This is a genomic window from Martinezella dioscoreae, assembly GCF_009176305.1.
Lineage (GTDB): Bacteria > Pseudomonadota > Alphaproteobacteria > Rhizobiales > Rhizobiaceae > Rhizobium > Rhizobium dioscoreae.
In genome coordinates, this window is sequence record NZ_BLAJ01000002.1 from 57,672 (window position 1) to 115,062 (window position 57,391).

Here is a 57,391-nt window from a genome sequence, read left to right on the forward strand (position 1 = left end):
GGGTCTTTTGGGAGAGAATTCAGCGCCCGCCAATCGGACGGCCGCCAGCCACGAGAATGACGGCAATAATGATCAGGCCGGTGAGAACGAGCCTCGGGCCTGCGCCGAAGCCATAGGTGTTCAGCATCGAGACGACCAGAAACATGAATAGCGAGGCGCCCCAGATGCCCGGCACGTTGGAATCGCCGCCGGCAACCGCTGTCCCGCCGATGATGACGACGGCGATTGACATCAACAGATATTCCGCGCCCATGTTAAGGGCCGCGCCGCCGGAGAAGCTCGCGAGCAGATAGCCGCAGATCGAGGCGAGAATGGCGCAGAGCACATAGGTCGCAAGCCGCGTTCCGTCGACGGGGATGCCTGCCATGCGCGCCGCAAACATGCTTTGACCGATCGCCGAGATCCAGCGGCCATAGATCGTCTTTTCCAGAAGAATCCAGGCAAGCGCCGAGAGCAACAAGGCGACAATGGCGACATTTGGTATGCCGAATACCCCCGATGTCGTGAACTCGGCCAGATATTCCGGCGGCTTGATGCGAAGGCCGCGATTGCTCCAGATGGCGGTCGACTGAATGATGAAGCTCATGGAGAGCGTCGCGATGATCGGCGGAATGCGCAAGAGCTTGATCAGGGCGTAATTGCCGAGACCGATGCCGAGGCCGATGACAAGCGACACCAGTAAACCCGGCACGATCATACTGTCTTCGACATTCATGAGTTTCAGCGCGATCGTGCCAGCAAGCGTCATGGTCGCCGGCACGGAGAGATCGATGTTTCCTGGCCCGAGCGTGATGACGAACATCTGGCCGATGCCGACGATGACAGAGAATGCCGCAAAGGTGAGTGCCGCCTGCGACAGGCCGATGGAACTCGCGCCGCCGGTGAAGAGAACGGTGATGATCCACACCGCGATTGCGGCGATGAAGGACCAAATCCAGGGTTTACGGCCGAGCGTGGCAAGCGCGATCATGATTGTTTCTCCCGCTTTTCGACGCGATTGAGCAAGAGCCTGAGGGCAAGCACGATGATCAGGATCGCACCCTGCGCACCGATCTGCCAGTCGGGCGATATCCGCAGAAACGACAGGAAGGAGCCCGCCAGGGTCAATGTCAGGGCGCCGATGACGGCGCCCATAGGCGAGACGCGGCCGCCGGTAAACTCCCCGCCGCCGAGGATGACGCCTGCGATCGACAGCAAGGTATAGCGCAGCGCGATATTCGCATCAGCCGAGGTGGTAAGCCCAACCAGGGCAATGCCGGCCAATACGGCGAAGAAGCCCGCCAGCGCATAGGCGGCGGCACGCAGACCAACAACGGACCAGCCGGCCCGCTGCAGCGACCGCTGATTACCGCCCACACCGCGGATCAATACTCCAAAGGAAGAGCGCATGACGATCAGATGGGCAAGCAGCGCGATGACGATGCTGGCTATGATCGCGATGGGGATGAACGGCGGCTTCGAAGTCATCAGCCAGCGCGCCCAATCGGGCGCGGTGCCGCCCGGTGCCGGCAGCACCAGAACTGCTAGGCCACCCCAGACGAAGCTCATGCCGAGCGTCACGACGATCGATGGCAGATCCCTGATATAGATGACGACGCCGATCGCGGCATAGACGGCAATTGCGGCCGCCAGAATGAGGATACCGATGAGCGGGGCAGATTGCAGATAGGTCGCCGCCACGCAGGCCGTGAAGCTGACGAAGGTGCCCATCGACAAATCGAGATCGTTGACCGCCATGATCATCATCTGCGCGATCGTGGCCAGCGCAATCGGCACGGCGAGATTGAAGAGCAGATTGAGGCCGATATAGCTCATGGCGCGTGGCTGCAGATAAAAGACCGCGGCGAGCAGGACGGCAAGCGACAGCGCCGGAATGAGCAGGCGCAGGGTAGCAGATGACGGGCGGCTCATGCGCCCTCCCCGGCAAAGGAAGCCGCCAACACATTTTCCTCCGTGATGTCCTCTCCAATCAGCTCCGACACGATGGCGCCGTCGCGAAAGACGTAGGCGCGGTCGCAGAGGCGAATCTCGTCCATCTCGGTCGAATACCAGATGAACGTCCGACCGGACGAAGCCTCGTCGCTCAAGATCCTGTAGACCTCCTGCTTGGTACCAATATCGACACCGCGCATGGGATCGTCCATCAGCACGATCGGCGCAGTCGTGGCCAGAGCGCGGGCAAACAGAACCTTCTGCTGATTGCCGCCCGACAAGGACAAAATGCCGTTTGCCATCGTCGGCGTCCGGATTTCGATGCGACCCTTCCAGTCTGCACCGAGACGATCCTCGCGGCCGCGATCAACGACCGACAGACGCGAAAAATCGCTGAGCGAGGCAATGCTGAGGTTTTTCAGTATGCTCCAAAGCGGAAACGTGCCGTTCAAGCTGCGGTCGCCGGCAACGAAAGCGATATTGTCTTGCCTGCCCGGCAGCCAGCTGTGAGAAAGCGAGCGATGGAGATCGAGCAACATATCGGTCTGGCCATGGCCGGCGAGCCCGGCAAGCCCTATCACTTCGCCCCGGCGGGCGTTGAAGCCAAGGCCCCTTCCCCCTCGCGCCGGCAGCGCAAGCAGAGGAGACGATGCGATGTTCCCTCCGCTCCTGCCCCTGCGGTCCTGTTCCTTGACGACACTGCCCATCGCCTGGACCAGGCTGTGGACGGTGAAATCCTGAGCAATGCGATCGGCAACGACGCGACCGTCCTTCATGACCAGAATTCGGCTTGCGGTCGAAAGGATCTCACCGAGAATATGCGAGATCAGCATGACCGCTCCGCCGGCCTGCACAAAACTGCGCACATAGGCCATCAGCTGAGCGGCAAGCCCGGCGTCGAGCGATGAGGTCGGTTCATCCAGGATGACCAGCTTCGGCTTCTCGCCGACGGCACAAAAAGTGATCGCGATCTCCACCATCTGCCGCTCGGCGATCGAGAGTTCGCCGACGGTCCGCATGACGTCGATCCTGTGGCCAGCGAAAATCTCGTCGAGCTTGGCGCGAACGATTGCCGCCGCCTGTCGCCGCCAATTCCAGCCGGCAAGGCCGCGATGGACCACCCGCATGTTCTCGACGACGGTGAGATTGGGCGCAAGTGACAATTCCTGAAAAACGCAACGTATTCCGTAAGCGCGCGCTGCGTTGATGCCGTGCACGCTGTCGTCTCCCTCATAGGTGACACTGCCCTCGTGTGGGCTGAGACCGCCGTTGATGACGTTGACGATCGTCGACTTGCCAGCGCCATTATGACCGACGAGCCCGATGCACTCGCCGGCATGAACCGTCAGGTCGGCGCCATCGAGCGCCTTCACAGCACCGAAATGCACCTTGATGCCATGGGCAGAGACGACGGCCTGCGGGCCGGCATCCTGTCTCTTCAAAACATTGTCTTTCGCTGCAATCATGGATCGTCCGGATCGGGCGTTGCATCAGCAGGCGCCACCTTTTATCGGCGGCGCCCGTCTCTACGGTTCGCAGATATCGGTTACTTCGCCGCCGCGATGACTTTCTTGGCGTCGTCGAGCGTATACTCGACGTTCGCAACACCGCCCGCCTGCGTGTTGGCAAGGTTGGTTTCGAGATTGTCCTGATCGATGCGCAGGAATGGTACGACCAGATCCTTCTTCACCTCTTGACCGTCGAGAATCTGCTGGGCAACCCAGAAGGCCAGCGTGGAGACGCCTGGCGCGATCGAGACCGACATGGTCTCGTAGCCACTGGCATCCTTCTCCTTCTTCCACCAGGCAAGCTCGTCCTGGCGGTTGCCCATGACGATGGTCGGCATCGGACGCTTGGCGGCGGCAAAGGCCTGAGCGGCACCGTAGCCGTCGCCGCCCTGGGTCACGACCGCGGCAATATCGGGAAGGCTGGGCAGAATGCCGGCAACCGCTCGCTGGGCGACATCCTGAGCCCAATCGCCATGAACTGAACCGACGATCTTGAACTGCGGGTATTTGGCGGCAGCTTCATGGATGCCGGCCGAGATCTCATCATCGACGGAAACGCCTGCAAGCCCGCGGATTTCGAGCACATTGCCGCCTTTGGGCATCTTCTTGGCGAGATATTCGATCTGGCTGGCACCCATGCCCTTGAAGTCGACGGCGATGCGCCAGGCGCAGGGTTCGGTGACGATGCCATCGAAGGAAACGACGACGATCTTGGCATCACAGGCTTCCTTGATCGCGCCATTCAGCGCCGTCGGCGAGGCAGCATCAATGACGATCGCATCATAACCCTGCAGGATCATGTTCTGGATCTGGGCGGCCTGTTCGGTGGCCTGGTTTTCAGCCGTCGTGAACGGGTCGGCCGCGGCAACGACACCGGCCTTGACCGCTTCGCCCGTAGCCTTCTGCCAGCTGGTCAACATGGCCTGACGCCAGGAATTGCCGGCATAATTGTTCGATAATGCAATTTTCTTGGATGACGTATCGGCAAAGGCAGCCCCCGGCGCGGCAACGCAAGCGATGACGGCGGACGCCATAAGCATCTTGGCAATATTCATTTTTTCCTCCCAAAGCGCCTGTACTTCATCTTCCAGGCCAAGATTTTCGAGCGTGCTCCTCAACGAACGATCGAAAATAATATTTGCACTGAAGGTTGCCCTGTCAGTAGAAACAGGATGTCCGAGATTGTGACGCTTGTACAGGCGCTTAAAGGGCGGGACCTTGCGGGATCCCGCAGAAAAGATGCGCAAATCCGCAAGACGGATCTCTCGGATCGGCGCTTAATAGTGCCGGAATTTGCATGCTGCGAGCGACCGGAGGAGCATAGGTCGGCGCATTGCCTGGGAGGGCGTGTCTTGCGCGATCTGGCGCCGCAATCGGTCTTCGACCATTATCTCAACATATCGAGGCTTCTCGCCGGCCAACTCGACTTTCACTCGGTCATCCAGGCGGTCGCCGCCGAGATCAGCCACGTCATCCCGCATGACCATCTGGATGTCTGCATCATCCTGATGGACGAGCAATTTCATACCGCCTACGAGAGCGGCTTGGAAACGGACTGGGGTCGCCGTTTTCCCGCACCCGTGAGCAATAGCCCCATCCGCACGCTTCTATGGGGCGAGACGGACTACCTCTTGACCGACGACGCCTGGAATGATCCCCAATTCCATTTCCAGGGCGCGTTTTCACATCCGATCTTTCATCAATCGCTGCATAGCCGTCTGCACGTGCCTCTGAAAGTCCAGGGGCATGTCATCGGTGCGCTTTCCTGCTCGAGCCACCAGACCGGCTTCTACACCATGCAGCACGTCGAAAGCGCCCGCGTCATTGCCGATCTGCTGGCACCCCATTTCTTTGCAATCCGCGCCGCCGACCAGGCTAAACGCTCGGCAATCGTGGAAGCCGAGGCTCGGGCCCGCGAAGAGGGCCTGCGCCTCGGCGCCCTGAAATTGACTGAGGCCCTGGAAGCCGAGCGGCAGCGCATCGGCATGGACCTCCACGACCAGATTCTGGCCGACCTGACCCGCCTCTCAAGGCGGCTGGAGCGACTCGCGCGACAGCCCGATGTCACCGGCGAAGCGCTTGAGCCGCTCTTTCGCGGGCTGCAACACAGCATGCACGATCTTCGCCAGATCATCGAGGAGGCCAAGCCCTCCGTCCTTCAACTGTTCGGTTTCGCGCAGGCGATCGAGAACCATCTCGAACGGTCGATCCAGGAGAGCGGCGCGACTTTGATCTGGACACTGAACGACGAGACCGGCGGCGCGATCGACTGCCTTGAACAGTCGGTGTCCATTGCCCTATTCCGCATTGCGCAGGAGGCCATCAACAACGCCATTCGCCATGCCCAGGCCGGCAACATTGCGGTTCATCTGAAAGCACCCGAGGGTGCGGTCACCATTGATGTCGTGGATGACGGTGTCGGACTTGGAAATACCCGCAGATTATCGGGCGGCGGTATCGAAAATATGCGGACGCGTGCGCGCCTGATTTCGGCACGCTTCACGATCAAGGCCGCAGCAGCCTCCGGTGGAACGATCGTCAGTGTCAACCTGCCTGCCAAGGCGCAGACGGCCGGAGGAGCCGCCGCATGAAGGTTCTGATCATCGAAGACGATCCGCTCCATCGCTCCTATCTCAACGAAGCGATCCGCGCCGCACTTCCCGAATGCGATGGCGTGCTGGAGGCAGAAAATGGCAATACGGGCGAACGGCTGGCGCGGGATTTGAGGTCGTCTCATATCGTCATGGATCTGCAGATGAGCCAGCGCAACGGCATCGAAGCGGCCCGCACGATCTGGAAGGAGCGACCGGAGACGCGCATCCTTTTCTGGTCAAACTATTCAGACGAGGCCTATGTTCGCGGCGTTTCGCGCATCGTGCCTGCCGGCGCCGTCTACGGATATGTTCTGAAATCCGCCTCAGACGACCGCCTGAAGCTGGCGCTTCGCAGCATCTTCATCGAAAGCCAGTGCGTTATCGACCGTGAGGTGCGCGGCATGCAGCAAAAGAGCCTCGGCAACGTCAACGGTTTCACCGAGGCCGAATATGAGATCCTGATCGATATCGCCCTTGGATTGACCGATCGCGCGATCGCCCAGCGGCGCAATCTTTCGGTCCGCAGCGTTCAGAACCGATTGCAGCAGCTCTATGTGAAACTCGGTGTCTATCAGCCGCTCGGCGGTCAGGATGATGATAGTCGTTTCAATCTGAGAGCGCGCGCGGTTGCCGTGGCGTTCTTAAGGAAACTTCTCAATCACAGCGCGCTCGAACGTGCGGAAGCCGATCTTTCCGCCTGGCTGGCGCGCCAACCACGCAACTGAAAGCAAGCCCTGCACTGAAGTCGATCGTGCTTGACGTCTTCCCTCGAATAATTGTCTATTGCTAGCAATAGACATTAATCCAACCATATGGAACTTCCTATGTCCGCCGTTTCGCCTGTCATCCTGCTCAACCCCATCGACGATGTCGCGGTCGCTCGCGCGATGATCCGCGCCGGCAGCCCGACCGGCATCGACGGCTTGATCGCGGCAGACCAGATCCCGCGCGGTCACAAGGTGGCAGTCCGCGATATCCAGGTCGGCCAGGAGATCCGCAAATTCGGTCAGCCGATCGGCGTCGCGACACAGTTCATTCCGGCCGGCGGCCACGTCCATCTACAGAACCTGGCCGTGATCGAATCCGACCATCCCTACCAGTTCAGCGTCGATATCGAAGAGACGGGCATGTTGCCGCAAGAGGACTGTCGGACCTTCATGGGCTTCGACCGCGGCGCCGGCGGCGTCGGCACGCGCAATTTCATCGGCATCATCACGACGGTCAATTGCTCGGCAACCGTCTCGAAATATATTGCCGAACATTTCAATCGCACCGGCGGGCTTGAGGGCTTCGACAATGTCGATGGTGTCGTGGCGCTGACCCACGGCGGCGGCTGCGCCATCAACACTCAGTCGGAGGGCTACCGCTATCTGGCCCGCACTCTTCAGGGCTATGCGCGGCACCCGAATTTCGGCGGCATCCTGATGATCGGCCTTGGCTGCGAAACCAATCAGATCGCACCCATCCTGGAGCATTACAAGCTTGAGGAAGGAAACCGCCTGCGCACCATGACGATCCAGGATCTCGGCGGTACCCGCAAGACAATCGCGGCCGCTTCCGAAATGATCAAAGACATGTTGCCCGAGGTGAACTCAGCCAAGCGCACCGTCCAGCCGCTTTCGGGGATCAAATTGGCCCTGGAATGTGGCGGCTCCGATGGCTATTCCGGAATATCGGCCAACCCGGCGCTCGGCTATGCCTCCGATCTTCTCGTGCGCAATGGCGGCACGTCGGTTCTGGCGGAAACGCCGGAGATTTACGGCGCGGAACATCTGCTGACACGCAGGGCGGTTACGCCCGCCGTCGCAGAAAAGCTACTCTCCCGGATCGACTGGTGGCGCGACTATACCCGCCGCAACGGTGCGGAACTCAACAACAACCCTTCCTATGGAAACAAGCTCGGCGGGTTGACGACCATCCTCGAGAAGTCGCTCGGAGCCGTCGCCAAGGGCGGCTCAATGCCGCTGAAGGCCGTCTACGAATATTCGGAGATCGTCGATGAACCCGGTTTCGTCTTCATGGACACGCCCGGCTATGATCCCGTCGCCGTCACCGGCCAGGTTGCCGGCGGCTGCAATGTGATCTGCTTCACGACCGGTCGAGGCTCCGTCTCCGGCTTCAAGCCGGCGCCCTGCGTCAAGATCGCCACCAATACCGAGATGTACAACCATATGCGCGAGGATATGGACATCAATTGCGGAGACATCGTCAGCGGTGACGACACGATCGAGGCGGCCGGCGAGCGGATCTTCGAAGAAATCATCGCTGTCGCCTCCGGAAAGAAGACACTCAGCGAGATCTTCGACTATGGCGACAATGAATTCGTTCCCTGGCAGGTCGGCGCCATCACCTGATGCCGCTCCGCATTAGAGGATGAAACTGTATTCATCCGGCTGGTAGTGCTCGCGGATATAGGCGGCACGCGCCTGTACATTGGGCTGAGAATTGCTGATGTGATCACGCATCGCTTTCTTCAGCCCTTCCTCATCGCGCTTTTGCACCATCTTGAAGACACCGATATGCTCGGAGAGGAAAGGCTCGTATTCCGGCCTCTTGATGCGGCTGCCGACGATGTGCTTGCTGAGGGTCAGGATGCAGTGAGTCCGCTTCAGGATGCTCAGGAACTCCTTGTTCGGGCAAGCCTGCAGGCTGCGCAGATGAAGGTCCAGCTCCAGCTCATACATGGTCGAGGCCGATACATCGGGATAATCTGCAAGCGCCAGCGCCAGCCTCGAAAGCATCGCGTCGGCATGTTGGTTCGAAAGGCCGCCCAAGGCACTTGCAAGTGCCGCCGGCTCGATTTGCTCGCGCACCTCGTAGAGGTCGCGAATGCGCTGGCTGTCGAGCGGTACGATCGACCAGCGGAAATTATCGTCCTTTTCGGTGATGCCGAGCGTTTCAAGCTTCAGCAGTACGTCGCGTGCTACCCCACGCCCAACGCCGAAATGCCGTGCGAGCTCGTTTTCATTGATGCGATAGCGGCCGAAAAAGGAGCGATAGACGACGATGCTCTCGACATCTTCATAGAGCGCCTGCCAGGCGAATATCGGCCTGTCGTCATCCCCGTCGAACATTTTGCCGAGATAGTCCGCAAGTTTGATCCGCCTCGGAAGAGTCCCTGTCTTGCCGACAATAAAACCGCGGCCATCAAACCGTGTGATCAATCCATCCTCGAAGAGGAGCTGGAGTGCCTGACGTACCGGCGCCCGGCTGCTGTCTATCAAGCCCGCAAGAGCGGCCTCGGTCAACACTGCGCCCTCGGGCACCGTCCCATCGAGAATCTCGGCCTTCAGCCGCCCGAAGAGCTCCTCATAGAGACTGGTTTTGCGCGAACCGCCGTTCCCTAGCCGTGATATGCCCATGTCGTCCCATATTTCGCGTCCGAGTCTGTAACTTCTATGGAGAGCATCTCGCTAACTATAGAAGAGCAACGATTCCAAAGCGGCTCCGATATCTGACGGAAAAATTCGATTGCCTTCCTCACCCTGCTTAGAACCAGTGACGTAAATATCCATAACATGCTTTCGACACTTCCACGAAAATCCGATGTCGCTGATCGGGCCTGAAAAGTGGCGCCCGGCATATCCTGGATTCCGGCTTTAATCGTTCAGTTGCTCCCGAACCTCTTCGGCCGCGACCATCGGCTTTCGCTCATCGAGAGCTATCACCGGGATGTTTTTACTGAATAAGAGACGCCAAGCCGATACCGATCATGCATATCAGCAGCCCTGCAGAGATGAAAAACAGGACCAGAGGTGTATAATTCGACATCAGGTCCTCCTTTCGAAGTTACGCTGCGTGTCGCCGTGGAGGGAAAGCAAATTACCCTTCGTGGGTATTGAAGCGGTTCATGACATTCCGCTCCTCGCCAGAACCGAACGAAGGCTCGTCGTCTAAATCTACGCGGGCGTGCGCTTTTGGTTCCGATAATCGCCAGGATGTTTAGGCAAATCCATCTCACTCGCCTCCGTAGCCCTAGATGCAATGCCCAGTCCTTGCCGAAGGACGAAAATTCCCATGGCCGACATATCAGCCAAGGGAATGCCTCCTGCCGATAGCTGAAGCCTATCCAGAGGTTGCCGATCATCGGGAACCCACCGATCGACCCTGCCATCTCTCGATCACCCAATGCTTCGGTGGCTCAGGACGTATAATTTCAGGAGGGTGTCGCACGGCATGATCTTTTATCGTGCAGCCGACTATTAAAACATCATTGCTCGATCTAATAATCTATTAAAAATATAGATTATAACAATTGACGTTGCCGACGACATCAAGGAAATTCGCGATGACCCACAATCGTCCCCGACGCCTGAAGACATTGACCGGAGCAAGCAGCGTCATTTCCGCCGGAAACGACACAAGCCCCGTCACCGGCATCAAGCGTGCCATCGAGCTCGCCCGCAAGGCGGAAGCGGAAAAGATCACCGGGCTGTTCACGGCCGACCTGCTCCATATCGACCCGGCGGGACTTGCCGGAACCGCCGGCATCCAGGAGCCGATTATCGCGCTTGCCGCCTTGAGCCAGGTGACGTCACACATTGGCCTGATCGCCACCGTCTCTACCACCTTTCACTATCCCTACAATCTGGCCCGCCAGATCGGCACGCTCGACCATGCAAGCGGCGGGCGCGCCGGCTGGAATGCCGTGACCTCCTCTGTCGGCGAGGAGAATTTCGGCGAGACATTGCCAAGCCCGGAGGAGCGCTATGAGCGGGCTGCTGAATTCATCGAAATCGTCAATGCGCTTTATGATGCCAATGAACGGAATGCCGCCGAACGCAAGGCGTCCGGGGCGATCGGTATCGATCCGGCAAAATTCCATCCGATCAACTATCGCGGCAAGCACTTCCAGGTCGACGGTCCCTTGAACGTGCCGCCTTTGCCACAGGGTCGCCCCGTCCAGTTCCAGGCGGGCCAGTCGGAAGCCGGTGTCACCGTCGGCGCACGATATGCCGAGGTGGTCTATACCTCGCAACCCAAGCTCGAGGATGCCATCGCTTTCGCCACGGAACTGCGGCGTCGCGCGACAAGCTTCGGGCGCGCAGCCGGCCTCCCCTTCATCATGAATTCCTTCCATTCGGTGATTGGCGATTCCGATGCGGATGTTGCAAGACGCCTGAAGGAGAAGCATGAGCGGATCGACTACGAACAAGGTCGCCTGAAACTGGCGGACATGCTCGGCGGCGATCTCGATCTTTCCGAACTGCCGCTCGACAAGCCTTTGCCGGAGGCACTTCTGCCTGAGGTCACCAGCATCAACCGACGGCGCGGCCGCGTGGAAATCTTCCGCCGCTATGCGCGTGAAGGGCTGACCTTGCGGCAGCTCATCATTCAGGCGCAGGAAACCGGGCACTGGTCGGTCGCCGGCACGCCGGAGCAGCTTGTCGATGCGATCGAGGAACGCTTTCGGGCCGGAATTCTCGATGTTCTCTCGCTCCACGGCTTCGGCAATCCGGACCAGGAGGACCTGCTGGTGAACAGGCTGCTGCCCGAGTTGCGGCGACGGTCGATCATCGACACCGATTATGTCGGAGACGATTTCCGTTCGAATCTGGAGCTCCCGCCCTATGTAGTTGCGGACGGCGCGTTGAACTCGGCCAGGCGCGCCTGATCCGTTCCCGGCTAATGGTCACAACAACTTGCGGTAAGGCTTTGAGCCTGTTGCCGCCGAATGGCACGAAGATCGTCGTGCAACCGGAGCTGCCCTTCTCAAATGGGAAAACAAGGGCGAGCCGACCGTGTTTTTGATGGCTGGAAGGCTCACCTCGATCAGGGCTTCAGCTGAAACCAGAAGTAACCGTAGGGCTGAAACATGATCGGATAACGATGCTTGCCCACAGCCGGAAATACCGTCTTCCCAAACAGCTCCCTGGGACGACTGCCCGAATATTGATGTAAATCGAGCATGGCGGCCTGAGCGATATTTGACAGGTTCGCAACGCAAAGAATGCATTCGCCTTTATATTCTCTGACATATGCGATGACGGCCGGGTTTTCCGTGCTCACAAAGCAAATCGCGCCCCTTGCGAAGGCTTGATGCGCCGATCGGATTGCCAGGATGCGACGAACCCAGTTCAGAAGCGAATGCGGGTCCTTCTCCTGTGCGGCGACATTGATCACCTGGAAGCCGAAACGGGGATTATCGAGGAGCGGCAGTGCGAGGGTCTTTGGATCGCCGCCCGAAAATCCGGCATTTTTGCCGCTGGACCATTGCATCGGTGTGCGAACACCATCTCTATCTCCCAAATCGACATTGTCGCCCATGCCGATCTCATCGCCATAGTAAAGCACAGGGCTACCGGGTAAAGAGAACAACAACATGTGGAGAAGCTCGACGCGACGCCGATCCTGATCCATGAGCGGCGACAAGCGACGCCGGATGCCGAGATTCAATCGGGCGCGTTCGTCGGAAGCATAGGTGTCCCAAAGAAAATTGCGCTCGGCCTCGGTGACCATTTCCAAGGTCAGCTCGTCATGGTTTCTGAGGAAAATGGCCCACTGGCATTCCTCAGGGATGCCATCGGTCTGCTGCACCATGGTGATGATCGGCTGGGAATTTCCCATTGCAACCGCGGTGAATATTCGCGGCATCAGCGGGAAGTGGAAGGCCATGTGGCATTCGTCCCCTGTTCCGAAATAGTCCCGTGCCTGATCCGGCCATTGATTTGCTTCTGCAAGGAGTATGACGCCGGGATAGCTTGCCTCGAGCGTCTTTCTGATGTGCTTGAGCAGCCTGTGCGTTTCAGGCAGATTCTCGTTATTGGTGTTTTCTCGCTCAACAAGATACGGAACGGCATCAAGGCGAAAGCCGTCCACGCCGAGATCGAGCCAGAAGCGCATGATATCCAAAACCGCTTCGATGACGGCAGGATTGTGATAGTTCAGATCCGGCTGATGGGAGTAGAAGCGATGCCAGAAATAGGCGTTGGCAACCGGGTCCCAGGTCCAATTGGATCTCTCGCTATCGACGAAAATGATGCGTGTTTCCGCAAACTTGTCGTCCGTTTCCGACCAGACGTAGAAATCCCGTTCCGGAGACCCGGCCGGCGCGTTTCGGGCACGCTGAAACCAGGGATGCTGATCGGAGGTATGGTTGAGAACCAGCTCCGTAATGACATGCATGTTGCGGGCATGGGCCGCCTCCACGAACCTTCTGAAATCGTCGAGCGTGCCGAATTCCGGGCTGATGCTTTCATAATCGAGCACGTCATAGCCGTCGTCACGGCGGGGAGATGGATAAAACGGCAAAAGCCAGATCGTGTTGACACCTAACGATGCCAGGTAATCCAGTTTGCGCGTCAATCCGGCGAAATCGCCAAATCCATCTCCATTGGCGTCGAAGAACGACTTCACATGGAGTTGGTAGATGACAGCATCCTTATGCCAGGATGCATAGCGAAGCTCGCGTTCGGTTTCGCTCAATCGGCAGCTCCCTCGGCAACCATAGTTTCGGTCAGGCGCGACAGGTTCTGGCCACAAAACTAATACTGCCTGTTGTCTCTTCAAGATTGCCCGGGGGAAATCTACGAGCCCGAAGCCAATGTTGGCCCCGTGACGGGGAACATGACGGCAGCTCGCTTGTTCGGATTCCAGCGCCGGCAAGCTCAGCCTTTCAGGGTTGCTGACGGCACCGCGAATTTCAACGAGGAGTGCAGCAATGCCCAAAGGTAAATCGAAGAAATGGTCACAGCACGTCAATGAGACCAGTGATGCCATGGACCTGAAGAAAGGCGTATTCAACGAGCGCAGCGCCAAGAAAATTGCCGATTCACTCAAAGAATCCGCCGAAAACAGCGACCGCCGCAAATCCAGTCCGTTTCGATCCGCCATGTCGATGTTGAACTTCTATATCAATCGGGCGGGCGATCAGCTTTCGAAATCCCGGCGCGCAACGCTGGAGAAGGCAAAAACCGAACTCCGCAAGGATTTTGGCCGCGATCCCTGAGGAGCTGGGTTCAGAGCTAAAGTCATCAGAACCATGATCGCTCCCCTCGATTGGATCACGCCCCTCAAGCATCGAAGGAGGCATCCCCTACTTTCGGCTCGCCATTTCGAGCAGGGTGTCTAAGCCGCGCTGATATTTTGCGGCGTCCTTGCCTATCTGCTCGCTTTGCCAAAGATTGTCCTCAAGGTCGGCCCGCTTGACGGGCAAAGCCAGCACATTCGCTGCCGCACGATGGATGAATTGCTCGTCCGGCTCGCCCGGCCGCCGCGTTAAGGCATCGACGGCAGATAGAATCCTTGTCGGGAAGCCCTCTTCCTGCAGACGATCGAGCGTCCATCCTCTTCCCTTTTCGACGACATCATGAAGATAGGCGACCGTGCGGGCCTCGTCACCGGAAACCAGCAGTGCGACGCGTTGGCAATGCTCAAAGAAAGGCCGTCCAGTCTTGTCCGTCTGCCCTTCGTGCGCCTCGAGCGCGATATGGATGGCTTGGTCAAGATGTTTCACGGTAAAAGCTTTCCGGGTCGTTGATATCGCTTGCTGGCGGATATGTCGCGAAATCGTATGTTTGCAGCCGTTTGGATGGCGCGCGATTGACGACATAATCGGCGCCGCCTCGTCTGAAAGACAGATCAGCCAGAGAACCCCCTTGACCGCGGATAGTTCCTCCCTCCGCAATAGAAAAACATCGAGTAAGCTCGATTGGCCTATCGGATTTGCGATTCTGCCATGCTGACGCCGGATTTTTCTGGTGTGTGTCGGCGCCGGGTTTAGAAGGGCACATCATGGAATTCCTCAATTGTTACATTGATCGACCGCTGCTGCGCGGCGGATCGGCAGTCATGCAGCTATGGCACAGACAGACAGGCCATTCTCCGCAGAAGCTCTTCCCTTTGTGGAACCTCATCGTCATACTTGCCCTTCTGTCGGCATGCGGCCTGTTTTTAAACGGCCCTATCTACGTTTTCGGGCTCGGCACGCTCTTGATGCTTTCGCTTCCGTCACTGCGGCTGTTGGCCCTGGGCCGGGTGGGACGGATTTACGATATGCGGTCCTATCGGGCGCTCGCGGCGACAGCCACGCGCAAGCGTGAAACAGAATGGGCGGTACGCCTGACCGTTTTGTTCACCGCCGTAATCTTCCCCCTCTGTGTCTCTGCCGGTGATGAGGCCGCAAGCTCATTCCTGCTTGGCGCCAGCCTTTGGTTTGTGCTGACGGCACCGGCAAAGATGTATCTGGACGCCGCCGAGCCGCCGCCACCTGGCAACGGCGGCGAGCAGGCCTGGTCGAGACAGGCAACCGCTGCAGTGTGACGCTTCCCAGCATCCACAGGAACAAACCACTCACAATTCCGTTCTCCTTGCAGCAACCAATGGAGAGCGAAATGCTTTATTATGCACTGATATTTCTCGTCGTAGCTTTGATTGCAGGTGCGCTCGGCTTCGGTGGCATAGCAGGCGCATCTGCGTCCATCGCACAGGTCCTGTTCTTTATCTTCCTCATCTTCTTCGTGGTGTCGCTGATCATGAATGTGATGAGACGCTGAGGAGAAAGGCGAAGGAGAATGTCATGAAGCGCTCAATCATTACCGCAGGGATCCTGCTCCTTGCCACCGGCGCCTTCGCCCAGTCGGCTGCCGAAAAGACCGGAGTCAATTCGCTCGTAGGCGCCGCACCGGCGGCGCAGGATTTCGTCAATGAAGCTGCGAGCAGCGACATGTTCGAAATCGAAGCCAGTAAGCTTGCTCTGCAGCGGGGCGATGATCAGACGAAGGCTTTTGCGCAGCAAATGGTCGATGATCATCAGAAGACGACGATGCAGTTGAAAGATCTGATAACGAGCGGCAAGGCGAAGGCGACGCTTCCCAGCGATATGACGTCCAATCAGAAAAAGATGCTGACCAGGCTCCAAAAGCTGCAAGGAAGAGAATTCATTCAGCGCTACGATTCCGACCAACGTTCAGCTCACGCCAAAGCCGTCGATCTTTTCAAACGATATGGCGAAAAGGGAGACAGTGCTGCTTTGAAAGCATGGGCCGCGAATACGACACCTACGCTCGAACATCATCTGCAGATGGCCAAGCAATTGGGAAAATAGGTCCCGAGGCGCCAGGCTCGCAACGTCGCGCATGACGTCAATCCAATATCGGGAAGCACGCCGGTCAGCGCAGCGACGAAATCCGAAACTGCGGAACAATGCCGTTTCGGCATCGTTGAATATCATCGTGAAAATGGAGCATCCCCATGAGCCCGCGTGCGCAATGGAAAGGATATCTCAAATTCGGGGAGGTCAGCTGCCCGGTCGCGCTCTATACGGCAGTTTCCACCTCGGAACGGATTTCCTTTCACACGCTGAACCGGGCGACCGGCAACCGGGTCAGGCGCGAATTCATCGATAGTGCGAGCGGAAAGCCGGTGCCGCGCGAGGATCAGGTCAAGGGTTACGAACTCAACAAGGACGATTACGTCATCCTTGAGCCCGAGGAAGTCGCCGCGGCGGTGCCGGAAAGCGATAAGGTCCTGCATGTACAAGCCTTTCTGGCATGCGATGAAATCGATGATGTCTATTTCGACCGGCCCTATTATCTGGCCCCTTCCGCTCCGGCGAGCGCAGAAGCGTTCGCGCTGATCCGCGAAGGGATGCGCAAGAAGCAGGTTGCCGCCATTGCCCGCACCGTTCTGTTTCGCCGCCTTCGGACAATGATGATCCGCGCCCATGGCGCGGGGCTGATCGCTACGACATTGAATTTCGATTATGAAGTTCGCTCGGCACAGGAAGCTTTCGAGGACGTGCCCGATATGAAGATCAAGGGCGAAATGCTCGATCTCGCCAGACATATCATCGCCACCAAGAAAGGCAGTTTCGATGCCAGTGAATTCGATGACCGCTATGAGGCCGCGCTCGCTGAATTGGTAAAAGCCAAGATCGAAGGCAAAAAGATCCCGCAACGCAAGCCGGCGAAAGTCGCCAAGGTTACCGATCTTATGGAGGCTCTGCGCCAGAGCGCCGGCATGGCTGGCCAAGGCAAGACAGGCGCCCAACATCCCGCCAAGAAATCGCGTGCGGCATCCGGCAAGGCAGCAAAATCGCGTGCCGCCGCCTCCTCGCGGACACAACGCAAGGCGAGCTGATCATGGCGTTGGAGATCTATAACCGCAAACGCGATTTCACCAGAACATCGGAACCAAAGGGCCGCGCGAGCAGGAACAAGGCCGCATCAGCCGGCAACAGCTTCGTCATCCAGAAGCACGATGCGCGCCGGCTCCACTATGATTTTCGCCTCGAATTGGACGGCGTGCTGAAGAGCTGGGCGGTGACCAGGGGGCCAAGTCTGGTGGCCGGCGAGAAGCGGCTCGCGGTACAGACCGAAGATCATCCCCTGGAATATGGCGGCTTCGAAGGCACGATTCCGAGGGGCGAATATGGCGGTGGCACCGTCATCGTCTGGGACAAAGGTACGTGGACGCCGCTTGGCGACCCCCACAAGGGACTGGCAAAAGGACATCTCGAATTCGAGCTTCACGGAAAAAAACTCGGCGGCCGGTGGCATCTGATCCGCATGGCCGGAAATCCGCGTGAGAAGCGGGAAAATTGGCTGTTGATTAAAGGCGAGGACGATGCGGCCCGCCCGGAGGGTGCGCCCGATATCCTCGAAGAGCAGCCGGAATCGGCAAAGACGGGACGGGTCATCGATGAGGTTGCAGGCGAAAAGCCGGGCTGGTCGTCCAAAACGGGCAAGATTGATCGCAGGATAGCCCGAGCCAAGGATGAGAGCTTCAACGACAAGGGCAAGAATAAAAAGAAGCCGAGCAAAGCTGCGCCCGAGCGGGAAGCCGATGCGAAGCCCATTGAGCCATCCGCTTTAAAGGACGCCAGAAAGGCTGCCCTGCCGGCATTTGTCGAACCCGCCCTGGCGACACTGGTATCCAAGCCTCCCACGGGCAAGCGCTGGCTTCACGAGATCAAATTCGACGGCTATCGGCTGGAGGTTCGCATCGAGGCAGGCCGCGTCAAGCTGCTGACGCGCAGCGGCCTCGACTGGACCCAGAAATTCGGCAAGGAGATCATCAGCGCCCTCAAGGATCTCCCCGTCGGCACAGCCATCATCGATGGCGAACTGGTCGTCGAGCCGGCTGCCGGCGCCTCAGACTTCTCCGCCCTGCAGGCCGACCTCAGCGAAGGGCGCAGCGACCGTTTCGTCTTCTACGCATTCGATCTGATCTACCTCGATGGCTATGATCTAACTGCCTGCCCCTTGGTCAGCCGCAAGGACTTGCTGCAGAAGATCATTTCGTCCGAAACCGGGATCCTCCGCTTCAGCAGCCATTTTGACGAGAATGGCGATCTGCTGTTGAACCATGCCTGCCGGTTGAGCCTGGAAGGGATCGTCTCCAAGATCGCCAGCGATTCCTATCGCTCCGGCCGCGGCAAGACCTGGGTCAAATCGAAATGTTCGTCACGACAGGAATTCGTCATCGGCGGCTGGGTGCCTTCGACGACATCGAGAAACGCGATCGGCTCGCTGGTTCTCGGCGTCTACGAGCATGGCAAGCTGCAGCATGTCGGCCGCGTCGGAACCGGGTACACACACACAGTCGCCAAGCAGCTCTTCAAAAGGCTTACCCGCCTGAAGGCAGAGGAAAGTCCTTTCGCATCCAGGCTGACGGCAGAAGAACATCGCGGTGTCCGCTTCATACGGCCCGAACTGGTCGCGGAAGTCGAATTCCGTGCGTGGACGGCCGACGGCCATCTGCGTCATGCGTCCTTCCGTGGCTTAAGAGAAGACAAGAATCCACTCGACATCGTTCGCGAAACACCGAAATCAGCCGCCAAGACCTCGACTGAAAGGCCGTCGCGAACCAGCATCTCCCTGACCCATGGCGATCGTCTCTATTGGCCGGACGAGGGCGTTACAAAAGCCGGACTTGCAGATTACTACACGGAGGTCTGGCGTTACATGGGACCTTTTGTCGTCGGCCGACCGCTTGCGCTCGTGCGCTGCCCGAACGGGATCGGCGGCCAGCATTTCTTCCAGAAGCACGCCTGGAAGGGCATGAACCGGAACATCGCATTGGCGAAGGATCCGCAAGGTGAGGAGCCATATGTGAACATCAACGACCTGAGCGGCCTGATCGGCCTCGTACAGGCCGCTGTCCTGGAGATCCATCCCTGGGGATCGATGGTCGGCAATTGGGAAAAGCCTGACATGATCATCATGGATCTCGATCCTGGTCCGAATGTCGCATGGACAGAGATCATCGCCGCCGCGGAAGAGACCGGCGAACGGCTGAAACGGGCGGGTCTCGTTCCCTTCGTCAAGACATCCGGCGGCAAAGGGCTGCACATCGTCTGCCCGCTGGTCGCCAAAGCCGAATGGCCTGCCGTGAAAGCCTTTACCAAGGACATCGCCGACGCGATGGCCGCTGATAGCCCCGGCCGCTATGTTTCCACCATCACCAAATCGAAACGCCGGGGCAAGATCCTGGTCGACTATTTGCGAAACCAACGCGGCTCGACTGCAGTTGCGCCCTATTCGACCCGCGCTCGTCCGGGAGCCGCCGTCTCCATGCCCTTGTCCTGGGAGGAATTGAGCCCCGCCATCGGCCCCGACTATTTCACCGTGCTCAACGTGCCGACACGGCTTGCCGCGCTTCGCTCGGATCCCTGGGCCGAGTTCAGAAAAGCCGCAGAACCATTGCATCTGCCCGACGCGAAGCGCAAGCGCGGCTCATGACAGGCTCCGTCTTCCCGGCGGAAACCCCTCGATGCGGATTATCTTTTCTTTGCACCCTTTTCCTGTGAAAGGCTCTTTCGAAGCGCATCCATGATGCTGATGACATTGCCCGCGGCGGGTGCCTCTTCGGCCTTTGCCCTTGCCGGGCGCTTGCGACCCTTCTTCTTGGCAGCGATGATATCGAGAAGCTTGTCCTGGACGGGATCGGAGACCATGCTTGGGTCCCATGATTTCGTTCGCTCGTCTATCAGCTCTCCCACGAGCTTCAGCAGTTTGGTGTCGACCGATTTTGCAGGGATGTCTTCGAAGTAATCCCCTTCATCCCGGACCTCATCGCCAAATCGCAACGTCCACAGGACGATCCCTTTGTCTCGCGCTTCCAGCATGACGGCACGCTCACGGCGATACATGACGAGCCGGGATATGCCGACCATGCGGCTCGCGGCCATCGCATCCCGAATGACGCAGTAAGCCTCCTCACCAACAGCATCGTTCGGCGTCAGATAATGCGGCGTATCGAACCAGATCCATTCGATGCTGTCGCGCGGTACGAACATCTCGATATCGATCGTTCTGGTACTTTCCAACGCGACGGCATCGAGCTCTTCGTCCTCGAGCATGACATAGTCATCCTCGCCGCGCTCATATCCCTTGACCTCATCGTCTTCATCGACCGCTTTGCCCGTGACGGAATCGACATATTGGCTGACGATGCGGTTGCCCGTCTTTCTGTTCAGCGTGTGGAAGCGAACCTTCTCGTTAATGGTGGTCGCCGGAGTCATGGCGACCGGACATGTCACGAGCGACAGTTTGAGATAGCCTTTCCAGAATGATCTTGGCGCCATGAGTTTTCCTCCACCAGGAAGGGGAACGGTCTTCAGCAGGCATGGTTCCCGACCATCCATGCTGTCAAATTCCGCACTCAATGCATGCTGCCGATCCTCCGGTATTCGTCAGGACAACAGAAGCGGCGGGAACAACGCCAATTCGCCCTAGTTTGAGAACGAGCAGCCAATGGAGGATGCAATCATGGCAGAGACAGAAATCCACGACATGTTCGTCATCGGCCTTCGAAACGCCTATGCGATGGAAAACCAGGCTTTGGGGATGACAAGACCGCAACCGTCACGCTTGGAAAATTATCCGGAAGTGGCGGCAAAACTTGAACAGCACATCGGCGAAACGGAGGATCAAATCAGGCGACTCGAACGTATCCTTGAGGATTTAGACGAGGATTATCTCAACCTCAAGGATATGATCCTTTCGTTCACCAGCCCCACGACTGTCATGAGCCATGCAAGCGTAACCGACGAAGTGCTGAAAGACGCCCTCACCGATTTCGCATTCGAAAACTATGAAATCGCGGCATATAAATCACTGCTGACGATCGCCGACGCCGGAAACTTCGACGAGGCAAAACATGCTCTGCGGGAGAGCTTGGCCGAAGAGCAGGCAATGGCCAAATGGATTGACGATCATCTGCCGCAGATAACGCGGAAGTTTCTGCTGATGTGGGAGGGAGACGGACGCCTCGCGAGACAAGGGTAATCTGCTTATGTCCGGCATGGGGAGCAATTGCGGATGATCAGTTTGGCCGATGGCCCGGCTTATGCTGTCCGCTACGGATCTTTTCTTTTGCGCATTCATGAATCCATACGCCTTGATCGCAGCGTTGCTCACTTGCGGAAAAGCGTGCTGTCGCTGCTCACTCCCTTTGCAAAGGCTTTCCGGCCGAACTCGTAAGCGTCATTTTCTGAAATCGCATCATCGTCGCCAGTCTTCATGGCGACCTGCTTCCCAACATCAGGTGCGCGTCGAGGCAGGCAATTACAAAAGCTGCTCGCGACGCCTCGACGGGAATTTTGTGCGAAACCGCCGCAACGCATTTTTCCGTCGCACGCGCGTAGGACCTGCTTCGTTCGCAAGGCCATCTTCGTGACAGGAAATGGATTGCATCCTCCGGCCCCTGAATCAGACAGCCGTCTCGACTGCTGGTCGCGAGGTAGACTGGTGCGGTCCAAAGCATCTTGAATTCCACATCAATCACATTGTGCATCCAACTCTCCCATGCCGTGGATGCCCCTCCCCTATGCTCGAACCATATACGCGGCCGTTTGTTCCCGAGGCCGAGCCTGTTCGACTGTTTTCTCTGATCTATCGCATCAAGTCAGGAAACCTTTTCCGGCGGCAGTTGTTCGTGATTGAGGGTAAGAATTTCCTCTCAAATCATGTGACGCTCACCGAAAGCCCTCCTTTGACGAGCGCACAAAGACAGCTACCGTGTACAAGAACCGTGGTTCAGTTTCGGTTCACGCGCCAACACCTATAAGCAAGGCTCAATTCGGATCGAGAAATGGACGGTTTAGCGCCCCTCTATAGCCAATTGTTTTCGGGAAAGCGGCTCCTGGTGGCAGAGAGCGGTTACTTTCTGACCGACGAGGTGCGCCAAAAGCTGTGTGAACTCGGAGCGATTATAGTTAGTCCGGTCCATGATCTCGAACATGCGTCCGATCTCATCGAGGCGAATGACCTAGACGCGGCGATACTCGACCTGAATCTCGAGGCGGAACAGGTATTTCCCCTGGTCGAACGGCTCGACAGGCAAAAGATTCCCTATCTCTTCGCTCTTGGCGGAGATCCAATCGATGCAGACATGAACTTTGCGGGTTTTGTGCTATCCGAGAGGCGCGCCGCCCTCGATCATATTGCCAAGGCACTGTTCGGCATCCCGGACAAAGATACATAACGCCACGCATTACCACTCCATGCGTTGAGAAGTGCAGGCATCATCAATGCCTGTCTTCGTCAAGGTGCGCTGCCAGTTGCTGCCGGGCTCGACTGAGCCGGCTTTTCACGGTACCGATCGCACATCCGAATTTCTCGGCAGCGGCATCATAGGAGCGTCCCTCTATGACAACATATTCGAGCACGACACGGTAAGGTTCCGGCAGCAGATTGCAGGCCTCTTCCATTTCCTTGGCCCGTATCGCCCATTCTTGCGATGGCGCGGCCACCCCGGCGCCGGAAACGCATTTCGTGATTCCGGGAGCCTCGCGCCGGGCAATGCGGAACTTCGTGCAAAACGTATTGCGCATGATCGTGAACAGCCACGATTTCAGCCGGGTGCCTCGATCGAATTGGTTGAGATTGGCCAGCGCTTTCGCGAGGGTTTCCTGCACGAGATCGTCGGCGTCACTGGCGTTTCTATGAAACGAGCGTGCAAATGCACGAAGGGCCGGAATAAGCTCCACAATTTCGTTTTGCAGATCGGGGGTGCTGGGGCTATCGGTCACAATTTTTCTCCTTGAAGAACGCGCACAACGACCGTTCCAGCATTGCCGCGCAATGCGTGGTTTCAGCTGCCGTCAATACGCTAGACCGGCACCGGTGCCCTGTGGACCTCGGATAATGCCTTCATTGACCTTGATTTGAGCAGACTTGCTGTTTGCGATGCGTTCGGGAGCTTCGTTGCGATCTTAAGGCTTCGATGTTCCTTGCATCTGCTAGGGGAACGGCTGCATCTTGAGCTTGTTCCATGAGAATCTAAATAAACGTCAAAGCGCCGCGACGCCGCCACGGAGAGCGAGGCCGACGGGTGTCGGTTATCGTTCGATCGTCCCATTGCGGCGAATCTTGCGCTGGAGAAGCAGAATTCCGTAAAGCAAGGCCTCCGCGGTCGGCGGGCAACCAGGCACATAAATATCGATCGGAATGATCCGATCGCATCCGCGCACCACCGAATAGGAATAGTGATAATAGCCGCCGCCATTGGCGCATGATCCCATGGAGATCACGTAGCGCGGCTCGGGCATCTGGTCATAAACCTTGCGCAGCGCCGGCGCCATCTTGTTGCATACGGTGCCGGCAACAATCATCAGATCCGACTGCCGGGGGCTACCCCTCGGCGCGGCACCAATGCGTTCCACGTCATAGCGCGGCATCGACATCTGCATCATCTCGATGGCGCAACAGGCAAGCCCGAACGTCATCCACATCAGCGATCCGGTGCGCGCCCAACTGACAAACTCGTCCGTGCTCGTGACGAGAAAACCCTTGTCGGCGAGTTCGTTGTTGATCGTTCCCATGAAGGGATCACCAGTCGGCGCCTGGCCGGGATGTTGAAAATCGCTGATAACAGGGCGGTCTTTGTAGGAAGACATTGGTCCGTTCTCCCGTGGAAAACTCCCGAACTTGCGCGGAACAGGCTTGTTCCAGGCATGGGTGCCTTTCGGTTCGCATGACCATCCTTGTCTTTCGATACTTCGATGCCTTCAAAGTGAAACCAAACAAGTTGCTCTACGTTTGTTTCCATGAGGAAATGTCATGCATTCAATCGAGCAGCGCGACGACCGGCCTTCGAAACTACATCCTGCTTCTCTGACCATTCTCTGCCTGGGCGTGATCGTTGCGCAGGTCGACACGTCGGTTGTCAATCTGGCTGTCCAACCAATCGGCGAGAGCCTCCAGGCTTCCGTAACCCAGTTGCAGTGGGTCGTCGATGCCTACAATCTCGTCTACGCTGCGCTTCTGATCAGTGGCGGTCTGCTTGCGGATCTTTACGGACGTCGTCTGATTTTCATCGTCGGCTGCGTCATCTTCTCAATCGCAAGCCTTGGATGCGCCTTGGCTCCGACGATCACGATCCTAATCGGCGCCAGAGCGACAACCGGCCTCGGATCGGCCCTTCTGATACCGGCCTCTCTTTCGCTCATTCGAGTGATCTACCCAGACGAGCAGATTCGGGGTCGGGCGCTCGGTATCTGGGCCGGCTGCAACGGCATGTCGCTTGCCGTCGGGCCAAGCCTTGGCGGCTATCTGATCCATAATTTCGGTTGGCGGGCTGTTTTCCTCGTCGTGGTTCCCATCGGCGTGGCGGCGGCTGCCGGAGCATTGCCTTGGATCTTGGAAAGTGCGGATAAAAAGGGACGATCGTTCGACATGCTGGGTCAGCTATTGGGCATATTGTCGCTCGCCGCCATCACTCTGGCGGCAATCGAGTCCTCGCATTTTCCGATAGTATGGACGATCCTGCTGGCACTTTGCGGCTTCGGTCTGCTGGCGCTTTTCATCCTGGTGGAACGGCGCCTCGATCAGCGGGCTCTCGTGCCGCTTTCGATGTTTTCCACCGGGCGATTCAGCGGGGCGATGGCGGGAACGGCCGCAATGACGTTCGGCATGTACGGGACGCTCTTTCTGTTTCCCCTCGCCTCCCTCAGCCTCGATCGACTGCCTCCGATCGCTGTCGGGCTGGCACTATTGCCCATGGCGCTGAGCTTTGTGGCAATCTCACCCTTCTCCGGTTACTTTTCTGAACATCTGGGAAAACGGCACACCATCAGCATCGGGTTGGCGACGATAGGACTGGGGAACCTTCTGCTCGGCATTGCTTTTGGCGGTAACCTGTTCACCGCCGAGGAATTCGGCCTGCTGTTGACCGGTATCGGGATGGGCATGGCGACCGGGCCTCTTACGGCAGTCGCGGTTTCGAGCGTCGTCCGTGAGCGCGCTGGAACTGCGAGCGCACTGATCAACGTCGCACGCATGGTTGGCGCAACCATCGGCGTGGCCGCACTCGGATCGGTCTACGCGTTCTTCCGGGAGCCCGCTTTCGGGTTCATTGTGGCTATGTTTTGCGGCGGCGGTCTTCAGCTCTTCGGCAGCATGGCGGCGTGGCGATATCTCAAGCGAACGTGAATCCCACTTTTTATGCGGGTGACGTTCGACAATCCGAGCGCCATCCAAGCCATCAATGAGAAGACGCAGGCGCCATCAGCGGATCCTTGCCGACTATCTCAATCAGGAAGTCGAGGACCGTCCTGATGCGCAACGGCAGGTTCCGACGCGATGGGTAGACGACGCTGATAGCGACTCGGCTCGGCGGAAAGTCTGGCATGACGTTCACCAGCCTGCCTTCCTCGATGTCGGACCCGACAAGAATGTGGGAAAGTACGGCAATCCCATTGCCAGCCAACACCGCACGGTGGACGGCAACCGCGTTGCTGGCGACGAGGCGCGGCGCGATCCTCACGGTAACGTCCTCGGCGCCATTTGAGAACGACCATGCCCGGCCGTTTCCGGCGCGATTGTAACAGATGCAATCATGAGCGCTGACATCGTCGGGCGTTTTGGGTGCTGCCCGCTCTTGTAGATAGGAAGGCGCGGCAACGAGAAAGGCCGTCGTCCACCCAATTCTGCGGCACATCAGACTGCAGTCTGCGACCGTTCCCAGCCGTACCTCAAGATCGATCCCCTCTTCGACCAGGTCGGACGGTTCCTCGCGAAAGAGCAAGTCGACGGAAAGTCCCCGATGGCGTTCGAGCAGCATCCCGAGCCGGTCGCTGACGTAAAGCCCGAGCGGTGTCGGCAAAGCCAGCCGCACCTTGCCGGCTATGCGCCCGCCATCACGACATGTGGTTTCACTAAGCGCCTCGACCGCTTCGATGACCTTGAGTGCCATCGGGATGATCTGCTCCCCCTCCGCCGTCAGCGCCAGCGCGGTGGTCGTGCGATGCAGCAGACGTGTGTTGAGATGCGCTTCCAGCGCCGAAACCTGGCGTGAAACAGCAGGCTGCGTCAGCCTGAGATCAATCGCTGCGGCGGAAAAGGAGCCAGTCTCCACCACCCGCATGAATGTTTGCAATGCGCATACGATATCCATCCCCACCCCATACTTTTCGGCATAGGCCTTATGTTCGAACCTTAGCCCGGAAGGACTTTACTGTCCAGCAATTAAGGATATCTTTTATCCACAAGGATACTTAATATCCTTAATAACGGAGGCGACTATGACCCAGCGTTTGAATTATGCCCAGCAATCACCGGAACTCTTCAGGAAACTTTCGGAACTCAGCATGGCCCTGAAGGACAGCGCCATCGAACAGAAAATCCAGGATCTCGTTCACATCCGCGCATCGCAGATTAACGGCTGCGCTTTCTGCCTGGACATGCATGTCAAGGAAGCCAAGATCCATGGCGAGAGCGAACTCCGGCTCCACCACGTAGCCGTCTGGCGGGAATCCAATCTCTTCATTCCCCGGGAGCGCGCCGCGCTCGCCTGGACGGAAGCGGTGACGAAACTGCATGAAGGCGGCATTCCCGACGAGCTCTACGAGCGCGTGCGCGGCCAGCTTTCCGAGAAGGAAATCTCCGATCTCACCTTCGTAATCATGGTCATCAATGCCTGGAACCGCGCCAGCATCGCCTTCAAGACCGTACCGGGCTCGGCCGACAAGGCCTACGGCCTCGACAGAGCCGGCCTCAACTGAGCCTCTCAGAAAAGGCTTCGGCAAACGATACGCGGCCGTCCCGGCGGCCGCGACCAAAACTCTCATGACAATCGTTTCAACCGTGGAGCCGGCCAAATCGGTTCCAAGATCTCGATCAACAGGAGACAAACATGGACCTGGACACTTCTCATCCCGTTAAATCAAGCCCTGACGAGCTGGTTCCGTCGCGCTATGCGGTGCAGATCGGTGATATCGAGGTACTGGTGATCAGCGACGGCGTGTTGCCGCTGCCGACCAAGATGCTGGGATACAATGCGGATGCTGCCGATCGCGCGGCCTGGCTGAATGATATGTTCCTGCCGCAGGACGCTTTCGACTGGGCGCTGAACGCGGTCGTCGTTCGCAGCGGCAAGCAGACCATCCTCATCGATGCAGGTCTTGGCTTGGACCCGGAGTTGAACCTGCCGCGCGCCGGACAATTGATCAAGCGGCTGGAAGCTGCCGGCATCGACCTTGGTTCCGTGACTGACGTCGTGCTGACCCACATGCATATGGATCATGTTGGCGGGCTGCTCGTCGATGGAGTGAAGGAGCGGCTGCGTCCGGACCTCAGTATCCATGTGGCAGCGGCAGAGGTCAAATTCTGGGAAGCGCCCGACTTCTCCCATGTGTCAATGCCGCCCGGCTTCCCGGATGCGCTTCGGGCGGCCGCGAAACAGTTCAAAAAAGAGTATGAAAACCAGCTGCAACTGTTCGATGATGAATCCCAGGTGGCACCGGGCGTGGTCGTCTCTCGAACCGGCGGCCACACACCCGGGCATAGCGTGGTTCGCGTGGCATCGGGCAAGGACCGGCTAATGTTCGCTGGCGATGCCGTGTTCGCCGTCGGGTTCGAACATCCGGACTGGCACAACGGCTTCGAACACGATCCGGAAGAAGCTGCGCGCGTGCGCGTCCGTCTTTTGCGGGAGCTGGCCGAGACCGGAGGGCTTCTGGTTGCCACCCATATGCCGTTCCCTTCGGTCGGCCATGTGGCAACCGACGGCGATGTCTTCCGTTGGGTACCGGTGTTCTGGGACTACTAACTCCCTGGTGAGCAAGCGCCGGGCCGGCGTGCAGCTGTTAGGGAGCACCTGGCTCGGCTGAGCGGATGCAAGGCATGATCTGAGCCGGCCCGTCCTTGCAACACAATCACACAGAATGAACGAACAATGCGGTGCGCGAAGCGACCGCAAATGGAGAAGCTCATGAAAATCGTCATCATCGGTGGAACCGGCCTGATCGGTTCGAAGACGGCCGACCGCCTTCGCAGGCAGGGCCATGAAGTCGTTGCCGCCGCACCGAACACCGGCGTCAATACGATTACCGGCGAAGGACTCGCCGAAGCATTGGCGGGCGCCTCCATCGTCATGGACCTCGCAAACTCGCCCTCCTTCGAGGACAAAGCCGTGCTCGAATTCTTCGAGACGTCAGGCCGCAATCTGGCGGCAGCGGAAAAGACGGCCGGCGTGAAGCATCATATCGCCCTTTCCATCATCGGCGTCGATCGCCTGCCCGAAAGCGGCTACATGCGTGCCAAGGTCGCCCAGGAAAAGATCATCCGCGACTCCGGCATTCCCTATACCATCGTCCATTCGACGCAGTTCATGGAATTCCTAAGCGGCATCGCCCAGTCCGGCACGGTCGGCGATACGGTGCGCCTGTCGCCGGCCTATGTGCAGCCGATCGCTTCCGACGACGTCGCCGACAACATGACCGTCGTGGCGAACTCCGCGGCAATCAACGGCATCGTCGAGATCTCCGGTCCGGAACGTGTCCGGCTGAATGAGCTCGTGGCCCGCTATCTGAAGGCCATGGGCGATGCCCGCAAGGTCGTGGCGGATCCGGAAGCCCGCTATTTCGGCGCAAGGCTGGAAGACGGCTCGCTCGTGTCCGATGGCAATCCGCGCCTCGGCCGCATCACCTTCGAGCAATGGTTCGCAACCTCCGCCCGCAAATGACCGTCCAACTCTTCAGAAAGGAATTCGAGATGATCAAGTCAATTCTCGGCCTCGCCCTCACCACCCTGCTGTCCACCACCGCCGTCGCACACGCTGAAGGCGAGAAGGATGCCAAGGTCACACTTGTCTACCAACACGAACTGCCGAACGTTCCTGGCAAGAGCATCAAGGGCGTCCTCGTGGAATATGGTCCGGGCGGCTTTTCCTCGGCCCACACCCATCCGAACTCGGCGTTCATTTATGCAACGGTCCTGGAAGGGGCGATCCGAAGCCAGGTCAATGACGGTCCGGTCAAAGTCTTCAAGGCCGGCGAAAACTTCTCCGAGATGCCGGGCGATCGCCATGGCGTCAGCGAGAATGCGAGCAAGACCAAGCCGGCGAAGCTGTTGGCTGTCTTCGTTGTCGACAGCAGCCAGAAAGAACTGACCTTTCCGATCAAGAAATAACCGGAGGCTGGATGGGTGCCGGAGGCGCCTGTCCCTTCCCGGTTTCAGGAAATCATCGTCGGTGAGCCCTATCATGTTTGGCGAACATCATTTTCTGCCGCTCGTCCTGATCAATCTGCTCGGGCTGGCCGGCATTCTCATCTGGCACATCCAGGGGCGCCGTCGTCCGACTGCGCGCCTCGTCGTGCAGATCCTCTTCTTTTGCTGCATGAGCCTCGTGCTCTGGCTTGCCGGAATTTCGCCTTATCACTTTGACTACGATGAGCTTCAGGATGGCGGCATCCTGCTTGCCAAATCCGCAAGGATCCTCTGGTGGCTGCATCTTGCCTGGACGATGATCGGCTTCCTTCATATCTATCTCACCCTCAACCGCCGGCCGCAGGAGGCGCATCTTCTTCAGGATCTGATCGTCGGCATTGTCTATCTCGGCGTCGCCCTGTCCGTCATCGGCTTCGTCTTCGGCGCACCCGTTGGGCCGCTGATTGCCACCTCAGGCATCGTCGTCGTCATTATCGGCCTTGCGCTGCAGAACACGCTTGCCGATGTCTTTTCCGGAATCGCGCTGGCTCTCGGTCACGCCTACGTCATCGGCGACTGGATCCAGCTCGCCGACGGCACCGAAGGGCGCGTCGTTGAAACCAACTGGCGCTCCACCAATCTGCTTTCTGGCGGATATAACGTCGTCGTCCTGCCGAACAGCGTTCTGGCGAAACAGGGCGTCACCAATCGCAGCCGCCCTGATGAGTCGCACCAGATCTCGCTGACGATACGAATATCCGCCATACACAAGCCGCGGCTCGTCGAAGAGGTCATGCTTGCCGTCCTGCAGGGCTGCGAAAGGATCGTCATGAACCCGCCGCCGGTCGTCGCGCTCAAGACGATCGACGCAATCGCCATCGAGGTCGAGCTGTTCTTCCGCGTCGCGAGCGCGGCAGGCCGCATGTCGGCACAGAACGAGATCATCGATCTCATCTACGAACATTGCAGGGCGAACGGAATATCATTGGCGATGCCGGCCCAAAGCCTCGTCTGCCCCCCGATAGGCGAACAGAAGGAACAGGCCACTCTCAGGGCGATATCATCCGGCGCGCTCTAGCACCCATTCGAAAGAGCTTTTCCAGAGTTCCGGCGGGATCTCCTTCGACAGGATGCCGACGAGGTCTGACAATTTGACGCTGCGCAGTTTCTCGCGCCACGCTTCGTCGGCCTCCCACATGATGCGCGCCACCGCACAAGGGCTGCTCTCGCAATAGTCCTTCGGGCGGCAGGGGTTGTTGGCGCGAATATTGGTGCATACGAAGGTTCGCTGCCGCCCCTCGACGGCCTCAACGATCTCCAGAAAAGTGAGATCCGCGGGCGCTCTCGCCAATCGATAACCGCCGGAGGGGCCGAGTGTCGTGTCGACAAGTCCAGCCTGAGACAGGCTCTGGAGGGCCTTGGAAAGATATTCCTTGGGAAGCCCATGGAATTCGGCGAGCGCTTTGGTGGAGAGATAGCGGCCCTCAGGCAAGCCCGCAAGAATGGCACAACAATGGAGAGCCCATTCGACTTGGCTTTTCAAAATCATAAAATCATTCCAAAGCCCGCGGCTGGCATGTATCTATCAAGGATAAAGAATATCCTTATTTGATCGCCATGTAAATAAATTCCGAGATGCAGATTTGCCTCTCGCATACTGAGCATGCATAAGCGAAACGATCTTCAGGGCTTCGAAAACATACCTTCCCCATGACGGATCGGATGGCGGTGGGGAAACGAAATCGACCCGCGCAAGGCGGCAACCTCGACCATTGCGGCCATGCCAGGCGACAGCGGCTGAAGCAGACTATCGACATTTTGATAGATCGAGGCACAACTGCTCCCTCTTGGAGCACCTTTCACTTTGACTTAGATTGCCGGCCAATGGCGAAGCCTGTTGGATCTGGCGAATAAGGCGAGGTCACCCCCCGGGACCTGATCAGGATTTATATGAAGCGGACAAGAATTGAGGATATAGCCAAAGAGGCGAAGGTAAGCAAAGCGACTGTAGATCGTGTCATTCACAAGAGAGGCTTCGTCCGCGAGGAAACGGTCCGCAAGGTTGCAGAGGCAGCGCATAAACTGGCCTATTATGCGAGTGGTCTGATCGATCGGCAACTGATCGCACCGCCTGCAAGAGTGAGATTTGGCTTTCTGCTCATAAAAGAAAGACAGGAGTTTTATCAGTCTTTCAGCAAAGAGCTGACCCGGGCGGTGGCAGACCATCAGGATTTTCGCGGTGAAGTGATCATCCGATATTCTCCGTCTCAGTCGCCGGCAGACTTTGCGGCAATCATGCGGGAACTTGCCACGCATACTGATGCGATAGCTTGCACTGCGGTCAACCATAGCATCGTCAATGAAGCCGCCCGGAGCCTGCGGCAGAACGGAATTCCCGTCTTCGCCCTGCTGAATGATTTCGGCCACGGCGCGCGTCAAACCTATATCGGTCTCGACAATCACAAGGTCGGACGCCTTGCGGCATGGATGATCGCCATGGCAAGTCGCCAGCCCGGAAAAGTCGCGATTTTTCTTGGCAGTAATCGCTGGCAGGGACACGAATTGAAGGAAGCCGGATTCCGTTCATACCTAAGCCAGTTGCGGACGGATCTCGATATCCTGGAACCGGTCATCAATCTTGAGACAAGAAAGCTCACCCATGAAACCTCCGTCGCCTTGCTTGAGCGTCATCCGGACTTGAGAGGCATCTATGTCGCAGGTGGTGGCATGGAAGGCGCAATAGCGGCGCTGCGGGAAATGCGCGCGCCCGGGGAGGTCGCCCTCATCGTCAACGAGCTCACTTCTGTCAGTCGCGCAGCCCTTTCCGACGGCTATGCGACAATGGTTATCGGCACGCCCTTGGCACAGCTTTGCCGGGACACCGTCGAATTGATGGCACAAAACGTGCTCCAGGGTCGCGTTCAAATGCCGGATGCGCATTTTCTGGAACCGCAACTTTTTCTACCTCCTTCCATCTGAGAATGAGGTGAAACACCTCAAGCGGAAGGCGCAAGAAACCTCACCGATGCGCTAATCCAAATTCCACCCGATTGCGCGCGACGGATGCTTTTGGCATTGCCTAGAGCCGCGTGACGCTCCGCTGGAGCAGCAATATCGGGATCTTGGGAGGAAACATGTTCTGGGCACTCAATCAGATTACGGCACCAAATCTTAGCTACACCGATTTCCTCGACCTGTCGGTTGCTCTCGGCTGCCAGGGCGTAGAGGTTCGCAACGACCTCAAGCGCCAGCTATTTGACGGCCTTTCGCCGGCCGAGGCAGGTCAAATGGTTCGGGAGCGAGGTTTGCGGCTCGTTGGCCTGTCCCAGGTCTATCCGTTCAATTTCTGGTCGGATGATATCGAGCGGAAGGTTCGGGATCTGATTGCAATCGCCAAGGAAGCCGGCGCTGAAACCATCAGCCTGATCCCTCGAAACGAGGGTATCGGTACCGAGGCGCAGGAGCGCAAAGCCAATCTCGAAACGTCCCTTGCCGCCATCTTACCTCTTCTTGAAGAGGCGGACCTGGTCGCACTGGTCGAGCCATTGGGGTTTCAGCGTTCCTCGCTGCGTTACAAGGCAGAGCTCGTGGACACGATCAACGCGCTCGGGGCAGCACATCGCTATAAACTCGTCCATGACACATTCCATCACGCCCTGGCGGATGGCGGACCGATTTTTGCCAGCCACACCGGGATCGTCCACATATCGGCTGTCGTCGATCCGACGTTGCAGCTGAACCAGATGGAAGACGAACACCGGGTTCTTGTCGACGGATTGGACCGACTGGACAATGTCGGTCAGATCAAGGCTCTTCAGGCTGCCGGATATGTCGGACCGATTTCCTACGAATGCTTCTCTCCCCTGGTGCACGACCTCGCCAACCCACGAGAAGCGATCCAAGCCTCGTTTGATTTCATCGAATCGGCCCTAAAGGCCGGATGATCGCCGAACAGGCGATGCGAAGGAGCCTGCCGAGCTTGGCTGCGGCCGGCTCGGTCCGATCTCGTGTCGATAAGATCGAGGTCCTTGTTTTGGCCCTTTCGCGTGAGCAGCGGCGCTGCCAACGCGACCCTGCCATCGCCGGCTTCCTTCATTCAAATATTCTCGGAGATATAGATCTCGAACGGAAAAAAGGTCTGGCGCGCGGTCATTTGCGCGCTTCCTTCGACTGAACTCACCATTTGCGTGATGAGCTCTCGGCACAGAAGAGGCAGTGGAGTGCAAATGGCCATGGCAACTGTTCCATCCATCAGTGCGCCCTTACTCTCGGGGACAAGCTCGTTGACGATGAGGGTAACATCGCCTGCGCGGTTTTCTTCCCGAAGTGCGGCGATCGCCCCCTCCATTCCGCCGCCGGCGACATAAAGACCGATAAGGTCTGGATGCTTCTGCAGAAGATCGAGCGTCGCCTCATGCGTGACGTCGACGGCGTCGAAATTGATGAGCGTTTCCAGCACTTCGAATTCCGGCGCATTCTCGCGGAAATAGGAGCGAAAACCCACCTCTCGCAACTCGTGGCCGTGAAAGCGGTGGCTGCCTACAAAACACGCCACTTTGCCCGGCTTGCGAGCCGTGCGCGCGATCGTCCAGGCAGCAGATCTACCGACCTTTCTGTTGTCGAGGCCGAGATATCCTTCCCGAACGCCCGCGGCAAAGTCGGAAAGTACGGAAAAGACCGGAATCCCCTTTTCCTTGAGTTCGTCGACGATCGCTTCGACAGCCGGATAATCAGGGGCGACGACGGCCACGGCCTGATTACGCGCTGCCAGCGCTCGCATTTTCTCCGCGATCGCGCTCGGTGTCGAGACAGCCGGATAGTCGATTTGAACCTGCAGCTTCGCTGCCGTCATCGTCGCCGCAGCCGCTTCGATCTCTTTGGCAAAAGCTTGATAAAATGATTGCGTAGGCTTCTGCAATAGGAATGCGAGTTGATAGCGCGGCACGTCTTCGAAGACGCGCTGACGCAGGAGACCGACAGCGTGATAGCCGATTTCCTGCGCCGCTTCATAGACGCGCCGTGCCGTCTGTTCGCGAACCGGAAGACGTCCGTTCAGCACGCGGTCGATGGTGGCGACACTGACGCCGGACGCCTTGGCGAGATCCGATATGGTGGGGCGACGCATGGCGGCTCCTGATGGAATTTATCATTCCTGCGTTATCTTAATGATAGGTTTTGATAGATTCCATCATTCCTGCATTGAGACAAGCAAAAAGTCGATCTATCGTTTCCAGCATTGAGAGCGAGGCGCTATCGCGCATCGCGGGAGGCAGGGATGACGACGATAATCAAGCGTGACTATGATCTGCTCGGCGCAAGCGGCAAGCTGGCGGTGGAAACGGGGCTGGCTGCCGCCGAATGGTATCACACGGATGTTGCGCGCAAGGATATGAAGGCGCTGATGCAGCGCTCGGATGCGCCTGCGATCCGCGACACCATCATCTGGCTTGGCAGCATGGCGGTTTTCGCTGCACTGGCCGTCTACTTCTGGGGATCATGGATCTGTGTCCCCTTCTTCTTGGCCTATGGTGTGCTCTACGGCTCTGCCTCGGATAGCCGCTGGCATGAATGCGGCCACGGTACGGCGTTCAAGACGCGATGGATGAATGACGCGGTCTATCAGATCGCCTGCTTCATGATCATGCGCAATCCGGTGACCTGGCGTTGGAGCCACGCGCGCCATCATACCGATACCGTCATCGTCGGCCGGGACCCGGAAATTGCCGTCATGCGGCCGCCGGATCTCCTGCGCCTCGCCCTGAATTTCTTCGGCATCCTCGATGCCTGGTACGCCATGGTCGACATGCTGCGCAATGCTGCCGGCTTCGTCAGCGCCGCGGAAAAGACCTTCATTCCCGAGATGGAGCAGCCGAAAGCGATCCGCATCGCCCGTATCTGGCTTGCGATCTATATCGTCACTATCGCATCAGCGATCGCCATGGGCTCGATCCTGCCGCTGATGCTGATCGGCCTTCCCCGGCTTTACGGCGCTTGGCATCATGTTCTGACCGGTCTGCTGCAGCATGGCGGCCTTGCCGACAATGTCATCGACCACAGGCTGAACAGCCGCACCGTCATGATGAACCCGGTCAGCCGCTTCATCTATTGGAACATGAACTATCATGTCGAACATCACATGTTTCCGATGGTGCCCTATCACGCGCTGCCGAAGCTGCATGCGATGATCAAGCATGATCTGCCGGCCGCCAATCCATCCATCTGGTCCGGCTATCGCGAGATGATCCCGGCATTCCTGCGGCAATTGCGCAACGAGGACTATTTCCTGAAGCGCGAGCTGCCGCCAACGGCGCGGCCCTATCGTGAAGAGTTCCACGGCGACCTGCCGGCTGCCGCCGCACAATAACATCGACATTGCGAGGGAGGAAAACATGAGCAACTGGATCGAAGTCTGCGCCGCTGATGCAATCGACGAGGAGGATGTCATCCGTTTCGATCATGACGGGCGGACTTTCGCTATCTATCGCAGCCCCGAGGATGATTATTTCGCGACCGACGGCCTGTGCACGCATGAAAAGATTCATCTCGCCGATGGTCTTGTCATGGACACCATCATCGAATGTCCCAAGCACAATGGCCGCTTCGACTACCGCACCGGCGAAGCCAAGGGCGCTCCGGTCTGCATCAATCTGCATACCTATCCGGTCAAGGTCGAGAATGGCACCGTCTTCATCGGGCTCTGAGGAGGCTATCGTGGCACATTTCGTCATTGTCGGAGCCGGGGAATGCGGCGCCCGCGCTGCCTTCGCACTTCGTGAAAAGGGATTTGAGGGCGACATCACCCTTATCGGCGCCGAGCCGCTGGCCCCATACGAACGCCCGCCGCTTTCGAAGGGCGGATCGGATGAGGCGCTCGAGCCAAAATTCGTCGCAGCATTGGAGCGTTACCAGGAGCAATCGATCGACCTGAGGCTCGATACGACGGTGACAACGATCGCTCCCTCCACAAAGACCATCAGGCTCGCGGGTGGGGAAACGCTAAGTTACGACAAACTGCTGCTCGCAACTGGTGCTTCGGCACGCAAGCTTCCCGGCACCGATGGCACCTCTCATCGCATCCGCATGCTGCGGACCCATGCGGATGCGGTGGCTTTGCATGCCGTGCTCAATCCCGGACGGCACATTGCCATCATTGGCGGCGGCTTCATCGGTCTGGAACTGGCAGCGACGGCACGCAAGCGCGGCGCCGACGTCACTGTAATCGAGGGGCTTCCGCGGGTGTTGAAACGCGGCGTGCCGGAGGAGATCGCCGAGGCAATTACCGAACGGCATCGTCAGGAGGGTGTCGATATACGCTGCGGTCAAGTCATCGAAGCAGTGCAGGAGGACGCCGACAAGGTGGTCATTCGCATGGCGACCGGGGACGTGATCTCTGCCGATCTGCTGCTTGTCGGTATCGGTGCCCTCCCGAATGTCGCGCTTGCCGCCGACGCGGGCCTTGCGATCGACAACGGCATTGCCGTCAACGAGCGATTGGAGACCTCGATGGCCGATATTCATGCGGCGGGCGATTGCTGCTCCTTTCCGCTGGCGCTCTATGGCGGAAGGCGTGTCCGCCTCGAATCCTGGCGCAATGCACAGGAGCAGGCCAATCTCGCCGCCGCCAACATGCTGGGAGAAAGTGCGGAGATATCCGCGGTGCCATGGTTCTGGTCCGATCAGTATGACTTGACATTGCAGATCGCCGGCCTTGCGGATGAAGCGGTCGCCCATGTACGGCGCGATCTCGATGACGGGGCGTTCATCCTCTTCCATCTCGGCGCGGACGGAAGGCTGCTCGCCGCCAGCGGTATCGGACGCGGCAATGCCATAGCGCGCGATATCCGCCTTGCCGAGATGCTGATCGCAGCCCGGGCGCATCCGGATCAGGCTGCCCTGGCGGCAAGCACGATCAAGCTGAAGTCGCTGCTTGCGGCGTAACTATCCATATCGAGGAACATCCAATGCAAAAGCACAATCGTCCGACGGTTGCTGATCTCCTGTCGCTCAAAGGAAAGCGACAATTGACAATGCTGCGCGTCACGTCACTTGAGGAAGCGGAAGCCGCCGAGAGAGCCGGCATCGATATGCTTTCTGTCCCACCAGCACTTTTGGCCCCCTCATTCCGTGAAGCCGCGCCAAGCCCCTTTGCAGTACCGGGCCTGGGATATGGCGACTATGTCTCGGCAGAAGAATATATGCGGGAGGCATTCAAGGCACTGAAAGCCGGAGGTGATGCCGTTTATTGCGCTGCAAGCCTCGCGATCATTCGACGAATGCGGGATGAGGGAATTCCTGTCTGCAGCCACGTTGGCCTCATTCCGTCTAAGGCGACATGGACGGGCGGTTTCCGCGCCGTCGGAAAAACGTCGATCAGCGCTTTTGAAATTTGGCGCCAGACCAAGGCGCTGGAAGAAGCCGGCGCCTTTGCCGTCGAAATCGAGGTTGTGCCGGGTGACGTTGCGGCCGCCATCAGCCAAAGAACATCGATGCTGATGATTTCGATGGGTGCGGGAACAGGATGTGACGCGCAATATCTGTTTGCCGATGATGTCCTTGGCAGCAATCGCGGCCATCGCCCCCGCCATGCGAAGGTCTACCGCGATTTCGCGGCAGAGTTCGATCGGCTGCAGAATGAGCGCATTGCTGCCTTTGCCGAATTTGCCGGGGACGTTCGTTCCGGCGTCTATCCGGAGAAGAAGCACCAGGTCGGGATCGACAGGCAAGAGCTCGAGGCGTTCCTGCATATGATCGCCGAGCAAACTCTTTAATCGCACCTTAGGCTTCGGATGAAGCATTTACACATCGAATTGGGCTATCTCGAATGAAAACCTATGTATTGACAGTGACGTGCCAATCGACGCGTGGGATCGTTGCGGCGATCTCGAACTATCTGGCCGGACAGGGCTGCAACATCGTCGATTCCAGCCAGTTCGACGATCTCGATACCGGCAAGTTCTTCATGCGCGTCTCCTTCATCTCCGAGGAAGGGGTGGGCCAGGCAGCGCTCGTCGAAGGCTTCAAGCCGATCGCGGAAAAGTTCGCCATGGATGCCGAGATCCATGACGAGAAGAAGCGCATGAAGGTGCTGCTCATGGTCTCGCGCTTCGGCCATTGCCTGAACGACCTGCTCTATCGCTGGAAGATCGGCGCGCTGCCGATCGACATCGTCGGCGTCGTCTCCAACCATTTCGATTACCAGAAGGTGGTCGTCAATCACGACATCCCCTTCCACCACATCAAGGTGACGAAGGACAACAAACCGCAGGCCGAAGCCCAGCTTTTGGAACTGGTCGAGCAGACCGGCACCGAGCTCGTCGTGCTGGCCCGCTACATGCAGGTTCTGTCGGATGCGCTCTGCCGGAAGATGTCGGGCCGCATCATCAACATCCACCATTCCTTCCTGCCGTCCTTCAAGGGGGCGAATCCCTACAAGCAGGCCTATGAGCGCGGGGTGAAGCTGATCGGAGCGACGGCGCATTATGTGACGGCCGATCTCGACGAAGGTCCGATCATCGAGCAGGACACGGCGCGCATCACGCATGCGCAGTCGGCCGAGGATTATGTCTCGATCGGCCGCGATGTGGAAAGCCAGGTGCTGGCGCGCGCCATCCATGCCCATATCCATTATCGCACCTTCCTCAACGGCAACCGCACCGTCGTCTTCCCGGCAAGCCCAGGCTCCTATGCCTCCGAGCGCATGGGGTAAGTGATGGCGCTCGCGACGGTGATCGACGGGAAACAAGCAGCAGCTTCGGTGATCGAGGCCGTGAAGGCTGCGGCGGCTGGGCTTGAGGCGGAGGCCGGGGTGAAGACCGGGCTTGCGGTCGTCATCGTCGGCGACGATCCGGCCAGCCACGCCTATGTGAACTCCAAGAGCAAGATGGCCAAGGAGTGCGGCTTCAAGTCCATCCAGCACACGCTGCCGGCGGAGACGACGCAGGAAGAGCTGGCAAGGCTCGTCCAGTCGCTGAACGACGATGCCTCCATCCACGGCATTCTCGTACAGCTGCCGCTGCCGAAGCATCTGAATTCGGATGACATCATTCAGTCGATCAAGCCGGAGAAGGATGTCGATGGCTTGCATGTGGTCAATGCCGGCAAGCTTGCGACCGGCGATCTCGAAACCGGGCTGATCTCGTGTACGCCGGCCGGCGCCATGCTTTTGGTACGCTCCATCCATGGCGAGGACCTGTCGGGTCTGAATGCGGTGGTCATTGGCCGCTCCAACCTGTTCGGTAAGCCGATGGCGCAATTGCTGCTGTCTGCCAATGCGACTGTCACGACGGCGCATTCGCGCACGAAGGATCTCGCCTCGGTGGCAAGAGGTGCGGATATTCTGGTGGCCGCCGTCGGCCGCCCGGAGATGGTCAAGGCCGATTGGGTGAAGCCCGGTGCCACCGTTATCGATGTCGGCATCAACCGGATCGATGCACCCGAGCGCGGCGAGGGCAAGAGCCGGCTGGTGGGTGATGTCGCCTATGGTGAAGCATCCGAAGTCGCTGCCGCGATCACGCCGGTTCCCGGCGGTGTCGGACCGATGACGATCGCCATGCTGATGGCCAATACCGTCATCGCTGCCCATCGTGCCGCGGGTAAGAAGCCGCCGAGGTTTTGAGGGAGAGAGCTGTTTAGACCACTGCACCATCGAGCTCGTTTATCGGCGACGGCTAAAGTTAATCGACCAGCACGAGGAGCGTTTTTTGCCTCCTAAGCGAGTTCGCTATCACAAGGTGGGAGGAGAACTAGGCTTATCCAACTCGACACGAGCAAGCTCAGCCTGCTGCTTCCGATCGTTCCTTGTCAGTCGTCTAATGAGGATCATCGCGCTCATCAAAATTGCATATTCTCCGCGCAAATTTTCAGATCGCTCAATTTTTCATCAACACCATAACACCTTCCCTCGAACAAAATCAACCACTTACGATCTGGCACGCCATTTGCTTCGTATTTGGTTGAGTTGGTGGCTAGGGTTCCGGCGCTTCACATGAAGCGTGGCTGGTCCGAGAGCCACCACCGGCTGGGGGAGAAATCCCACCGGATGCACGGCGGGATAAAAGCCCGGGAGACCTCGTAAGCCAAGGGATTGGCGGCGCGATGGTCTTTGCCGATCCCTTTTTGAAAAAAGCAAAAGGGGAATTTCAATGCAGACTTTTTCGAAAATCCTTTCCGTCACAGCCCTGTCCGTATCGCTGGCCTTCGGGCTTGGTTCGGTCGCCAGTGCTGCGCCGAAGACCAGCTTCAAGGTCGCCTGGTCGATCTATGTCGGCTGGATGCCCTGGGGCTATGCGAGCGACCACGGCATCGTCAAGAAATGGGCCGACAAATATGGCATCAATATCGAGGTCACACAGTTCAACGACTATGTCGAGTCGATGAACCAATATACGGCCGGCGCCTTCGATGCCGTAACGCTCACCAACATGGATGGCCTTTCGATCCCTGCGGCCGGCGGCGTCGATACGACGGCCGTCATCGTCGGTGACTTTTCCAATGGCAATGACGCTGTCATCCTGAAGGACAAGACCAGCCTGGCCGATATCAAGGGCCAGAACGTCAACCTCGTCGAATATTCCGTTTCCCACTATCTGCTGGCGCGCGCGCTCGACAGCATCAAGCTCAGCGAACGCGACGTGAAGGTGGTCAATACCTCCGATGCCGACATGGTAGCGGCCTATAAGACGCCTGACGTTTCCGCCGTCGTGACCTGGAACCCGCTTGTTTCGACCATTCTCGAAGACTCCAGCGCCAAGAAGGTTTTCGACAGTTCGCAGGTGCCGGGCGAAATCATCGATCTGATGGTCGCCAACAGCAATGTGCTGAAAGACAACCCGAATTTCGGCAAGGCACTCGCCGGTATCTGGTATGAAACCGCCGCGCTGATGAAGGCCGACACGGCGGAGGGCAAGGCCGCCCGCGAAGCCATGGGCAAGGCATCGGGCACGGACCTCAAGGGCTTCGAGGCGCAGCTCGCTGCGACCCGCCTTTTCGACAAGCCCGCCGATGCGCTCACCTTTACCACCTCGCCGAACCTGCCGAAGACCATGGATCTCGTGCGCAATTTCCTCTTTCAGAAGGGGCTTCTCGGCAATGGCGCGCCTTCCGCCGATGTCATCGGCATCGAAATGCCCGATGGCAAAGTCCTCGGCGACGGCAGCAACGTGAAGCTTCGCTTCACCGAAGCCTACATGAAGTCGGCCGCCGACGGTCTGCTCTGACCTTCCTTGAACGGCGGCGCAGCAGCGCCGCCAGCCTTTCCTTTCGCGGAGCCATTCATGCGTTGGATCAATACCAAGCCAACTCCCGGTGCGCAGCTTGCCTTGACGCTCTTGCCCTTTGCGCTGCTGATCATTGCCTATGCGATCGGTTCCGCCGCAAGGCTTGCCGAAAACGCCAATGACAAGCTGCTTCCGAATTTCGCCGGCTTTGCCGATGCCATCAACCGCATGGCCTTCATCGCCGATCCGCGCACCGGAGACTACCTCCTGTGGTCGGACACTGGGGCAAGTCTCGTCCGGCTGCTCTCCGGTCTTGGCATCTCCACGGCGATCGCGCTTTGCCTGGGCATGCTGATCGGCATGCTCCCCTATCTGAGGGCGCTTCTGTCTCCCTTCGTCGCCGTCATTTCCATGGTGCCGCCGCTGGCCCTGCTGCCGATACTCTTCATCGTCATGGGCCTCGGCGAGACGTCGAAGATCGCCCTCATCGTCATCGGTGTTGCGCCGACGATGATCCGCGACCTGGCCCTGAAGGCGCTGGAACTGCCGCGTGAACAGATCGTCAAGGCGGAGACACTTGGCGGCTCCTCCTGGCAGATCGCCCTTCGCGTCGTGCTGCCGCAGATCCTGCCGCGACTGATCACCTGCCTCAGGCTGCAGCTCGGGCCGGCCTGGCTGTTCCTGATCGCCGCCGAAGCGATCTCGTCCGATTCCGGCCTCGGCTACCGCATCTTCCTCGTTCGTCGCTATCTGTCGATGGACGTGATCTTTCCCTACGTGGTCTGGATCACCCTGCTTGCCGTGGTCATGAACTACCTGCTCGATCGCATCCGCATCGCCGTCTTCCCCTGGTCCGAACTGGAGAAGCAGACATGAGCGAGCTCAGAATCGAAAAGGTCTGGAAGGAATATGGCGACCAGATCGTGCTTGAGGATGTCTCGCTGACGGTGGCCTCGCGTGCCTTCGTCGCGCTCGTCGGCCCCTCCGGCTGCGGCAAGTCCACCTTCCTGCGCATGATTTTGGGACAAGAACAGCCGACGCGCGGGACGATCCTGCTCGATGGCACAGCCCTGCCCTCGGAACCCGGCGCCGATCGCGGCGTCGTCTTCCAGCGCTATTCGGTCTTTCCGCATCTGACCGCGCTCGGCAACGTACTGCTCGGCAAGGAACTTGCCGGCTCGCGCTACAAGGCAAGGCTTTTCGGCTCGGCGCGTCGCCATGCCACCGACGAGGCACGTCAGCTTCTTGAGGAAGTCGGTCTTGCCGGCGCCGAGAACAAGTACCCGGCCCAGCTTTCCGGCGGTATGCAGCAGCGCCTGGCGCTTGCGCAAGCGCTCATCATGCGACCGAAAGTGCTGCTGCTCGACGAACCCTTCGGTGCGCTCGATCCAGGTATCCGCGCCGAAATCCATACGTTGATGAAACGCCTCTGGCACGAGACGCAGATGACCGTTGTCATGGTGACCCATGACATGCGCGAGGCCTTCACGCTTGCGACCCGCGTCGTCGCCTTCGAGCGCCGCCGCGACCGGCCAGAAGAGAAGGAGCGCTACGGCGCCACCATTACCAAGGACATTTCCATCTGGCCGCCGCGCATTGCCGGCGCAGCCTCGATCTTTGGCCCCGACCGGGACGGCCCGGTCTCTTCCCTGGGGCACCGCCGGGACGACCTGGCACCATCGGGAGATATTTAGCCATGCAGCATGTCAGACGTTCGCCAGAAGAGATCGCCGCCAATCGTGCGCGCTATGAAGATCATCAACGCAAGGGGCTGGAATTCGCGCCGAAGGCATTGCCGGCGGCAAGTCCGCTTCCCGCCCCGCCAATCGACCCTTCCCTCGTCCTGCACCGGGAGATCCTGCCCGGCGGCTGGTACTGGTCGACACGCGTCAAGACGGGCGAGACTTTGCGCATCGCGCAGGAGCAAGGCTTTTCCTCCGTATCGCTGATTGCCTGGAACGCGGCGGATCCGAGCGAACGGCTGAACCTCGTCGATACGGTCAAGGTGCAATGGACGACGGCGCTGTCGAAGGGCCGCGTAATCTTCTCCGACATGGGGCGTGTCATGTTCTCGGTGACGGAGGATTCCTCCGGCGCCCATGATTGCCTGATGGGAGGCTCCACCGCCGCCTCCAATGAGACAAAATATGGCCAAGACCTGCGCAACAGCCGCGACAATTTCATCCTGCTCGCGACGAAAGCAGGCTTGGATCGGCGCGATATTCCAGCAGCTTTCACGCTTTTCGCGCCGGTTCGGGTCGATGCGGACGGCAAGTTCGCCTGGAAGCCGGACCTTCTGCATGGCGGCGACTATGTTCATCTTCGCGCCGAGATGGACCTGATTGTCGGCTTTTCCAATTGTCCGCACCCGCTCGATCCAAACCCGCATTACGCGCCGAAACCGGTGACCGTGACCCGCATCGCCGCCCAGCCGATCGCCGAAGACGATCTGTGCCGCACGGCCACCGCCGAAGCCGTGCGCGGCTTTGAAAACAACGCATTCGCCAATCTTTGAGCCGGGAGAGACGATCATGAGCGATTTCATTCAGACCGCGCCGTCCCGCACGCTCGACAAGGCGGTGCAGGATCATTTCATCGCCGCCGAGGCGCCGTTTTCGACCATCGTGCGCAAGGGCCAGACGCTGCGCATCGAAGACAGCTACGGCCAGCAGGCGATCGACACGCTGTTCTACAATGCCGAGGACTATTCCGAGCGCTATTCCAACCAGGACACGATGCGCGAACAGGGCGCCGCCTATATCACCACAGGCACCCGGATCATCTCCAACGAAGGGCGCGTCATGCTGACGATGACCGCCGACAGCTGCGGCCGTCACGACACGTCGGCAGGCGCGTGCTCCTGCGAGAGCAATACAGTCCGCTTTGGCCACGGCACGAAATATCTTCACGCCTGCCGCGACAATTTCGTGCTGGAAGTCTCCAAGCATGGCATGGGCAAGCGCGACGTCGTGCCCAATATCAATTTCTTCATGAACGTGCCGATCGAACCGTCGGGTGAAATGACGATCGTCGACGGCATCTCCGCTCCGGGTGACTATGTCGAGCTCAAGGCCGAGATGGACGTGCTTCTCGTCATCTCCAATTGCCCGCAGATCAACAATCCCTGCAACGGCTTCGACCCGACGCCGATCCGAGTCCTTGTATGGGACGGTGAGGCCTGAGATGTTCAAGAAAATACTAATCGCCAATCGCGGCGAGATCGCCGTCCGGATCATCGGGACGTTGCGACGTATGGGCATTGCCTCCGTCGCCGTCTATTCCGATGCGGACCGCTTCTCCAAGGCATCCCTGATGGCCGACGAAGCCGTCAGGCTTGGCCCGGCGCCCGCCTTGGAAAGCTATCTCAATGCCGACGCCGTCATTGCCGCCTGCAAGGCAACCGGTGCCGAGGCCGTGCATCCAGGCTACGGATTCCTGTCGGAGAATATCTCCTTCGCCGAACGACTGGCAAAGGAAGGCATCGTCTTCATCGGGCCGACGGCGGACAATATCGCCGCCTTCGGGCTCAAACACACGGCGCGAGAACTGGCGCGTGCGAGCGGAGTTCCGCTACTACCGGGCAGCGACCTCGTCGAAACGAGCGAAGCGGCGCTCGCGGCCGCGGCGGAAATCGGCTACCCGGTCATGCTGAAATCGACAGCCGGCGGCGGCGGCATCGGCATGCAGCTTTGCGACGATGCCGCAAGTCTGAAGGCTGCCTTCGACAGCGTGCAACGCACGGCAAAAGCCAGCTTCGGCGATGCCCGCGTCTATCTGGAGCGCTTTGTCTCGCGGGCGAGGCATGTCGAGGTTCAGATCTTCGGCGACGGCAAGGGTCGGGTGATCGCGCTTGGCGAACGCGACTGCTCGTTGCAGCGCCGGAACCAGAAGGTGATCGAGGAGACGCCCGCGCCGGGCCTGTCGCCTTCCGTGCGCGAACGCCTGCATGCAGCGGCGGTGGCGCTCGGCACCTCCGCCCATTATCGCTCCGCCGGCACAGTCGAATTCATCTATGATCCCGCGCGGGAGGAATTCTACTTCCTCGAGGTCAATACCAGGCTTCAGGTCGAACATCCGGTCACCGAGGCCGTCTATGGCATCGATCTCGTCGAGTGGATGATCCGCGAGGCCGCTGGCGAAGAAGTGATAACAGGCAATGACCGGCTTGTTCCGAAGGGTGCCGCGATCGAGGCGCGCATCTATGCGGAGATGCCGCATGCTGGCTTCCGGCCAAGCGCCGGCCTTTTGACCGAAGTCACTTTTCCGGAAGGCACGCGCGTCGACGGCTGGATCGAGACGGGCACGGAAGTCACCCCTTATTACGACCCCATGCTCGCCAAGATGATCGTGGCAGCCGAAGACCGGCCGGCCGCGATCGAGAAGCTGAAGCTTGCACTTGCGCAAAGCTCCATCACCGGCATCGAAACCAATCTCGACTATCTGAAGGCCATCGCCGGATCCGATCTGCTCGCCAGCGCCAATGTGGCGACGACGGCGCTGAAGGATTTTCTCTTCGTGCCCGATGTGATCGAGGTGGTGGCGCCCGGCGCGCAATCGAGCATCCAGGAGCTTCCCGGCAGGCTGGGGCTCTGGCACGTCGGCGTGCCGCCGAGCGGGCCGATGGACGAGCGTTCGTTCCGCCATGCCAACAGGCTGGTCGGCAATGCCGACGAAACCGCCGCCCTCGAGCTAACCGTCTCGGGACCGGTGCTCAAGATCTTCTCCGACGTGACGATCGCGCTCGCCGGCGCTCGCATGCCGATGACTCTCGACGGCGTTCCGTTACCCCACGACGAAGCCGTTATCGCCAAGGCAGGGCAGACGCTTGCCATTGGCGCCATAGAAGGCCCGGGCCAGCGCGCCTATCTCGCCGTTGCGGGTGGTTTTGCCGCGCCGCTTATGCTCGGCTCCAGGGCAACCTTCGGCCTCGGTCGCTTCGGGGGCCATGCCACCGGCACGCTTCAAACAGGCCATGTGTTGCGGTTGGCACGCACACCTCAGCCTAAAGTCAAGCCGGCGGACCTGCCCGCAGCCCTCACCCGCACCTGGAAGGTCGGCGTCGTCTACGGACCGCACGGCGCGCCGGACTTCTTTCTGAACGAAGACATCGAAACGCTGTTTTCGAACGAATATGAGGTGCATTTCAACAGCGCCCGCACCGGTGTCCGTCTGATTGGCCCCACGCCCAAATGGGCGCGCAGCGATGGCGGCGAGGCTGGCCTCCACCCCTCCAATCTTCACGACAATGCCTACGCCATCGGCGCGATCGACTTCACCGGCGATATGCCGATCATTCTCGGCCCGGATGGACCGAGCCTCGGCGGCTTCGTCTGCCCGGCTGTCATCGCGCGCGACGAGCAATGGAAGATGGGCCAGTTCAAGCCGGGCGACAAAATTCGTTTTCACCCGGTGGCGCGTAGTGAAGACGCCATCGCCGGCCCAACTGTTCGCCGCGTGCCAGAAGAAACCGGATCGGCAATCGTCGGTCAGAACCAGCGTGGCCCAGTGCCCGTCGTCTATCGCCGGCAGGGTGATGACAATCTGCTCATTGAATACGGACCGATGACGCTTGATATCGCGCTTCGCCTGCGCGTGCATCTGCTTATGCAGGCAATTATCGAGGCGCGCCTGCCTGGGATCATCGACCTGACGCCTGGCATCCGCTCGCTGCAGATCCACTATGACGGGACGACGCTGACCCGCAATCGTCTGCTGGGCCTTCTTGCGGAGATCGAGGCTACGCTGCCGGCGGCGCATGAGGTGAAAGTCCCAAGCCGCATCGTGCACCTGCCGCTCTCCTGGAACGATCCGCAAGCTGAACTTGCCATGCGCAAATATCAGGAGCTCGTGCGTCCGAATGCACCATGGTGCCCTTCCAACATCGAGTTCATCCGCCGCATCAACGGCCTGCCCGACGAGCAGGCAGTGCGCGACATCGTCTTCGATGCCAGCTATCTCGTGCTCGGCCTTGGCGATGTCTATCTCGGGGCTCCGGTCGCAACGCCGGTCGATCCGCGACATCGGCTGGTGACGACGAAATACAATCCGGCGCGCACCTGGACACCGGAAAACGCCGTCGGCATCGGCGGAGCCTATATGTGCATCTATGGCATGGAGGGACCGGGCGGCTACCAGCTCTTTGGCCGCACGATCCAGGTGTGGAACAGTTGGCGGCAGACGCCGGCCTTCGCCAAGGGCAAGCCGTGGCTTCTCAATTTCTTCGATCAGATCCGCTTCTTTCCCGTCACCCATGAAGAGCTCAATGAAGCGCGTGCGGCCTTCCCGCACGGCGGCTATCCGATCAAGATCGAGGAGACGGAATTCTCCTACGCTGCCTACGAGGCCGGTCTCGCACGCGAGGCCGCTGCAATCAGTGCCTTCAAGTCCAGGCAGCAGGCTGCCTTCGAGGCGGAAAGGCAACGCTGGAAGGAGTTGGGGCTCGACAGCTTTTCCGTTGACGAAGGGACAGGCCCTGCCCTTGCCGGGGATATACCGGAAGGTTGCTTCGGCATCGAAAGCGCGGTGCCCGGCAATGTCTGGAAAATACTCATCGAGGAGGGCCAGCCGGTTGCAGCCGGCGATACTTTGGCCATCATCGAGTCGATGAAAATGGAAATTAACGTCACCGCCCATGCCGCGGGACGCGTCCGCGATCTGCGCGCAGCACCTGGGCGCAACGTCAAGGCCGGCGACGTTCTCGTCATTCTGGAGGAAATCTGATGCTGCCCACTATCCTTGACCTTACCTCCCTGCGAGACGCGTATAAGGCAGGCTTTTCACCGCTCGACATGGTGGAGGAAATCATAGCCCGATGCGGGGCATCCGATGATCCGGCAATCTTCATTACGCTGGCATCTCCAGAGGCGTTGCGAGCTGCGGCAACAGACTTGCTGGCGAAGGTACCCGAGCCCAACAGCCTGCCGCTCTGGGGCATCCCCTTCGCAGTCAAGGACAATATCGACGTCGCAGGTCTGCCGACGACGGCCGCCTGCCCGGCCTTTGCCTACCATCCCCAGGCGGACGCAACCGTGGTTGCGCGTCTGAAGGCTGCCGGTGCCATCGTCATCGGCAAGACTAATCTCGACCAGTTCGCAACCGGCCTCAATGGCACCCGCTCGCCTTATGGTGCGCCCCGCTCGGTTTTCGATCGCGCTTATGTCTCCGGCGGCTCCAGTTCCGGTTCGGCCGTTGCCGTAGCCGCTGGCCTTGCCAGCTTCTCGCTGGGAACCGATACGGCAGGCTCCGGCCGGGTACCGGCTGCCTTCAACAACCTCGTCGGCATCAAGCCGACGCCGGGTCTCGTTCCCAATGTCGGAGTGGTGCCGGCTTGCCGCAGCGTCGATGTCGTCACCGTGTTCGCAGCAACAGTCGGTGACGGAGTGGCCATTCGCCGGATCATGGACGGCTATGACGCACGAGATCCGTTTTCGCGGGAAGCGACTCCAGCGAGCCTATCGTCGGTGCGCCCGCGCATCGGCGTACTGGACGGAGCCGAGCGCGAATTCTATGGCAACAGCCAAGTCGAGGCCCTCTACGACGCCGCCATCGACAGGGCGAGATCGCTCGGCGCGGAGATCGTACCCTTCGACTATGCGCCTTTCCGCCAGGCTGCCGAACTGCTCTACAGCGGCCCCTGGGTTGCGGAGCGCCTCGCGGCGGTAAAGGACTTCCTTGCAAGCAATGCCAATGATTTCGATCCGACGGTCAGAACGATCATCGAAGGGGCGAAAGCCTATGACGCGGTTGCGGCCTTCGAAGGCAAGTACAGGCTGGAGGCTCTGCGGCAAAAGACAAAGGTGGAGTGGGAGAAGGTCGATTTCCTGATGCTGCCGACATCGCCCACAACCTACACCGTCGAGGAAATGCAGGCCGATCCGATCGTCAGAAACAGCCATTTCGGCCGTTATACCAATTTCGCCAATCTGCTCGACTGCGCGGCAATTGCCATACCTGCAGGCTTCGATGCCGGCGGCCATCTGCCAGCGGGTGTGATGCTCGTCGGGCCTGCTTTTACGGACGATGCTTTGGCGCCTTTCGCCGATGCCATGCATCGAGCGGCGAATAGCGGGATGGGTAGGGATCGCATGGCGGCACTGCTGGATAACAGCCGTGTGACACCTGAAGCCGCCGACGTCGTTCCCATCGTCGTTGTCGGCGCACATCTGACCGATATGCCGCTCAACCATGAACTCACCGGAAACGGCGGCTACAGGATGAAGGCGGGACGGACAGATGGCAGTTATCGGCTTTTCGCACTTTCCGGAACAGTGCCTCCGAAGCCGGGATTGGTGCGCGATCCCGGCTTTGCCGGCAACGGTATCGAAATCGAGGTCTGGGCCTTGCCGCCTGCGGCATTCGCCCACTTCGTCCAGAACATCCCGGCGCCGCTGGGGATCGGTAAGATCCTGCTTGAAGATGGCAGCCATGTTTCTGGATTCCTCTGCGAGAGCCACGCCGTAGCTGACGCTAGAGACATCACCGAATTTGGTGGCTGGCGAAATTTCATTCGTGCTGCCGATGCCACAGGTTAAATGAAGGAGAAGCAGGATGAGAAAGACCCTCTTACGGGCATTGCAGATCGTTCTTCATGGCCTGACTGCGAGAACCCAGGCAATTGGCAGCCTTGATCGGCCTCAGTTTCACTCCGCTCGTAGCGAGGCATGGTCAGAGACCGATTAAACGCTTCGGACGAGAACATCTCGCAGACTTGAGGGATGGCCGGAAAACACCAATAAGCGAGTGCAGGCACACGAGAAGACTGCACTCGCTCGGCCAAGGATTCAGCTCGGCATCCTGCCATCCAGTTGAATGGACAACTTTCAAGGAAAGTTGCAAACGGCTACTTTCCTCCCGATGGGATTTCTTGCATCGGCAACCCATGGCGAAGGTGCGTCGGCAACGCCTGACAACAGATCAAACACAGCGCTCAAATTTCGCAGGCACCCGGATATCCGGCAAATCCCGCGGAAAATCCCTCGCATTGCGAGTGACCAGCAACATCGAGTGAATCTTGTTTGTTGCCCGGATAATGACTTAGAGCAGCCTGATGCGGGGAGCTGCCGCAGGGATACCGCACGCCCCCGCCACTGCATTGTCGACGGCGATAACGGTAAATCCGGCCGGAGACACGCCTGACCATTCACTATCTCCGACGATCGGCAACAGCAGTCACTATTGACAAGTTGCCCCGTATATCCCTTGATATGCCTTATCCGAGATAACAGACAGATGTCCGGAATATTGGATTATTCGAAAGCCATTAACCAAGGGGAACAACCATGACCATTTCCTTGCGCGTCGGCCTGATGTCGCTGGCCGCCGCCGCACTCCTCTCTTCCACGCCCGTTCTCGCCGACGGCAGCAAGCTCGATGAGGTGCTTGCGCGCGGTCACCTCGTTCTTGGAACCGGCAGCACGAACGCGCCGTGGCACTTCAAGAGCGCTGACGACAAGCTGCAGGGCTTCGACGTCGACATGGGTCACATCATCGCCAAGGCCCTGTTCGGCGACCCCGACAAGATCGAGTATGTCAATCAGTCGTCCGATGCCCGAATTCCAAATATCACCACCAACAAGGTCGATATCACCTGCCAGTTCATGACCGTGACCGGCGAGCGCGCCCAGCAGGTGGCCTTCACCATTCCCTATTATCGTGAAGGCGTCGGCCTGATGCTGAAGGCCGATGGCCAGTATGCCGACTATGCGGCATTGAAGGCGGCAGGCTCTTCCGTCACGGTCTCCGTTCTGCAGAACGTCTATGCGGAATCCATGGTTCATGCCGCCCTTCCGGACGCAAAGGTCGACCAATATGAATCCGTCGATCTGATCTATCAGGCGCTGGAATCCGGCCGCGCCGACGCGGTTGCGACCGACCAGTCATCACTCGCCTGGTACATGACGCAGAACCCGGGCCGCTACAAGGACGCCGGCTATGGCTGGAACCCGCAGACCTATGCCTGCGCGGTTAAGCGCGGCGACCAGGATTGGCTGAACTTCGTCAATACCGCTCTTCATGAAGCGATGACCGGCGTCGAATTCGATAGCTACGCCAAGTCCTACAAGACCTGGTTCGGCAAGGACCTGACCCCACCACAGATCGGCTTCCCGGTCGAATACAAGTAATGGCCGAGCGGAGCGGGACATCTCCCGCTCCGCCAGTCTGAAAGGGGCGGCCCGACATGGGTTACACGCTGAATTTTGCCGCCGTCTGGCGCAATTTTGATTTTCTTATGAGCGGTCTGGCGCTCAGCCTCGGCCTGGCGATCATATCGATTCTGATTGGCGCCTTAATCGGCCTGATCCTCGCCTTCGCGCTGACATCGAAAAACCGCGCAGCCATGATCCCGGCGCAGGTCTATGTGACCGTGATCCGAAACCTGCCGATCCTGGTGCTGGTGCTGTTCGCCTTCTTCGCCTTGCCGCAGATGGGCTTTCGGCTGGACAAGATCAAAAGCTTCGTCCTGGTCCTTTCCATCTATTCTGGCGCCTATCTTGCTGAAGTGTTTCGCGCAGGATTGCTGTCGATCCCGAAAGGTCTTTCAGAGGCGGGTCTGGCAATCGGCCTGACGCCAATGCAGATTCGCGGATCGATCATCGCTCCGCTGATGCTGCGAAACGTGCTTCCGTCGCTGTCTTCGACCATCATTTCGCTGTTCAAGGATACCTCGCTTGCAGCCGCCATTGCTGTGCCGGAGCTGACATTCGCTGCCCGCAAGATCAACGTCGAGAGCTTTCGCGTCATCGAAACCTGGATGGTCACATCAGCTATTTACGTAGCAACCTGCTTCCTCATCGCCGCGCTGATGCGTTTCGTCGAGCGCAGGCTGGCTTTGCCGAGGTAATACCGGATGTCTCATAGTTTTCTCGAACAACTCTGGATCGCCCGCTACGTCATCATCAACGGGCTCGGCGTGACGGTATCGATTTCCCTTCTTGCCATTCTTGCCGGTTCCATCGTCGGTGTCTTCGTTGGCCTCGCGCTCGTCTACGGCGGAGCCATTCTGCGCCTTTTGATCCGGGCCTATACCGACATCATCCGTGGTACGCCCGTACTGGTTCTCGTGCTGGCAAGCTATTACGTCTCTTCCGCAGTAGGTCTTGATTTGGGGCCTTTTTCCGCAGGCGTTCTTGCCCTGGCGATCTTCTGTTCATCGCATGTCGGCGAGATCGTGCGCGGCGCGCTGCAGGCCATTCCGAAAGGTCAGACGGAGGCGGCCAAGGCGATCGGCCTCACCTTCACCCAGACCTTCACTTCGGTCCTGTGGCCGCAAGCGATGCGCCAGTGCCTGCCGGCTTGGGTGAATACGGCAGCCGAGATGGTCAAGGCATCGACATTGCTTTCCGTCATCGGCGTCGCCGAACTGCTGCTGCGCACGCAGGAGATCATCTCCCGCAATTTCATGAGCCTCCAGTTCTATTTCCTGGCTGGCGGCCTCTATTTCATCGTCAACTTCGCTATCGAGCGCTTCGGCAAATATGTCGAGCACAAGACCGCACTGCCGTCCTGAGGAGATCGGACCGATGGGCAAGACAATTCTAGACATTCAGGGCCTGCGCAAGACCTATGGCCAGCACGAGGTTCTCAAGGGCGTCGACTGCACGGTGGAGGAAGGCGAGGTCATTTCCATCATCGGTTCGTCGGGTTCCGGCAAGACGACGATGTTACGCTGCATCAACATGCTGGAGGAATTCCAGGCGGGCAAGATCAGCCTCGATGGCGAGGAGATCGGCTATCACGCCGACGGCGGCACCCGCCGCCGCAAGAGCGAGAAGGAGATTGCCCGCCAGCGCGCACTCACTGGCATGGCCTTCCAGCAATTCAATCTCTTTCCGCACATGACCGCCGCCGAGAACGTGATGCTCGGCCTCGTCAAGGTGAAGAAGATGTCGAAGCCGGATGCACGCGTCGTCGCGGAAAAATGGCTCGAGCGCGTGGGCCTTGCTGCCCGCGCCAATTATTATCCGGGCCAGCTCTCGGGTGGCCAGCAGCAGCGCGTTGCGATTGCCCGAGCGATTGCCATGGCGCCTCGGCTGATGCTGTTCGACGAAGTGACGTCGGCCCTCGACCCGGAACTGGTTGGCGAAGTTCTTCAAGTCATCAAGGGGCTTGCCGCCGACGGCATGACGATGCTGCTGGTCACCCATGAAATGCGCTTTGCCTATGAGGTCTCCTCGCGCGTCATCTTCATGAACCAGGGCGTCATCTGCGAAGAAGGCGATCCGAAGGACATGTTCGCGCGTCCGAAGACGGAGCGGCTTGCCGAATTCCTCAAGACCTCGAGTTTCAATTGAGAGGAAACAACAGCTCGGCGCAAGCGTTGCGTCATCGCACGCTCGGATGCTATCGCAGCGTCTTGCTGAGATCTGACGGCACCAACGCCGTATAGCCGGCACCATGTGCTGATGCGTCGCAGCATGCCGGTTGTGGCTGGTATGGGAATATTCGGAGAGAAGCATGGCCGAGACTGCAAACGACATTGTATCCCGACGCATGCGGGGCCTGGATCGCGCCTTCGAGATTCTTGAGTTTCTGCGGGTAAAACGCCAGCCCATGCGTCCGAACGAGATCGCCACGGAGATCGGCGCGCCGCGCTCTTCCATTTACGAACTCGTCAATCTCCTGCTCGGCCATGGCATGCTCGACTATCAGGGCGGCGACGGCCGGGTCTTTCTCGGCCGCCGTCTCTATTTTCTCGGCACCGCCTATGCCGAACAATTCGACTTGATGCGCGAATGCGGCCGCATGCTAGGCGTGCTGGCGGAGGAGACTCGCGAGACAGCGCAAATGTGCCTGCTGGAAGGCAATAAATATACGGTCGCCATGATGCGGGAAGGCATCCGCCCCTTTCGCATATCCTCGAATGTGGGCGAGCTCGTCGCCATTCCGTGGACCGCCTCGGGGCGCCTGCTTGTAGCCCATCTTTCGGACCGGGAAATCCTGGATTTCATTCCGCCTGAAGATTTCGTTCTTCCGAATGGAAGGCGGCTGGAACCCGCCGATTTCATCGCTCAAGTGCGTCAAGCCGCCGAAGATGGATACTTCACCTTCAATAGCGAAGTGGAAAATTTTACCCATTGCTTCGCCGTACCTATCCATCAAGCCGACGGCGCCTGCATCGCGACACTCTGCCTGGTAACGCCGCGCGAGGATGGCTTGCGCAACCGCACCGCCTATCTCGACAGCCTCTTGAAAGCCGCTCACGAGATCTCCGAAAAGCTCGGCTTCCGGTCGCCGAAAGGCCGCTTCTTCGGATCCTGAACCTAGCAAGTTTTTTCACGAAAGTGGCAAATCTCCGCACGCCGTGGGATCCGAACCGGCGCCCATTGAATCGAGTACGGCGATCGTTCCTTGTGCATTGAGACCCCTCAGGCCCCGATAGGTGGGCTGGTCGGATCTGGATTCCCATCGAAGAAAAGATAGATCGCTGCGATCTTGCCGTCCTTGGCAATGATGAAGTCCGTACCTGCATATGCAGGTTCTTCGCCGGGCGCACCGGCCACCCATTGCACCCGCCCGGCCTGATCATGGAGAACGTCCGCTGCGGCGATTGTCGTGTATGCAAATGTCGGATGCATGGCGCGGATGGCTCCGGCAATGCGGACGATCTCGTCGCGGCCGCGGTAGATCCCGTGCGGTTCGATGAATATCGCGTCTTCGTGAAGGATTTCCTCCGCCACTTTCCGGCGAAGGACGTCGTCGCCCTCCCCAAAGATGCCCTGCAGATTCCGATCGAGCAGCGTTGCGATGTCTGCCATGGTCATTCTCCCTGATATGGCGGCTTAGATCTGGACGTGGCCACCATCGACGAAGAGTTCGACGCCATTGATGAAGCTGGCATCGTCGGAGGCCAGGAACAGCACGGCCTTGGCGATCTCTTCCGGTTGCCCGACGCGGCCGGCAGGAATGAGGCTCGCAAGATAATTCTTCGTGTTCTCCGCGCTTTCACCGTTGCCGAAAAGTTCGTTGAGACCGGCCGTATCGGTCACGCCAGGACTAACTGCATTGACGCGAATACGGCGATCCTTGAGATCGAGGATCCAGTTACGGGCGAAGTTGCGCACGGCAGCCTTGGTTGCCGAGTAGACGCTGAAGGCAGGCGTGCCGGAAATGCTCGTCGTCGACGAAGTGAGAACGATCGAGCCACCATCACGCAGGAGCGGGAGCGCCTTTTGAACGGTGAACAAGGTGCCCTTGACGTTGGTATCGAATGTCTTCTGGTAGTGTTCTTCGGTAATCGCCCCGAGAGGTAACATCTCGCCGCTCCCGGCATTCGCGAAAACCACATCGATATGCGAGTGCTTCTGTTGAACTGCGTCGTACAGACGGTCGATATCGACGAGCTTGCTCATGTCGGCCTGTACGCCCGTGACACGGCCACCGATCTTTTGGAGGGCGGCATCGAGTGCTTCCTTGCGGCGGCCGGTGATGAACACGGAGGCACCTTCCATCGAGAAAGCCTTTGCCGTTGCAAGACCAATACCGCTCGTGCCACCCGTTACGATCACGACTTTGTTTTCGAATTTCTTACTCACTATCATGCTCCTTTGTTGCGGCATTGCCGTTGAATTGAACATGCCAGCGGAACGATGCTGCAAACAGCCAGCAAATTTGATACTCATCGTTCCAAATGGAGAACGATGATGAGATCTGATTTGAATGATCTGATCTATTTTGCCGAGGTCGTCGCCCACGGCGGGTTCGCAGCCGCGGGGCGCGCTTTGCGCGAGCCGAAGTCGAAGCTTAGCCGACGGATAGCGGGGCTCGAGGAAAGGCTCGGCGTGCGACTGATCGAACGGTCAAGCCGTCGCTTTCGGGTGACCGATGTAGGTCAATCCTTCTACGAGCGCTGCAAGGCAATGCTGGCGGAAGCCGAGCGTGCAGAGGCGCTCGTTGCAGAGGCAAAATCAGAGCCGCATGGTCTGATCCGAATGAGTTGCCCGACAGGGTTGGTCGAACCGATCTCTCCCCTCCTAATGCAATTCCTGGCGCAGCATCCAAAAGTGCAGCTGCAACTCATCGCGATCGACCGTCCGGTCGATCTTATAGACGAGCGGATCGACGTCGCATTGCGCGTCCGAACGTCGTTGGACGGCGATGCCTCCTTGACGATGCGCTCGCTAGGCAACTCGATCCGTATCCTGGTCGCAAGCCCGCAACTTGCCGGCCGCATTGCAGACATAGAAGCTTTGGCGAGCGAACCTACCCTCTCGACCACGGATGATCAGGGCGAAGTGAACTGGTTTCTCGAGACGGACGATGGCCGAAGCCATACGCTCAGGCACGAGCCGAGAATGGGCTGTGCGGACTTTACGGCCGTGAGGGCAGCCGCACTTGCGGGTCTGGGCGTCGCTCTTCTCCCCGATCACACATGCAGACAGGCGCTGGAAGAAGGGAAGCTCGTACGGGTCCTTCCCGCCTGGCATGGCATAAAGGGCCTTGTCCACCTCGTATTCACCACGCGCCGTGGTCTTCCTCCGGCCGTTCGCAGGTTCATCGACTGCCTGGCGGCAGGCTTTCCCAGGAATGCGCTTGTCTGATGATCTGCCCGATTGGATCATAGGTCTCCCGAAAGCGGCGTTGCGAGCGCCTCCGGAGCATGCTGGATAACGACGTATGCCATATCCAGGCAATGCAAAGGTCCGCCGACCACAAACCAGGACAGAGACTGGAAACGACTATCATCTCTTCCAAGTCGAAGATCTTGCCGGCAAGCAGATCGATTGTGGCTCCGGCTGGCGGCGGACCCGTTCCCTAAAACCTGAGACCGGGGC

54 protein-coding genes, 1 pseudogene and 1 riboswitch are annotated in these 57,391 nt (G+C 58.9%); of the genes and pseudogenes, 39 read left to right on the top strand and 16 right to left on the bottom strand.

The annotated features are described in order from the left end of the window. Positions 1-19: 19 nt before the first annotated feature. The 4 genes from GDN47_RS06780 to GDN47_RS06795 all read right to left on the bottom strand — a co-directional run bounded on the left by GDN47_RS06780 (position 20) and on the right by GDN47_RS06795 (position 4,495). Positions 20-970 (bottom strand): ABC transporter permease, encoded by a 951-nt coding sequence (locus tag GDN47_RS06780; protein ID WP_113333611.1) that lies wholly within the window; start codon positions 968-970, stop codon positions 20-22. Next, the gene (locus GDN47_RS06785; protein ID WP_113333610.1) at positions 967-1,911 is read right to left on the bottom strand and encodes an ABC transporter permease; all 945 of its coding nucleotides are present in this window, start codon (positions 1,909-1,911) and stop codon (positions 967-969) included. The genes GDN47_RS06780 and GDN47_RS06785 overlap by 4 nt, the downstream gene beginning before the upstream one ends. Continuing rightward, a complete protein-coding gene (locus GDN47_RS06790; protein ID WP_152092881.1) occupies positions 1,908-3,398 on the bottom strand; it encodes an ATP-binding cassette domain-containing protein in 1,491 nt (496 codons plus the stop codon). The genes GDN47_RS06785 and GDN47_RS06790 overlap by 4 nt, the downstream gene beginning before the upstream one ends. Positions 3,399-3,478: 80 nt before the next feature. Further along, the gene (locus tag GDN47_RS06795) at positions 3,479-4,495 is read right to left on the bottom strand and encodes an ABC transporter substrate-binding protein (RefSeq protein WP_152092882.1); all 1,017 of its coding nucleotides are present in this window, start codon (positions 4,493-4,495) and stop codon (positions 3,479-3,481) included. 297 nt (positions 4,496-4,792) lie between these two features. On the opposite strand from GDN47_RS06795, the gene GDN47_RS06800 reads away from it, so the two are divergent. From GDN47_RS06800 to GDN47_RS06810, 3 genes are all read left to right on the top strand, one after another. Continuing rightward, positions 4,793-6,031, top strand: a complete 1,239-nt coding sequence (locus GDN47_RS06800; RefSeq protein WP_173002459.1) for a GAF domain-containing sensor histidine kinase — start codon at positions 4,793-4,795, stop codon at positions 6,029-6,031. Further along, positions 6,028-6,759: a response regulator transcription factor gene (locus GDN47_RS06805; RefSeq protein ID WP_152092884.1), complete on the top strand. Its 732-nt coding sequence runs from the start codon at positions 6,028-6,030 to the stop codon at positions 6,757-6,759. The genes GDN47_RS06800 and GDN47_RS06805 overlap by 4 nt, the downstream gene beginning before the upstream one ends. 99 nt (positions 6,760-6,858) lie before the next feature. After that, positions 6,859-8,388 carry a UxaA family hydrolase gene (locus GDN47_RS06810; RefSeq protein WP_113333606.1) on the top strand — a complete coding sequence of 510 codons (1,530 nt, stop codon included), beginning with the start codon at positions 6,859-6,861 and terminating at the stop codon, positions 8,386-8,388. Positions 8,389-8,400: 12 nt separating this feature from the next. On the opposite strand, the gene GDN47_RS06815 is transcribed toward GDN47_RS06810, so the two are convergent. After that, positions 8,401-9,396: a GntR family transcriptional regulator gene (locus GDN47_RS06815; RefSeq protein ID WP_152092885.1), complete on the bottom strand. Its 996-nt coding sequence runs from the start codon at positions 9,394-9,396 to the stop codon at positions 8,401-8,403. A 926-nt stretch (positions 9,397-10,322) separates the two neighbouring features. Here GDN47_RS06815 and GDN47_RS06820 point away from each other — a divergent pair. Continuing rightward, entirely contained in the window at positions 10,323-11,648 is a 1,326-nt protein-coding gene (locus tag GDN47_RS06820; protein WP_152092886.1) for an NtaA/DmoA family FMN-dependent monooxygenase, read from the top strand. A gap of 164 nt (positions 11,649-11,812) precedes the next feature. On the opposite strand, the pseudogene treS reads toward GDN47_RS06820, so the two are convergent. Further along, positions 11,813-13,459 (bottom strand): annotated as a pseudogene (gene treS, locus GDN47_RS06825) (maltose alpha-D-glucosyltransferase); the annotation flags it as partial. 235 nt (positions 13,460-13,694) lie between these two features. Here treS and GDN47_RS06830 point away from each other — a divergent pair. After that, positions 13,695-13,982: a DUF3175 domain-containing protein gene (locus GDN47_RS06830; protein WP_113352469.1), complete on the top strand. Its 288-nt coding sequence runs from the start codon at positions 13,695-13,697 to the stop codon at positions 13,980-13,982. 87 nt (positions 13,983-14,069) lie between these two features. Here GDN47_RS06830 and GDN47_RS06835 read toward each other — a convergent pair whose 3' ends face one another. Continuing rightward, positions 14,070-14,489, bottom strand: a complete 420-nt coding sequence (locus GDN47_RS06835; protein ID WP_145323876.1) for an HD domain-containing protein — start codon at positions 14,487-14,489, stop codon at positions 14,070-14,072. 278 nt (positions 14,490-14,767) lie between these two features. Here GDN47_RS06835 and GDN47_RS06840 point away from each other — a divergent pair, with 278 nt between their 5' ends. The 5 genes from GDN47_RS06840 to ligD all read left to right on the top strand — a co-directional run bounded on the left by GDN47_RS06840 (position 14,768) and on the right by ligD (position 19,716). After that, a complete protein-coding gene (locus tag GDN47_RS06840) occupies positions 14,768-15,295 on the top strand; it encodes a hypothetical protein (protein WP_152092887.1) in 528 nt (175 codons plus the stop codon). A gap of 71 nt (positions 15,296-15,366) precedes the next feature. Next, on the top strand, positions 15,367-15,528 hold the full coding sequence (locus GDN47_RS06845; protein ID WP_095437579.1) for a DUF1328 domain-containing protein: 162 nt from the start codon (positions 15,367-15,369) through the stop codon (positions 15,526-15,528). Positions 15,529-15,551: 23 nt separating this feature from the next. Continuing rightward, positions 15,552-16,079 (top strand): DUF4142 domain-containing protein, encoded by a 528-nt coding sequence (locus GDN47_RS06850; RefSeq protein WP_113333622.1) that lies wholly within the window; start codon positions 15,552-15,554, stop codon positions 16,077-16,079. Between the two features lie 140 nt (positions 16,080-16,219). Next, positions 16,220-17,113: a non-homologous end joining protein Ku gene (gene ku, locus GDN47_RS06855; protein WP_173002483.1), complete on the top strand. Its 894-nt coding sequence runs from the start codon at positions 16,220-16,222 to the stop codon at positions 17,111-17,113. 2 nt (positions 17,114-17,115) lie between these two features. Next, positions 17,116-19,716 (top strand): DNA ligase D, encoded by a 2,601-nt coding sequence (gene ligD / locus GDN47_RS06860; protein ID WP_152092888.1) that lies wholly within the window; start codon positions 17,116-17,118, stop codon positions 19,714-19,716. Between the two features lie 38 nt (positions 19,717-19,754). Here ligD and ku (GDN47_RS06865) read toward each other — a convergent pair whose 3' ends face one another. Continuing rightward, positions 19,755-20,561, bottom strand: a complete 807-nt coding sequence (ku, locus tag GDN47_RS06865) for a non-homologous end joining protein Ku (protein WP_152092889.1) — start codon at positions 20,559-20,561, stop codon at positions 19,755-19,757. Positions 20,562-20,745: 184 nt separating this feature from the next. Here ku (GDN47_RS06865) and GDN47_RS06870 point away from each other — a divergent pair, with 184 nt between their 5' ends. After that, positions 20,746-21,264, top strand: coding sequence for a ferritin-like domain-containing protein (locus tag GDN47_RS06870; RefSeq protein ID WP_113390661.1), 519 nt, complete (start codon positions 20,746-20,748; stop codon positions 21,262-21,264). Positions 21,265-21,496: 232 nt separating this feature from the next. Here GDN47_RS06870 and GDN47_RS06875 read toward each other — a convergent pair whose 3' ends face one another. After that, complete coding sequence (locus GDN47_RS06875) at positions 21,497-21,772, bottom strand: DUF982 domain-containing protein (protein ID WP_113390658.1); 276 nt, start codon at positions 21,770-21,772, stop codon at positions 21,497-21,499. Positions 21,773-22,069: 297 nt separating this feature from the next. Between GDN47_RS06875 and GDN47_RS06880 the strand changes: the two genes are divergently transcribed. After that, complete coding sequence (locus GDN47_RS06880) at positions 22,070-22,462, top strand: response regulator (protein WP_152092890.1); 393 nt, start codon at positions 22,070-22,072, stop codon at positions 22,460-22,462. Between the two features lie 43 nt (positions 22,463-22,505). Here the strand turns inward: GDN47_RS06880 and GDN47_RS06885 are convergent, their stop codons facing one another. Beyond that, positions 22,506-23,009: a sigma-70 family RNA polymerase sigma factor gene (locus GDN47_RS06885; protein ID WP_113352474.1), complete on the bottom strand. Its 504-nt coding sequence runs from the start codon at positions 23,007-23,009 to the stop codon at positions 22,506-22,508. 309 nt (positions 23,010-23,318) lie between these two features. Continuing rightward, entirely contained in the window at positions 23,319-23,876 is a 558-nt protein-coding gene (locus tag GDN47_RS06890; protein ID WP_069615666.1) for a NuoB/complex I 20 kDa subunit family protein, read from the bottom strand. Between the two features lie 163 nt (positions 23,877-24,039). Between GDN47_RS06890 and GDN47_RS06895 the strand changes: the two genes are divergently transcribed. After that, positions 24,040-25,410: an MFS transporter gene (locus GDN47_RS06895; RefSeq protein ID WP_152092891.1), complete on the top strand. Its 1,371-nt coding sequence runs from the start codon at positions 24,040-24,042 to the stop codon at positions 25,408-25,410. 52 nt (positions 25,411-25,462) lie between these two features. On the opposite strand, the gene GDN47_RS06900 is transcribed toward GDN47_RS06895, so the two are convergent. After that, positions 25,463-26,374, bottom strand: coding sequence for a LysR family transcriptional regulator (locus tag GDN47_RS06900; RefSeq protein ID WP_113333591.1), 912 nt, complete (start codon positions 26,372-26,374; stop codon positions 25,463-25,465). A 127-nt stretch (positions 26,375-26,501) separates the two neighbouring features. Between GDN47_RS06900 and GDN47_RS06905 the strand changes: the two genes are divergently transcribed. From GDN47_RS06905 to GDN47_RS06925, 5 genes are all read left to right on the top strand, one after another. Further along, on the top strand, positions 26,502-26,981 hold the full coding sequence (locus GDN47_RS06905) for a carboxymuconolactone decarboxylase family protein (protein ID WP_113352477.1): 480 nt from the start codon (positions 26,502-26,504) through the stop codon (positions 26,979-26,981). 131 nt (positions 26,982-27,112) lie between these two features. Then, the gene (locus tag GDN47_RS06910) at positions 27,113-28,027 is read left to right on the top strand and encodes an MBL fold metallo-hydrolase (protein WP_152092892.1); all 915 of its coding nucleotides are present in this window, start codon (positions 27,113-27,115) and stop codon (positions 28,025-28,027) included. A gap of 162 nt (positions 28,028-28,189) precedes the next feature. Beyond that, positions 28,190-28,942, top strand: coding sequence for an SDR family oxidoreductase (locus GDN47_RS06915; protein WP_113333588.1), 753 nt, complete (start codon positions 28,190-28,192; stop codon positions 28,940-28,942). A gap of 29 nt (positions 28,943-28,971) precedes the next feature. After that, complete coding sequence (locus tag GDN47_RS06920) at positions 28,972-29,388, top strand: cupin domain-containing protein (RefSeq protein ID WP_152092893.1); 417 nt, start codon at positions 28,972-28,974, stop codon at positions 29,386-29,388. Positions 29,389-29,461: 73 nt separating this feature from the next. Further along, on the top strand, positions 29,462-30,484 hold the full coding sequence (locus tag GDN47_RS06925) for a mechanosensitive ion channel family protein (protein WP_152093419.1): 1,023 nt from the start codon (positions 29,462-29,464) through the stop codon (positions 30,482-30,484). On the opposite strand, the gene GDN47_RS06930 is transcribed toward GDN47_RS06925, so the two are convergent. Beyond that, positions 30,467-30,955 (bottom strand): RrF2 family transcriptional regulator, encoded by a 489-nt coding sequence (locus GDN47_RS06930; protein WP_113333586.1) that lies wholly within the window; start codon positions 30,953-30,955, stop codon positions 30,467-30,469. The two genes, GDN47_RS06925 and GDN47_RS06930, sit on opposite strands and share 18 nt — an antisense overlap. A gap of 401 nt (positions 30,956-31,356) precedes the next feature. On the opposite strand from GDN47_RS06930, the gene GDN47_RS06935 reads away from it, so the two are divergent. Both GDN47_RS06935 and GDN47_RS06940 read left to right on the top strand, forming a co-directional pair. Beyond that, positions 31,357-32,385, top strand: a complete 1,029-nt coding sequence (locus tag GDN47_RS06935; protein WP_113333585.1) for a LacI family DNA-binding transcriptional regulator — start codon at positions 31,357-31,359, stop codon at positions 32,383-32,385. 155 nt (positions 32,386-32,540) lie between these two features. After that, positions 32,541-33,350: a TIM barrel protein gene (locus GDN47_RS06940; RefSeq protein ID WP_113333584.1), complete on the top strand. Its 810-nt coding sequence runs from the start codon at positions 32,541-32,543 to the stop codon at positions 33,348-33,350. A 152-nt stretch (positions 33,351-33,502) separates the two neighbouring features. On the opposite strand, the gene GDN47_RS06945 is transcribed toward GDN47_RS06940, so the two are convergent. Beyond that, a complete protein-coding gene (locus tag GDN47_RS06945; protein WP_113333583.1) occupies positions 33,503-34,531 on the bottom strand; it encodes a LacI family DNA-binding transcriptional regulator in 1,029 nt (342 codons plus the stop codon). Positions 34,532-34,681: 150 nt separating this feature from the next. On the opposite strand from GDN47_RS06945, the gene GDN47_RS06950 reads away from it, so the two are divergent. From GDN47_RS06950 to GDN47_RS07035, 18 genes are all read left to right on the top strand, one after another. Continuing rightward, the gene (locus GDN47_RS06950; RefSeq protein ID WP_152092894.1) at positions 34,682-35,770 is read left to right on the top strand and encodes a fatty acid desaturase family protein; all 1,089 of its coding nucleotides are present in this window, start codon (positions 34,682-34,684) and stop codon (positions 35,768-35,770) included. Between the two features lie 25 nt (positions 35,771-35,795). Then, on the top strand, positions 35,796-36,107 hold the full coding sequence (locus tag GDN47_RS06955; protein ID WP_152092895.1) for a MocE family 2Fe-2S type ferredoxin: 312 nt from the start codon (positions 35,796-35,798) through the stop codon (positions 36,105-36,107). A gap of 10 nt (positions 36,108-36,117) precedes the next feature. Further along, positions 36,118-37,344, top strand: coding sequence for an NAD(P)/FAD-dependent oxidoreductase (locus GDN47_RS06960; RefSeq protein ID WP_152092896.1), 1,227 nt, complete (start codon positions 36,118-36,120; stop codon positions 37,342-37,344). Between the two features lie 23 nt (positions 37,345-37,367). Continuing rightward, complete coding sequence (locus GDN47_RS06965) at positions 37,368-38,174, top strand: 3-methyl-2-oxobutanoate hydroxymethyltransferase (protein WP_152092897.1); 807 nt, start codon at positions 37,368-37,370, stop codon at positions 38,172-38,174. Between the two features lie 53 nt (positions 38,175-38,227). Further along, positions 38,228-39,112 (top strand): formyltetrahydrofolate deformylase, encoded by an 885-nt coding sequence (gene purU / locus GDN47_RS06970; RefSeq protein ID WP_152092898.1) that lies wholly within the window; start codon positions 38,228-38,230, stop codon positions 39,110-39,112. Between the two features lie 3 nt (positions 39,113-39,115). Continuing rightward, positions 39,116-40,021: a bifunctional methylenetetrahydrofolate dehydrogenase/methenyltetrahydrofolate cyclohydrolase FolD gene (gene folD / locus GDN47_RS06975; protein ID WP_152092899.1), complete on the top strand. Its 906-nt coding sequence runs from the start codon at positions 39,116-39,118 to the stop codon at positions 40,019-40,021. Between the two features lie 338 nt (positions 40,022-40,359). After that, a riboswitch (guanidine-I (ykkC/yxkD leader) is annotated at positions 40,360-40,473 on the top strand. A 74-nt stretch (positions 40,474-40,547) separates the two neighbouring features. Continuing rightward, a complete protein-coding gene (locus tag GDN47_RS06980; protein ID WP_152092900.1) occupies positions 40,548-41,621 on the top strand; it encodes a putative urea ABC transporter substrate-binding protein in 1,074 nt (357 codons plus the stop codon). Between the two features lie 57 nt (positions 41,622-41,678). After that, entirely contained in the window at positions 41,679-42,497 is an 819-nt protein-coding gene (locus GDN47_RS06985) for an ABC transporter permease (RefSeq protein WP_113329776.1), read from the top strand. Next, the gene (locus GDN47_RS06990; protein ID WP_113329150.1) at positions 42,494-43,315 is read left to right on the top strand and encodes an ABC transporter ATP-binding protein; all 822 of its coding nucleotides are present in this window, start codon (positions 42,494-42,496) and stop codon (positions 43,313-43,315) included. The genes GDN47_RS06985 and GDN47_RS06990 overlap by 4 nt, the downstream gene beginning before the upstream one ends. A 2-nt stretch (positions 43,316-43,317) precedes the next feature. Then, a complete protein-coding gene (locus tag GDN47_RS06995; RefSeq protein ID WP_113329151.1) occupies positions 43,318-44,136 on the top strand; it encodes an urea amidolyase associated protein UAAP1 in 819 nt (272 codons plus the stop codon). A 16-nt stretch (positions 44,137-44,152) separates the two neighbouring features. Further along, on the top strand, positions 44,153-44,803 hold the full coding sequence (locus GDN47_RS07000; protein ID WP_112608571.1) for an urea amidolyase associated protein UAAP2: 651 nt from the start codon (positions 44,153-44,155) through the stop codon (positions 44,801-44,803). 1 nt (position 44,804) lies between these two features. Beyond that, positions 44,805-48,341 (top strand): urea carboxylase, encoded by a 3,537-nt coding sequence (gene uca / locus GDN47_RS07005; protein ID WP_152092901.1) that lies wholly within the window; start codon positions 44,805-44,807, stop codon positions 48,339-48,341. Further along, entirely contained in the window at positions 48,341-50,152 is a 1,812-nt protein-coding gene (atzF, locus tag GDN47_RS07010; RefSeq protein WP_152092902.1) for an allophanate hydrolase, read from the top strand. The genes uca and atzF overlap by 1 nt, the downstream gene beginning before the upstream one ends. 747 nt (positions 50,153-50,899) lie before the next feature. Next, positions 50,900-51,742, top strand: coding sequence for a transporter substrate-binding protein (locus GDN47_RS07015; protein WP_095437550.1), 843 nt, complete (start codon positions 50,900-50,902; stop codon positions 51,740-51,742). Positions 51,743-51,798: 56 nt separating this feature from the next. Beyond that, positions 51,799-52,461: an amino acid ABC transporter permease gene (locus GDN47_RS07020; RefSeq protein WP_113329155.1), complete on the top strand. Its 663-nt coding sequence runs from the start codon at positions 51,799-51,801 to the stop codon at positions 52,459-52,461. A 6-nt stretch (positions 52,462-52,467) separates the two neighbouring features. After that, complete coding sequence (locus tag GDN47_RS07025; protein ID WP_113329156.1) at positions 52,468-53,127, top strand: amino acid ABC transporter permease; 660 nt, start codon at positions 52,468-52,470, stop codon at positions 53,125-53,127. Between the two features lie 13 nt (positions 53,128-53,140). Next, positions 53,141-53,911 carry an amino acid ABC transporter ATP-binding protein gene (locus tag GDN47_RS07030; protein WP_152092903.1) on the top strand — a complete coding sequence of 257 codons (771 nt, stop codon included), beginning with the start codon at positions 53,141-53,143 and terminating at the stop codon, positions 53,909-53,911. 163 nt (positions 53,912-54,074) lie between these two features. Then, positions 54,075-54,878 (top strand): IclR family transcriptional regulator, encoded by an 804-nt coding sequence (locus GDN47_RS07035; RefSeq protein ID WP_145319946.1) that lies wholly within the window; start codon positions 54,075-54,077, stop codon positions 54,876-54,878. Positions 54,879-54,985: 107 nt separating this feature from the next. On the opposite strand, the gene GDN47_RS07040 is transcribed toward GDN47_RS07035, so the two are convergent. Together GDN47_RS07040 and GDN47_RS07045 are read right to left on the bottom strand one after the other, a co-directional pair. Next, entirely contained in the window at positions 54,986-55,375 is a 390-nt protein-coding gene (locus GDN47_RS07040) for a nuclear transport factor 2 family protein (protein ID WP_113351014.1), read from the bottom strand. Between the two features lie 24 nt (positions 55,376-55,399). Continuing rightward, positions 55,400-56,152, bottom strand: coding sequence for an SDR family NAD(P)-dependent oxidoreductase (locus tag GDN47_RS07045; RefSeq protein ID WP_152092904.1), 753 nt, complete (start codon positions 56,150-56,152; stop codon positions 55,400-55,402). A gap of 105 nt (positions 56,153-56,257) precedes the next feature. Between GDN47_RS07045 and GDN47_RS07050 the strand changes: the two genes are divergently transcribed. After that, on the top strand, positions 56,258-57,157 hold the full coding sequence (locus GDN47_RS07050) for a LysR substrate-binding domain-containing protein (protein WP_210386759.1): 900 nt from the start codon (positions 56,258-56,260) through the stop codon (positions 57,155-57,157). The last annotated feature ends 234 nt before the right edge of the window (positions 57,158-57,391 follow it).

Bases quoted from the DNA above. Each gene is read 5' to 3' on its own strand.
- GDN47_RS06920 (WP_152092893.1), top strand. From the start codon at position 28,972: ATGATCAAGTCAATTCTCGGCCTCGCCCTCACCACCCTGCTGTCCACC.
- GDN47_RS06940 (WP_113333584.1), top strand. From the start codon at position 32,541: ATGTTCTGGGCACTCAATCAGATTACGGCACCAAATCTTAGCTACACC.
- GDN47_RS06995 (WP_113329151.1), top strand. From the start codon at position 43,318: ATGCAGCATGTCAGACGTTCGCCAGAAGAGATCGCCGCCAATCGTGCG.
- folD (WP_152092899.1), top strand. From the start codon at position 39,116: ATGGCGCTCGCGACGGTGATCGACGGGAAACAAGCAGCAGCTTCGGTG.
- GDN47_RS06925 (WP_152093419.1), top strand. From the start codon at position 29,462: ATGTTTGGCGAACATCATTTTCTGCCGCTCGTCCTGATCAATCTGCTC.
- ku (WP_152092889.1), bottom strand. From the start codon at position 20,561: ATGGCGCCAAGATCATTCTGGAAAGGCTATCTCAAACTGTCGCTCGTG.
- GDN47_RS06965 (WP_152092897.1), top strand. From the start codon at position 37,368: ATGCAAAAGCACAATCGTCCGACGGTTGCTGATCTCCTGTCGCTCAAA.
- GDN47_RS06950 (WP_152092894.1), top strand. From the start codon at position 34,682: ATGACGACGATAATCAAGCGTGACTATGATCTGCTCGGCGCAAGCGGC.
- GDN47_RS06945 (WP_113333583.1), bottom strand. From the start codon at position 34,531: ATGCGTCGCCCCACCATATCGGATCTCGCCAAGGCGTCCGGCGTCAGT.
- GDN47_RS06890 (WP_069615666.1), bottom strand. From the start codon at position 23,876: ATGTCTTCCTACAAAGACCGCCCTGTTATCAGCGATTTTCAACATCCC.
- GDN47_RS06790 (WP_152092881.1), bottom strand. From the start codon at position 3,398: ATGATTGCAGCGAAAGACAATGTTTTGAAGAGACAGGATGCCGGCCCG.
- GDN47_RS07030 (WP_152092903.1), top strand. From the start codon at position 53,141: ATGGGCAAGACAATTCTAGACATTCAGGGCCTGCGCAAGACCTATGGC.
- GDN47_RS06810 (WP_113333606.1), top strand. From the start codon at position 6,859: ATGTCCGCCGTTTCGCCTGTCATCCTGCTCAACCCCATCGACGATGTC.
- GDN47_RS06980 (WP_152092900.1), top strand. From the start codon at position 40,548: ATGCAGACTTTTTCGAAAATCCTTTCCGTCACAGCCCTGTCCGTATCG.
- GDN47_RS07050 (WP_210386759.1), top strand. From the start codon at position 56,258: ATGATGAGATCTGATTTGAATGATCTGATCTATTTTGCCGAGGTCGTC.
- GDN47_RS06850 (WP_113333622.1), top strand. From the start codon at position 15,552: ATGAAGCGCTCAATCATTACCGCAGGGATCCTGCTCCTTGCCACCGGC.
- GDN47_RS06875 (WP_113390658.1), bottom strand. From the start codon at position 21,772: ATGCACAATGTGATTGATGTGGAATTCAAGATGCTTTGGACCGCACCA.
- GDN47_RS06815 (WP_152092885.1), bottom strand. From the start codon at position 9,396: ATGGGCATATCACGGCTAGGGAACGGCGGTTCGCGCAAAACCAGTCTC.
- GDN47_RS07015 (WP_095437550.1), top strand. From the start codon at position 50,900: ATGACCATTTCCTTGCGCGTCGGCCTGATGTCGCTGGCCGCCGCCGCA.
- GDN47_RS06895 (WP_152092891.1), top strand. From the start codon at position 24,040: ATGCATTCAATCGAGCAGCGCGACGACCGGCCTTCGAAACTACATCCT.
- GDN47_RS07020 (WP_113329155.1), top strand. From the start codon at position 51,799: ATGGGTTACACGCTGAATTTTGCCGCCGTCTGGCGCAATTTTGATTTT.
- GDN47_RS06935 (WP_113333585.1), top strand. From the start codon at position 31,357: ATGAAGCGGACAAGAATTGAGGATATAGCCAAAGAGGCGAAGGTAAGC.
- GDN47_RS07035 (WP_145319946.1), top strand. From the start codon at position 54,075: ATGGCCGAGACTGCAAACGACATTGTATCCCGACGCATGCGGGGCCTG.
- GDN47_RS07025 (WP_113329156.1), top strand. From the start codon at position 52,468: ATGTCTCATAGTTTTCTCGAACAACTCTGGATCGCCCGCTACGTCATC.
- GDN47_RS06930 (WP_113333586.1), bottom strand. From the start codon at position 30,955: ATGATTTTGAAAAGCCAAGTCGAATGGGCTCTCCATTGTTGTGCCATT.
- GDN47_RS06990 (WP_113329150.1), top strand. From the start codon at position 42,494: ATGAGCGAGCTCAGAATCGAAAAGGTCTGGAAGGAATATGGCGACCAG.
- ligD (WP_152092888.1), top strand. From the start codon at position 17,116: ATGGCGTTGGAGATCTATAACCGCAAACGCGATTTCACCAGAACATCG.
- GDN47_RS06785 (WP_113333610.1), bottom strand. From the start codon at position 1,911: ATGAGCCGCCCGTCATCTGCTACCCTGCGCCTGCTCATTCCGGCGCTG.
- GDN47_RS06840 (WP_152092887.1), top strand. From the start codon at position 14,768: ATGGAATTCCTCAATTGTTACATTGATCGACCGCTGCTGCGCGGCGGA.
- atzF (WP_152092902.1), top strand. From the start codon at position 48,341: ATGCTGCCCACTATCCTTGACCTTACCTCCCTGCGAGACGCGTATAAG.
- uca (WP_152092901.1), top strand. From the start codon at position 44,805: ATGTTCAAGAAAATACTAATCGCCAATCGCGGCGAGATCGCCGTCCGG.
- GDN47_RS06985 (WP_113329776.1), top strand. From the start codon at position 41,679: ATGCGTTGGATCAATACCAAGCCAACTCCCGGTGCGCAGCTTGCCTTG.
- GDN47_RS06900 (WP_113333591.1), bottom strand. From the start codon at position 26,374: ATGGATATCGTATGCGCATTGCAAACATTCATGCGGGTGGTGGAGACT.
- GDN47_RS06820 (WP_152092886.1), top strand. From the start codon at position 10,323: ATGACCCACAATCGTCCCCGACGCCTGAAGACATTGACCGGAGCAAGC.
- GDN47_RS06870 (WP_113390661.1), top strand. From the start codon at position 20,746: ATGGCAGAGACAGAAATCCACGACATGTTCGTCATCGGCCTTCGAAAC.
- GDN47_RS06845 (WP_095437579.1), top strand. From the start codon at position 15,367: ATGCTTTATTATGCACTGATATTTCTCGTCGTAGCTTTGATTGCAGGT.
- GDN47_RS07040 (WP_113351014.1), bottom strand. From the start codon at position 55,375: ATGGCAGACATCGCAACGCTGCTCGATCGGAATCTGCAGGGCATCTTT.
- GDN47_RS06795 (WP_152092882.1), bottom strand. From the start codon at position 4,495: ATGAATATTGCCAAGATGCTTATGGCGTCCGCCGTCATCGCTTGCGTT.
- GDN47_RS06805 (WP_152092884.1), top strand. From the start codon at position 6,028: ATGAAGGTTCTGATCATCGAAGACGATCCGCTCCATCGCTCCTATCTC.
- GDN47_RS06910 (WP_152092892.1), top strand. From the start codon at position 27,113: ATGGACCTGGACACTTCTCATCCCGTTAAATCAAGCCCTGACGAGCTG.
- GDN47_RS06905 (WP_113352477.1), top strand. From the start codon at position 26,502: ATGACCCAGCGTTTGAATTATGCCCAGCAATCACCGGAACTCTTCAGG.
- GDN47_RS06780 (WP_113333611.1), bottom strand. From the start codon at position 970: ATGATCGCGCTTGCCACGCTCGGCCGTAAACCCTGGATTTGGTCCTTC.
- GDN47_RS06880 (WP_152092890.1), top strand. From the start codon at position 22,070: ATGGACGGTTTAGCGCCCCTCTATAGCCAATTGTTTTCGGGAAAGCGG.
- purU (WP_152092898.1), top strand. From the start codon at position 38,228: ATGAAAACCTATGTATTGACAGTGACGTGCCAATCGACGCGTGGGATC.
- GDN47_RS06830 (WP_113352469.1), top strand. From the start codon at position 13,695: ATGCCCAAAGGTAAATCGAAGAAATGGTCACAGCACGTCAATGAGACC.
- GDN47_RS07000 (WP_112608571.1), top strand. From the start codon at position 44,153: ATGAGCGATTTCATTCAGACCGCGCCGTCCCGCACGCTCGACAAGGCG.
- GDN47_RS06915 (WP_113333588.1), top strand. From the start codon at position 28,190: ATGAAAATCGTCATCATCGGTGGAACCGGCCTGATCGGTTCGAAGACG.
- GDN47_RS06955 (WP_152092895.1), top strand. From the start codon at position 35,796: ATGAGCAACTGGATCGAAGTCTGCGCCGCTGATGCAATCGACGAGGAG.